At 59.3% G+C, this 49,491-nt stretch carries 47 protein-coding genes; 34 read left to right on the top strand and 13 right to left on the bottom strand.

Features of this window, described 5'->3' with window-relative positions:
* Positions 1–159: 159 nt before the first annotated feature.
* Positions 160–1,464 carry a purple acid phosphatase family protein gene (locus ACFO3S_RS13540; RefSeq protein WP_378096752.1) on the bottom strand — a complete coding sequence of 435 codons (1,305 nt, stop codon included), beginning with the start codon at positions 1,462–1,464 and terminating at the stop codon, positions 160–162.
* Positions 1,465–1,587: 123 nt separating this feature from the next.
* Positions 1,588–2,526, bottom strand: coding sequence for an AraC family transcriptional regulator (locus ACFO3S_RS13535; protein ID WP_378096720.1), 939 nt, complete (start codon positions 2,524–2,526; stop codon positions 1,588–1,590).
* A 358-nt stretch (positions 2,527–2,884) separates the two neighbouring features.
* Here ACFO3S_RS13535 and ACFO3S_RS13530 point away from each other — a divergent pair, with 358 nt between their 5' ends.
* The 7 genes from ACFO3S_RS13530 to ACFO3S_RS13500 all read left to right on the top strand — a co-directional run bounded on the left by ACFO3S_RS13530 (position 2,885) and on the right by ACFO3S_RS13500 (position 11,672).
* Entirely contained in the window at positions 2,885–4,477 is a 1,593-nt protein-coding gene (locus tag ACFO3S_RS13530) for a response regulator (protein ID WP_378096717.1), read from the top strand.
* Between the two features lie 48 nt (positions 4,478–4,525).
* Positions 4,526–6,313, top strand: a complete 1,788-nt coding sequence (locus tag ACFO3S_RS13525; RefSeq protein ID WP_378096714.1) for a cache domain-containing sensor histidine kinase — start codon at positions 4,526–4,528, stop codon at positions 6,311–6,313.
* Between the two features lie 120 nt (positions 6,314–6,433).
* On the top strand, positions 6,434–7,783 hold the full coding sequence (locus tag ACFO3S_RS13520; protein WP_378096711.1) for an ABC transporter substrate-binding protein: 1,350 nt from the start codon (positions 6,434–6,436) through the stop codon (positions 7,781–7,783).
* An 86-nt stretch (positions 7,784–7,869) separates the two neighbouring features.
* A complete protein-coding gene (locus ACFO3S_RS13515; protein WP_378096709.1) occupies positions 7,870–8,775 on the top strand; it encodes a carbohydrate ABC transporter permease in 906 nt (301 codons plus the stop codon).
* 1 nt (position 8,776) lies between these two features.
* Entirely contained in the window at positions 8,777–9,619 is an 843-nt protein-coding gene (locus ACFO3S_RS13510) for a carbohydrate ABC transporter permease (RefSeq protein WP_378096706.1), read from the top strand.
* Positions 9,620–9,646: 27 nt separating this feature from the next.
* A complete protein-coding gene (locus ACFO3S_RS13505; RefSeq protein ID WP_378096703.1) occupies positions 9,647–10,807 on the top strand; it encodes a glycoside hydrolase family 88 protein in 1,161 nt (386 codons plus the stop codon).
* A gap of 127 nt (positions 10,808–10,934) precedes the next feature.
* On the top strand, positions 10,935–11,672 hold the full coding sequence (locus tag ACFO3S_RS13500; protein WP_378096700.1) for an SDR family oxidoreductase: 738 nt from the start codon (positions 10,935–10,937) through the stop codon (positions 11,670–11,672).
* A gap of 5 nt (positions 11,673–11,677) precedes the next feature.
* On the opposite strand, the gene ACFO3S_RS13495 is transcribed toward ACFO3S_RS13500, so the two are convergent.
* Positions 11,678–12,691: a LacI family DNA-binding transcriptional regulator gene (locus tag ACFO3S_RS13495; protein WP_378096697.1), complete on the bottom strand. Its 1,014-nt coding sequence runs from the start codon at positions 12,689–12,691 to the stop codon at positions 11,678–11,680.
* 127 nt (positions 12,692–12,818) lie between these two features.
* On the opposite strand from ACFO3S_RS13495, the gene ACFO3S_RS13490 reads away from it, so the two are divergent.
* The 9 genes from ACFO3S_RS13490 (at position 12,819) to ACFO3S_RS13450 (ending at position 22,147) form a co-directional block, all read left to right on the top strand.
* Positions 12,819–14,609, top strand: a complete 1,791-nt coding sequence (locus ACFO3S_RS13490) for an L-fucose isomerase (protein ID WP_378096694.1) — start codon at positions 12,819–12,821, stop codon at positions 14,607–14,609.
* 76 nt (positions 14,610–14,685) lie between these two features.
* Positions 14,686–15,342, top strand: a complete 657-nt coding sequence (locus tag ACFO3S_RS13485; RefSeq protein ID WP_378096691.1) for a class II aldolase/adducin family protein — start codon at positions 14,686–14,688, stop codon at positions 15,340–15,342.
* A 29-nt stretch (positions 15,343–15,371) separates the two neighbouring features.
* On the top strand, positions 15,372–16,865 hold the full coding sequence (locus ACFO3S_RS13480; RefSeq protein ID WP_378096688.1) for a rhamnulokinase: 1,494 nt from the start codon (positions 15,372–15,374) through the stop codon (positions 16,863–16,865).
* A gap of 25 nt (positions 16,866–16,890) precedes the next feature.
* The gene (fucU, locus tag ACFO3S_RS13475) at positions 16,891–17,322 is read left to right on the top strand and encodes an L-fucose mutarotase (RefSeq protein WP_378096685.1); all 432 of its coding nucleotides are present in this window, start codon (positions 16,891–16,893) and stop codon (positions 17,320–17,322) included.
* Positions 17,323–17,434: 112 nt separating this feature from the next.
* The gene (locus tag ACFO3S_RS13470) at positions 17,435–18,037 is read left to right on the top strand and encodes a TetR/AcrR family transcriptional regulator (RefSeq protein WP_378096682.1); all 603 of its coding nucleotides are present in this window, start codon (positions 17,435–17,437) and stop codon (positions 18,035–18,037) included.
* Positions 18,038–18,110: 73 nt separating this feature from the next.
* Positions 18,111–19,313 carry an MFS transporter gene (locus ACFO3S_RS13465; protein ID WP_378096679.1) on the top strand — a complete coding sequence of 401 codons (1,203 nt, stop codon included), beginning with the start codon at positions 18,111–18,113 and terminating at the stop codon, positions 19,311–19,313.
* Between the two features lie 73 nt (positions 19,314–19,386).
* Positions 19,387–20,340, top strand: coding sequence for a helix-turn-helix transcriptional regulator (locus ACFO3S_RS13460; RefSeq protein ID WP_378096676.1), 954 nt, complete (start codon positions 19,387–19,389; stop codon positions 20,338–20,340).
* Positions 20,341–20,409: 69 nt separating this feature from the next.
* Entirely contained in the window at positions 20,410–21,036 is a 627-nt protein-coding gene (locus ACFO3S_RS13455; RefSeq protein WP_378096673.1) for a GyrI-like domain-containing protein, read from the top strand.
* Positions 21,037–21,739: 703 nt separating this feature from the next.
* Complete coding sequence (locus tag ACFO3S_RS13450) at positions 21,740–22,147, top strand: DUF6232 family protein (protein ID WP_378096671.1); 408 nt, start codon at positions 21,740–21,742, stop codon at positions 22,145–22,147.
* Between the two features lie 103 nt (positions 22,148–22,250).
* Here ACFO3S_RS13450 and ACFO3S_RS13445 read toward each other — a convergent pair whose 3' ends face one another.
* Positions 22,251–23,546, bottom strand: coding sequence for a hypothetical protein (locus ACFO3S_RS13445; RefSeq protein ID WP_378096668.1), 1,296 nt, complete (start codon positions 23,544–23,546; stop codon positions 22,251–22,253).
* A 332-nt stretch (positions 23,547–23,878) separates the two neighbouring features.
* Between ACFO3S_RS13445 and ACFO3S_RS13440 the strand changes: the two genes are divergently transcribed.
* Genes ACFO3S_RS13440 through ACFO3S_RS13420 form a run of 5 tightly spaced genes read left to right on the top strand, consistent with a single transcriptional unit; the run spans position 23,879 to position 27,429 of the window.
* Positions 23,879–24,460 (top strand): CD3073 family putative ECF transporter S component, encoded by a 582-nt coding sequence (locus ACFO3S_RS13440; protein WP_378096666.1) that lies wholly within the window; start codon positions 23,879–23,881, stop codon positions 24,458–24,460.
* Positions 24,450–24,935 carry a CD3072 family TudS-related putative desulfidase gene (locus tag ACFO3S_RS13435; protein WP_378096663.1) on the top strand — a complete coding sequence of 162 codons (486 nt, stop codon included), beginning with the start codon at positions 24,450–24,452 and terminating at the stop codon, positions 24,933–24,935. The genes ACFO3S_RS13440 and ACFO3S_RS13435 overlap by 11 nt, the downstream gene beginning before the upstream one ends.
* A gap of 16 nt (positions 24,936–24,951) precedes the next feature.
* Entirely contained in the window at positions 24,952–25,788 is an 837-nt protein-coding gene (locus ACFO3S_RS13430) for an ATP-binding cassette domain-containing protein (RefSeq protein ID WP_378096660.1), read from the top strand.
* Complete coding sequence (locus tag ACFO3S_RS13425) at positions 25,773–26,687, top strand: energy-coupling factor ABC transporter ATP-binding protein (RefSeq protein WP_378096657.1); 915 nt, start codon at positions 25,773–25,775, stop codon at positions 26,685–26,687. Before ACFO3S_RS13430 ends, ACFO3S_RS13425 begins: the two co-directional genes overlap by 16 nt.
* Positions 26,638–27,429 carry an energy-coupling factor transporter transmembrane component T family protein gene (locus tag ACFO3S_RS13420; RefSeq protein ID WP_378096654.1) on the top strand — a complete coding sequence of 264 codons (792 nt, stop codon included), beginning with the start codon at positions 26,638–26,640 and terminating at the stop codon, positions 27,427–27,429. Before ACFO3S_RS13425 ends, ACFO3S_RS13420 begins: the two co-directional genes overlap by 50 nt.
* Before the next feature lie 34 nt (positions 27,430–27,463).
* On the opposite strand, the gene ACFO3S_RS13415 is transcribed toward ACFO3S_RS13420, so the two are convergent.
* Both ACFO3S_RS13415 and ACFO3S_RS13410 read right to left on the bottom strand, forming a co-directional pair.
* Positions 27,464–28,480, bottom strand: coding sequence for an LLM class flavin-dependent oxidoreductase (locus ACFO3S_RS13415; protein WP_378096651.1), 1,017 nt, complete (start codon positions 28,478–28,480; stop codon positions 27,464–27,466).
* Positions 28,481–28,510: 30 nt separating this feature from the next.
* On the bottom strand, positions 28,511–28,948 hold the full coding sequence (locus ACFO3S_RS13410; protein ID WP_378096648.1) for a MarR family winged helix-turn-helix transcriptional regulator: 438 nt from the start codon (positions 28,946–28,948) through the stop codon (positions 28,511–28,513).
* A gap of 152 nt (positions 28,949–29,100) precedes the next feature.
* On the opposite strand from ACFO3S_RS13410, the gene ACFO3S_RS13405 reads away from it, so the two are divergent.
* From ACFO3S_RS13405 to ACFO3S_RS13370, 8 genes are all read left to right on the top strand, one after another.
* A complete protein-coding gene (locus ACFO3S_RS13405; protein WP_378096645.1) occupies positions 29,101–29,340 on the top strand; it encodes a DUF3892 domain-containing protein in 240 nt (79 codons plus the stop codon).
* A gap of 251 nt (positions 29,341–29,591) precedes the next feature.
* Positions 29,592–31,076 carry an L-arabinose isomerase gene (araA, locus tag ACFO3S_RS13400; protein WP_378096642.1) on the top strand — a complete coding sequence of 495 codons (1,485 nt, stop codon included), beginning with the start codon at positions 29,592–29,594 and terminating at the stop codon, positions 31,074–31,076.
* A gap of 382 nt (positions 31,077–31,458) precedes the next feature.
* Positions 31,459–33,420, top strand: a complete 1,962-nt coding sequence (gene glgB / locus ACFO3S_RS13395) for a 1,4-alpha-glucan branching protein GlgB (protein WP_378096640.1) — start codon at positions 31,459–31,461, stop codon at positions 33,418–33,420.
* Between the two features lie 20 nt (positions 33,421–33,440).
* Positions 33,441–34,607 carry a glucose-1-phosphate adenylyltransferase gene (locus tag ACFO3S_RS13390; RefSeq protein ID WP_378096638.1) on the top strand — a complete coding sequence of 389 codons (1,167 nt, stop codon included), beginning with the start codon at positions 33,441–33,443 and terminating at the stop codon, positions 34,605–34,607.
* Positions 34,604–35,716: a glucose-1-phosphate adenylyltransferase subunit GlgD gene (glgD, locus tag ACFO3S_RS13385; protein WP_378096635.1), complete on the top strand. Its 1,113-nt coding sequence runs from the start codon at positions 34,604–34,606 to the stop codon at positions 35,714–35,716. The genes ACFO3S_RS13390 and glgD overlap by 4 nt, the downstream gene beginning before the upstream one ends.
* 13 nt (positions 35,717–35,729) lie before the next feature.
* Positions 35,730–37,157: a glycogen synthase GlgA gene (gene glgA / locus ACFO3S_RS13380; protein ID WP_378096632.1), complete on the top strand. Its 1,428-nt coding sequence runs from the start codon at positions 35,730–35,732 to the stop codon at positions 37,155–37,157.
* A 15-nt stretch (positions 37,158–37,172) separates the two neighbouring features.
* Positions 37,173–39,149, top strand: a complete 1,977-nt coding sequence (locus tag ACFO3S_RS13375; protein ID WP_378096629.1) for a glycoside hydrolase family 15 protein — start codon at positions 37,173–37,175, stop codon at positions 39,147–39,149.
* A 254-nt stretch (positions 39,150–39,403) separates the two neighbouring features.
* Complete coding sequence (locus ACFO3S_RS13370) at positions 39,404–40,132, top strand: DUF1361 domain-containing protein (RefSeq protein ID WP_378096626.1); 729 nt, start codon at positions 39,404–39,406, stop codon at positions 40,130–40,132.
* Here the strand turns inward: ACFO3S_RS13370 and ACFO3S_RS13365 are convergent.
* Positions 40,060–40,947 (bottom strand): AraC family transcriptional regulator, encoded by an 888-nt coding sequence (locus ACFO3S_RS13365; RefSeq protein WP_378096624.1) that lies wholly within the window; start codon positions 40,945–40,947, stop codon positions 40,060–40,062. The two genes, ACFO3S_RS13370 and ACFO3S_RS13365, sit on opposite strands and share 73 nt — an antisense overlap.
* 117 nt (positions 40,948–41,064) lie before the next feature.
* Here ACFO3S_RS13365 and ACFO3S_RS13360 point away from each other — a divergent pair, with 117 nt between their 5' ends.
* From ACFO3S_RS13360 to ACFO3S_RS13350, 3 genes are all read left to right on the top strand, one after another.
* On the top strand, positions 41,065–43,110 hold the full coding sequence (locus tag ACFO3S_RS13360; protein WP_378096621.1) for a beta-galactosidase: 2,046 nt from the start codon (positions 41,065–41,067) through the stop codon (positions 43,108–43,110).
* Positions 43,111–43,454: 344 nt separating this feature from the next.
* Complete coding sequence (locus tag ACFO3S_RS13355; protein WP_378096618.1) at positions 43,455–44,000, top strand: zinc-ribbon domain-containing protein; 546 nt, start codon at positions 43,455–43,457, stop codon at positions 43,998–44,000.
* A 439-nt stretch (positions 44,001–44,439) separates the two neighbouring features.
* The gene (locus ACFO3S_RS13350) at positions 44,440–46,128 is read left to right on the top strand and encodes a PucR family transcriptional regulator (protein WP_378096615.1); all 1,689 of its coding nucleotides are present in this window, start codon (positions 44,440–44,442) and stop codon (positions 46,126–46,128) included.
* 78 nt (positions 46,129–46,206) lie between these two features.
* Here ACFO3S_RS13350 and ACFO3S_RS13345 read toward each other — a convergent pair whose 3' ends face one another.
* From ACFO3S_RS13345 to ACFO3S_RS13320, 6 genes are all read right to left on the bottom strand, one after another.
* Positions 46,207–46,344: a sporulation protein YjcZ gene (locus tag ACFO3S_RS13345; protein WP_378096612.1), complete on the bottom strand. Its 138-nt coding sequence runs from the start codon at positions 46,342–46,344 to the stop codon at positions 46,207–46,209.
* 108 nt (positions 46,345–46,452) lie between these two features.
* Positions 46,453–46,860, bottom strand: coding sequence for a spore germination protein GerPE (locus ACFO3S_RS13340; protein WP_378096610.1), 408 nt, complete (start codon positions 46,858–46,860; stop codon positions 46,453–46,455).
* Positions 46,850–47,071, bottom strand: a complete 222-nt coding sequence (locus tag ACFO3S_RS13335; RefSeq protein WP_378096607.1) for a spore gernimation protein GerPD — start codon at positions 47,069–47,071, stop codon at positions 46,850–46,852. Before ACFO3S_RS13335 ends, ACFO3S_RS13340 begins: the two co-directional genes overlap by 11 nt.
* A 5-nt stretch (positions 47,072–47,076) precedes the next feature.
* Positions 47,077–47,763 carry a spore germination protein GerPC gene (gene gerPC, locus ACFO3S_RS13330; protein WP_378096604.1) on the bottom strand — a complete coding sequence of 229 codons (687 nt, stop codon included), beginning with the start codon at positions 47,761–47,763 and terminating at the stop codon, positions 47,077–47,079.
* Positions 47,764–47,778: 15 nt separating this feature from the next.
* Positions 47,779–47,976 (bottom strand): spore germination protein GerPB, encoded by a 198-nt coding sequence (locus ACFO3S_RS13325; RefSeq protein WP_378096601.1) that lies wholly within the window; start codon positions 47,974–47,976, stop codon positions 47,779–47,781.
* Between the two features lie 17 nt (positions 47,977–47,993).
* A complete protein-coding gene (locus tag ACFO3S_RS13320; RefSeq protein WP_378096598.1) occupies positions 47,994–48,224 on the bottom strand; it encodes a spore germination protein in 231 nt (76 codons plus the stop codon).
* Between the two features lie 167 nt (positions 48,225–48,391).
* Between ACFO3S_RS13320 and ACFO3S_RS13315 the strand changes: the two genes are divergently transcribed.
* Positions 48,392–48,853, top strand: a complete 462-nt coding sequence (locus ACFO3S_RS13315; protein ID WP_378096595.1) for a hypothetical protein — start codon at positions 48,392–48,394, stop codon at positions 48,851–48,853.
* A gap of 68 nt (positions 48,854–48,921) precedes the next feature.
* Positions 48,922–49,125 (top strand): hypothetical protein, encoded by a 204-nt coding sequence (locus ACFO3S_RS13310; protein WP_378096593.1) that lies wholly within the window; start codon positions 48,922–48,924, stop codon positions 49,123–49,125.
* Positions 49,126–49,491 lie beyond the last annotated feature (366 nt).

The raw sequence follows: 49,491 nt of genomic DNA, 5'->3' as shown, positions 1-49,491 counted from the left end.
CCCTTTAAGGGGCAAGCCCGAGACCGCTCGCGGTTGGCAGACTTTCAGGGCGCCTTCTTAGGCGCTTGCTAGTACCATGCCCTTATAGGGCTGATGGAAGCCACCGGCTAAGCCGGTGGTTATGACTGGCGATAGGGCTGGCATAACAGCGCTTGTCAGTTAGGGGTTCCGCCCTTCCTTGCGTTCCAGCTCAAATTCATCCACCAAGTCGCCTTCGACGGTATAAGCGCGGTAGATCAGCTTATCGGCAGACACTTCGATGCCTGCATACATCTGTTTCCAGTTTTGCAGGTGCTTCTTGTGGTAGAAGCGATCCTCTTTTTTCTTGTTAAACTTCTGTCCTGACGCGTTCGTCGTTACATACACCGTTCCGCCCGATAATGCAATTTCTCCGTCCTTGAGCGGGTAGGAGCGGGAGTATTCGTGGTTGTGCCCCTGCAGCACAAGATCGACATTGTATTCGTCAAACAAGGGCACCCAGTGCTTGATCACCTTCTTATCCTGATTCCCGCCGTAAGCAGGCCGATGAATCGCGACGACGACCCAGGGCTTACGGTTAGCCTCCAAATCCCGCTTAAGCCAATCCGCCTGCTCTTTAAACTTTCCTTCCGTATTTAACATCACAAAATGGACCGGACCATAATCAAAGGTATAGCTCGTCCCCGGCAGCAGGCTTGCCGCGCCGTTATTCGGCAAGTGAAAGTGAGAGATGAAGGCGGAGGCTTGCCGATCTACCTGTTCGTGATTGCCGGTTACCGGCATGAAAGGAACGCTCGCCGTCCACGGACGCGCTTTGTTCAGCAAATGATTCCATGCCGCGTCGTCCTCGGGATGTTCCGTTAAATCTCCGTTATGGATCAAAAATGCGGCTTCCGGAAACTGCTCGAACGCTTGCTCCAACGTATTTCGCCACAGCTCGAAATGCTGCTCGTCGACCCCTTGCGAATCCGCTACATTGATAAAGGCGAAGGCTTCAATGCGATCCGGCGCCGTCCTGAATGACGCCGGCTCGCTCCACCGCGCCTTTTTTTCGTCGCCTACTCTGTACAGATAGCTTTCTCCTGCCTTGAGCCCGGTCGCTTCCGCTTTATATACCCCTTTAACCTTTCCGTTGCTTAACGTCAGCTCCGAAGCATCGCCCCGAAATTTAAGAAGCTTCGACTGATCGAGGAAATCCGCGGCATTCGCCCCCTCTATAACCTGCAGATCGGCCTGCATGTAAGGCGTCTCCGAATGCCAGGTAAACGCCCGGCTGGTCCGCGGATCCCCTCTGAATGTCGTGACGATGGCTTGCGGGGTATCGTCCGTATTCCCGACAGTTCCGTCCGTTTCAACTGGCCGGCTCGGGGAGGACGCTTCCGTCTCCTCCGGCTGCTGCCGGTGATTGACGGAGCTTGCTTCGCTGTCTATCCTTGCATCCTGTTTGGGTCCTGCTGAAAACCAGATGGCTCCGGCCAGGACCATAAGAACGGCTAGTAAAAGCCAAGATTTGTTTTTTATGTTCATAGCAGCCCTCTCCATATTTTCTTTCCTTCGGTCAAACGGGCATGAAGCCGCCGCAAGCCTCCTCGCCGCCGTTTTCGGCGATCATTCCCGCCAAGCGCGGCTTTCCGGGCCGGCCGGCCTAAGCTCTCTTCGGTCTCTGGCCGGCGGTTTGCCGTACATGCGGGAATATTCCCGGCTGAACTGGGACGGACTTTCGTAGCCGACCCGGAAGGCGGCGTCGGAGGCGGGAAGGGCCTCCGACAGCATTAATCTTCTGGCTTCCTGAAGGCGCACCGTTTTCTGATATTGCAGCGGACTCATCGCCGTTATGCGCTTGAAATGCTTGTGGAAGGCGGAGACGCTCATATTCACCGATTTGGCCAACTGATCAACCGACAGCGGACGATCGAACTGCCGATTGATCCGTCGGATCGCCTGCGCGACGCTGTGCGAATGGCTGCCGATCACCGCAAACGGGTAAAGGAGCGCTCCTTGAGCTCCCTGGAACGTGCGGTAGACGATTTCGCGCAGAATCAGTGGCGCCATGAACGGGATTTCCCCGGGGGCGTCGAGCAGCCGCATCAGCCGAACGAGCGCTTCGAGCAAGGCCGGGGACGTCCGGTTGACGGCGATGCCCCGGCCTGCCGGCGAGGCGTCGACGAGGGGCTTGTCGGCTTGCCTGGCGACTTCCAGGACGAGTTCCGCTTCGAATCCGAGCTTAAGGCTTAAATACGGAACCTCGGTGGAGGCTTCGACGATGTTGCCGAAGACGGGCAGCTCCACGCCCGTTACCAGGTAGGTGGAAGGGTCGTAGCGATACGTCTCGTCGGCTACGGTCGCCGTTTTGGCGCCCTGCGCCACGACGCAAATCGAAGGCTTGTACACGGAATCCAGCCGCTCCGTCGAATCGGAGGCGCGCATCAGGGCAAGGGACGGTATGGCGGTCGAATGCGTTCCGTTCGAGGGAGCGTGACGGCCGATCAGCTCGGCCAACTGCCGCAGCGCTTTTTCTGCGCGAAAGGATTCGTTCGGGTTGTCCATCGAATGGAGCCTCCGTTTCTAAAAGTAGTTCCATTATAGTAAGCGCGAGGAGGATTAGGCAATTAGAAAAGGATCGACCTGTTCGGCCGAGGTGCGCTCCATGAGGATCGAGCCAGGAACCCTGATTTCGCCTCGCCGCATGACATAACGAGGGCGCTGAGTCTCGGTACGGATCGCAGCCTGGTGAATTTATTCGTTAAAAAAGGGGCACCTGCCGCTAAAAAAAGCCGCATTCCATTTTGGCGACTTATGCTCTAGAATAGAACACACCTATCGCAGGAGACGAAACAGGGGCGCGATCGTTCGAGTCCCTGTTTCGTCGTTGCGACGGGACGATCCGTGAAAGGGGCGCAGCCGCATGAAAGTCACTGTAGTGCTCGCCGACGACGAGCCGCTGATCTTGAAAGGCCTTGGCAAGCTGATTCCTTGGGAGCGGTACGGCATGGAAATCGTCGGCTTCGCCTATGACGGGAAGGAATTGCTTGAAGTAATCGAAGCCGCCAGGCCCGATATCGTCATTAGCGATATCAGCATGCCTCACTATAGCGGAATCGACATCATTAAAGAAATCAAACGGCGCGAACTGCCGATCAAAACCGTGTTTATCAGCGCCTATCAAGAGTTTTCTTACGCGCGCGACGCCGTTGCCTACGGCGCCGTCGATTACCTGGTCAAGCCGGTCAAGAAGTCGGAGCTTGAAGCGGTCATTGCGAAGACGCTTTCCTTGATCCGCGAGGAAAACGAAGAGGATCGACGCAGGCGCAAACTGGACCAGCTTGAGCGGAAAAACCGCGACGGCGAGGTGGACGTATGGCTGGAGCAGTTGGCGGAAGGCGTGCTGCCGGAGTATTCGGAGGGCTACGCGTACTTGCGGAGTCAGCTTGCCGGGCCTCTGTATGCGGCGGGCGTTGTCGGGATCGATCCGACGGGCAACGATAACGCACGCTGGCCCGCGCCCACGCAGAAGCTGGTCGAATTCGCCGTCCGCAATATCGTGCAAGAGAGCGTGAAAGCTTTCGTCAACGGGTATTCGTTCGTCCGGGCGGGGAAGCATGTTTTCGTGCTGAGTTACGAGGAGCCGGACGTCCCGATGGAGCTGGCGTCAGCGATCAGGGACAACATTCTTAATTTCCTCAAACTAAAAGTTTCCGTCGGAGTAGGCGATCCCGTCCCTGATCTGTCTCAAGTGCGCGTCTCGCGCGAGCAAGCCGAACAGGCGCTGGAGATGACCTATTTTACCGGACTGAACCGGGCGATCGGCTATCGCGTGCGCGAACAGCGCAAAGACAGCGAGAACGAATGGTTCACACTCCAATCCGCCATCGTTAATGGGTTGACCGAGGGCGCATGGGATCACGCGCTGTCCGCGATGAAGTCGCTGCTGCAGGTCATCAAGGACGCGACGATCGGCAACCGCCAGCTTGCCGTGTCCACCTGCTTCTCTTCAATTCTGTACATCGTGCAGGAAGTGAAAAAGTCCGACGTGCCGATGTCCGATTGGGGCTTCGACATTCAGCATCTGCAAAGCCGATTGGGACGATATGAGACGTATGAGGCGATGTGCGGCGGCATTGTCGACATGCTTCAGGAGCTGTACGACCGGATCGGGGACAAGCCGGCCGGCAAGGAGCAAACCTTGATCGCCCGGATCGTCCGATATATCGAAGGTCATTACGCGGAGGACGTTTCGCTGGAATCGGTCGCCGCGATCGCTTTTATGAACCCTTATTATTTTAGCAGCTTCTTCAAGAAGCACACGAGGCGCAATTTCAAGCAGTACGTCACCGAGTTGCGAATGGAGCAGGCCGTCCATCTGCTGAAGACGACCGATCTGATGGTGTACGAAATCGCGGAGAAGGTCGGCTACAACAACGCGAGGCATTTCAGCGACATGTTCAAGAAGCATACGGGCAAGCTGCCGCAGGAATTCAAGCAATCTCTCAGAGGCTGAGCGGGGGTTGCGGAACGTTCTTTTCATCACGATGCCGGGGGGAACCGAATGTCTTTCGTACGAAAATGGTGGAACAGCGTTTTCGTCAAATTTTCGGCCGCGTTTTTACTGGTCGGCCTGGTGCCGCTCATCGCGCTGAGCATCTTTTCTTTGCAAGCGTTCACAGGGCACGTACAGCAGTTTACGGTCAACAATCTGAAGCAGATGTCGCTGTATTTGAGCTATAACGTCAACAATTTCTTTTCCGATTACGACGAAATTACCCGTCTTATGTATACGGGAAGATATGAGGGCTACTCGCATACAATCTCCGTCAACCAGACCGCCAACGTCAACGAGCACGAGCAGATCAACAGCATTCCGATCGCCGCTTTTCTCAGAACGGTTCTCTATAGCGACAAACATATCCGCAGCGTTTATTTTGTCCGCGCGATGGACGGCAAGCTTTATTTTCAGACGAGGCAGAGCAAGCCGCTGCTGGCGGAGCAGCTGCCGATCGCGGACTGGCTGAAGCCGCTCGCGAAGAAGCCGAACCATCTGTCGATCCATCCGACCCACGGAGAGCACTATTACAATTCTCCCGATCGGCGCGTCATTACGTTCGGGCGCAATCTGATCGACATCTCCGGTACGCTGACGGTGGAACCGAAAGTGGTAGGCAGCCTGTTTATCGACGTCGATGCGGGGGTGCTGGACGGCTTTTTCCAGGAAATGAATCTGAACAAGAACGACGAGCTGTACGTGCTGGATGGGGCCAATCGGATTTACTACAGCAACCGGAGCGATAAGGGAGGAGCGGACGCGGAGCCGTCTGCGGCAGTGTTCGATCGTTACGGCGGCGGAATCGGAGACTATCTGGTGTTCAGCGACGAGATTCCTTACTTGTCGGGGCGAGTGCTCCTACGCGTGTCCGAGCGAAGCCTGTTCACTCAGCTGACCTCCACGCAGTCGGCCGTCTATCTCGCCATCGTCGTTTGTGCGATTGCGATGCTGGCGATGGGGACGCTGCTGTCCAGAAGATTGGCTTCCCCGATCCGCGACGTGCTACAGCATATGAACAAAGTGGAGATGGGCAATCTGGATACGCAGATCCAGTCTTACGGCAAGGACGAGCTCGGCCGCTTAGCCTTCGGCTTTAACCGGATGGTGGAGCGGCTCAAAATTTTTATCAACGACGCTTACGTCGCGGAAATCAAGCAGAAGCAAGCGGAGTTGAACGCGCTCAAAAGCCAGATTCGTCCCCATTACTTGTACAATACGCTTGAAGTCATCCGCATGAACGCGGTCTACAATGACGACGGCGAAGTGGCCGACATGATTCTTGCCCTGTCCAATCAGTTGAAGTACGTGATCGATTACGGCGAGGACTGGGTCCCTATTCGGGAAGAACTCGATCATCTGAACGATTATTTCCACATTATCCGCGTTCGATACGAGAATCGGATCGACCTTCGGCTGAACGTCGCCGACGACGTGCGGATGGATATTCCGATCTTGAAGCTGTCGCTGCAGCCGATCGTAGAAAACGCGATCCAGCACGGCATTCTGCCGAAAGGCGGGAAGGGCGGGGTGCTCGTCTCGATCGAACGCGCAGGAGACGCGTTGTCCGTCATCGTGTACGACGACGGTGTCGGCATGAGCGTCATCCGGCTGCAGCGGCTGAAGGACGAGCTGGCGGAGCCGAAGGCGCCGAGCAAAAACGTCGGGCTGAAAAACGTGCACGACCGGATCAGAACCGTATGCGGCGACGGCTACGGGCTGGAGATCAGCAGCATGGAGTATGTCGGCACGTCCGTCCGGCTGAGCTTCCCGATCGCCGACAAACCGCTTAAATAACCGCATATGCGGCTTAAAAAACTTCATTCATTGCGAAATGGAGCGATGTTAACCTTGTATCAAGGAAAACGACATCCTTACTTCAATAGCAGCACATTTAATAGGGAGGTTAACTAACAGATGACTCCAAAAACGTTGTTCAAGCTATCCTCCGCCGTATTGGCGGCGTCGCTTGTCTTAACGGCCTGCGGCGGAAACAGCGGCAATACCGGACCGGCGAGCGGCGCTCCGTCGGGCTCTCCGTCCGGCTCGGCTCCCGCAGCGAACCAGCCGAATCCTGTAACGATCTCGATCGCCTACGCGACGGGCGACCCGGCGACGAAGCAGGCGATTGAAACGACAATCGACGCCTTCACGCAGGCCCACCCGCACATTACGATCAAAAACATCAGCGAAACGACAAGCGATTCCTACCTGGATTGGCTGAAAACGAAAGACGCCGTCGGCGAATTCCCGGATCTGGTGGAGATGCGCGACACGAAGGTGTTCGCGGACGCGGGCAAGCTGGCCGAGCTGCCGGCGGAGCTGCATGACTTGTTCACTTTCCTGCCGGAGTACGAAGGAAAAATATATAACGCGCCGCTGACGGGAAATGCGCCCAACGGCGTCATGTACAGCAAAAAAGCGTACGCGGACGCAGGCGTCGCCGAGCTGCCGAAGACGTACGACGAATTTATCGCCATCCAGGAGAAGCTGCTGGGCAGCGGCATCTCGCCGATCGTCGTCGGCGGCAAGGACTTGTTCCATATGGGCTTCTGGGTGAACTACTTTCTGATCAACAATGTGTACAAGGACGATCCGGATTGGAACTCCAAGCGCACGGCGCAAACGGCCAGCTTCACGGATCCCGGCATGGTGCAGGCGATTACGGACTACAAGGAGCTGTTCACGAAATACGTGGACAAAGGCTGGCTGAGCACGGCAGACAACCAGACGGCGTCGATGCTCGTCACGGGCAAGGCGGCGCAGCTCTATTCCGGTCCTTGGATGTTCGGTCAGATCACTGAAGCCGACCCGAGCTTCGAATACGGCTTCTACGCGCTTCCGAACCGCGACGGCTCGATTGTCGTTAACGGCTTGCCTACGTTGGCCGGATGGGCTTTGTCGGCGGAAGCGGCCAAAGATCCGAACAAGGTGGAAGCGGTGAAAGCGTTCATTAAATTCTTCTTCGATCCGGCTCAATACAGCCCTTATCTCGCGACGGTCAACGGCATTCCGACGACCAAAGCCGAAGTGACCTACGAGACAAACGATCAGATGAAGGAAGTGCTTCGGCTGATGGCCGATTCCTCGATTCAGAAGTCGATGATGATCAACAACTGGTACGGCGACAACGCAATTCCGCCGCAATTCCGCAACTGGTTCTACAAGCTGCTGCAGGAGCTTGTGGTCAATAATGGAGACGTGACGGAGTATATGAAGCAGTCCGACACGGAGTACGACAACAACGTGAAAGCGAATCAGCAATAAGGGCAGGCCGACTTAGGCATACGACTAGCGGATAGCCTCTGCCGATCGGCGGAGGCTATCTGGCATCTAAGGCAGGAGGAACGAACATGAGCGCCGCGGCGATGGGAAGAAAAAAGAAGAAAGGGTGGCGCGGCTATGCGATCTGGTTTATTTTGCCGGCGCTCCTGCTTTACAGCCTGTTTGTCATGGTCCCCACCTTGAGCAGCGTTTATCTGAGCTTCACCTCTTGGGACGGCATTAGCGAAAATATCCGCTATATCGGTTGGGACAATTTCAAGGAAATCGGGGAAAGCCCGAGAGTTCACAACGCCTTGAAAAATACGATTCTCGTGGCGGTCGCGCTCGTGCTGCTGGAGAACGTCGTCGCGCTTCTGCTGGCGATTCTGGTCGATCAGGTACGCTGGTTCCGCAATTTGTTCCGCAGCATTTTCTATTTTCCGGTGCTGATGAGCGGGATCATTATGGGTTTTATTTGGATGATTCTCTTGAACTACAACTTCGGAGTGGTCAACCAGCTGCTCGATGCCGCCGGTTTAAGCGCGCTGAAGGCGGATTGGCTCGGAGACCCGGATTTTGCGCTGCTCTCGATTATTTTGTCCACAGTGTGGAAGGCGTCCGGCTACTATATGATCATCTATTTGGCCGGTCTGCAGGGGATTCCCCAAGAGCTTCTCGAAGCGGCCAGCATCGACGGCGCCGGCAAATGGAAGCAATTCCGGCACGTGACGTTCCCGCTGCTGGCCGGCGCGACGACCGTATGCGTCATGCTGTCGATGATCAACTCGTTGAAGCTGTTCGACCAGATTGCCGTCATGACGAACGGAGGGCCGGGCTTCGCGACCGAGACGTTAACTTACATTATTTACAGAGTCGCCTTCGGCGAAGGCCGGCAAGGCTTCGGAACCGCGCTGGCGATGGTGCTGTTCGTGCTGATTCTGATCATCTCGCTCGTTCAGATCCGGTTGCTTCGCAAGAGGGAGGTGCAGATGTAGGATGGGCAACACGGCCAAAAAGCCGGTTACGACCGGCAACGTCGTCCTGTTCGCGATCACACTGGCTATGGCGATCGTCTTCGTGTTTCCGATCGCCTTCAATATGATGTCCGCCTTCAAGTCCAACGCGGAAATTTTGCGAGACGCAATCGCGCTGCCCAGAGGGTTCTACACGGAGAGCTTCAAGTATTTGCTCACGAAGACCGATTATCCGCGGGCGATGCTAAACAGCGGAATTCTCACCGTCGGCTCGATCGCGGCGATGGTCGTCGTCATTCCGATGGCGGCTTATGCGATCGAACGGACGAACCGGAGATGGACGAACGCCGTCTACATTTATTTCCTGTTCGGGATGATGGTGCCGTTCCAGGTGTATATGATCCCGCTGTTCAAGCAGTTGAACATGATGGGGCTGTTCGGGAATTTGCTTGGGCCGATTATGATCTACATTGCCGGATCGGTTGGCTTCGGCGTCCTGCTGTACACCAGCTTTCTGAAGGGCGTGCCGCGCGAGATCGAGGAGTCGGCGGAGATCGACGGCTGCACGCGATTCAGAATGTTCTGGACGATCGTATTTCCTCTGCTCGGTCCCGTGACGGCCAGCATGGTCGTGCTGCAGGGGCTCGGCATCTGGAACGACTTTCTGATGCCGATGCTCGTGCTGCCGTCGGGGGAGACGAAGACGATGATCGTTGAGCTGTTCTATTACGTCGGAGAGTTCTCGTCGCGGTGGGATATGATTTTCGCGGGTACGACGATGTCGCTGGTGCCGGTGCTGATCGCGTTCCTGTCGCTGCAGAAGTATTTCGTTAAGGGCGTGTCGTCGGGGGCGATCAAAGGCTGATTCAACAAGCGAAGAGAGGGTTCATTCATGCCGAGGGTAACGGATGAGGATAAAGTTTGGCTTGATGGCGTAATCGGGAAAATCATAAAAAAAATGGGCGGGGTCAGCGAAAAATCGCGGCACAAAATTCCTTACACGACGGTAGGCGGCACACACGACGATCGGTCCGCCGATAACCCGTCCGGCGACGCTGCGGACGGCATCTGCTGGTGGACGAACGGATTCTGGGGCGGCATGATGTGGCTGATGCATCACGAGACCGGCGACCACAAATACAAAGAGATCGCCCAACTCTCCGAGGCGAAGCTGGACCGCTGCTTTCAGATTTATGAAGGTCTGCATCACGACGTCGGCTTCATGTGGCTGCCCACCAGCGTAGCCAGTTACCGGGTCACCAAAAATCCCGAGTCGCGCAAGCGCGCGCTGCATGCCGCCAATCTGCTGGCCGGCCGGTTCAACCTGGCCGGAGGCTTCATCCGCGCATGGAATGATCTGGAAGACAGGGACACCCGGGGCTGGGCGATCATCGACTGCATGCTCAACCTCCCGCTTCTTTACTGGGCCTCGGAGGAAACGGGCGATCCGCGCTATAAGCAGATCGCCATGAAGCACGCCGATACGGCCATGGAAGCTTTCGTCCGACCGGACGGATCGGTCCATCATATCGTCGAGTTCGATCCGAATCACGGCGGCGTAGTGAGAACCTACGGCGGACAAGGCTTCGAAGAGGGCTCTTCCTGGACGAGGGGACAGACTTGGGCGTTGTACGGTTTTATGATGAGCTACATTCATACGGGCAAAGCCGATTATCTGAACACGGCGAAGCGGATTGCGCATTACTTTATCGCCAACATTCCGGACAGCGGCGTCATCCCGGTCGATTTCCGGCAACCGGCGGAGCCGCGGCGCGAAGACGACACGGCGGCCGCGATTGCGGCGTGCGGGCTGATCGAAATCGCCAAAGCCGTCGGCCCGTACGAAAAAGACGTCTATCTGAACGCTGCGCTGAAGCTGCTGAAAACGTTGGACGCGATCCGCAGCGATTGGTCGGACCGTTCCGACGCCATCCTGCAGAACGGTTCCGCCGCATATCACGCCGCTTCTCATCATCACCCCATCATTTACGGCGACTATTACTTCATGGAAGCTGTCTTCAAGTTAAAAGGAAACGATCTGTATCTGTGGTAGAACGGAAAGAATGAAGAGAATTAGGCAAGATCAGAAAAGGATCGATCTAACCGGCCGGCGTACGCTCGCGTTAAAATGAGACCGTAAGGTTCAAACTAAGGCGGCAAGCCGTAAAGGAGAGAGATTCATGAGCATGGAGGGAAAAACGGCGATCGTGACTGGAGCCTCGCGAGGGATCGGCAGGCAGATCGCCCTGCAATTGGCGTCGTCGGGCGTCAAGGTTGCGATTAACTATACGTCGAATCCGGACAAGGCGCACGAGGCCGTACGGATGATCGAGGAGGCCGGCGGGCAGGCGGCGGCGATTCGCGCCGACATCGGCCAAACCAGGGAGATCGAGGCTTTGTTCGAATCGACGCTGGAGCGATTCGGAAAAATCGATATTCTCATCAATAACGCGGCAATCATGGAGACGAAAGTCATCGAAGAAGTGACGGAGGAGACGTTCGACCGCCATTTCGCGATCAACGTCAAGGGAACCTACTTCGCCTGCCAGCAAGCGATGAAGCATATGGAGCGGGGCGGCGCCATCGTCAACTTCTCGACTTCGGTGTCGGGCGCGATGCTTCCGGCCTACAGCGTATACGCCGCGACGAAGGGAGCGGTCGAGCAGATGACCCGCCAGTTGGCCAAGGAATTCGGTCCCCGGGACATTGTGATCAACTGCATCGCGCCGGGGCAGGTCGCTACGGATCTGTTCTTGAAAGGCAAGTCGCCGGAGCTGGTCGATTCCTTCCGCCGCATGAACGCCTTCGGCAGACTCGGCGAACCGGAAGACATCGCCAACGCCGTGGACCTGCTCGTCAGCGGCAAAGCCCGGTGGATTACGGGACAAACGATCAGGGTGAACGGAGGCTTTAACTAGGCGGCTTATATCGTGCTCACCGACCGACGAACGATCATGTCGGCGGGGAGCACGATTTTTTTCCATGGCAGACCGGTGACGTCGCGCTCCTGGATGCGGTCGACGAGCATCTGCGTGCCGAGATAGCCGAACTGGTACGCCTGCTGGGCGATGACGGTGAGGAACGGGTCGATGTCGGAATAAGGGCCGAGATCGTCGAAGCAGACGACCGACACGTCTTCGGGAACCCGAACGCCGCGCGAATGCAAGGTGCGGATAACCTCGACGGCGAGCACGTTGTTGCCGGCGACGATCGCGGTCGGAGACGGAGACATGCGGTCGAGCCAGCTTTCGATCTCGCTCAGGTCGCTTCTGGGCTCGAAGGCGGTCTCCAGCACGTCGTTCTGATCGAAGGGGATATCGTTCAGCTTCAGCGCCTCGCGATACCCCTCCAGCCGCAGCCGGGCGCTGGAGATGAGAGGAGAGCCGTTGATCAGGGCGATGCGCCGGTGCCCGCGCGACGTCAGATGGTCGACGAGCTTGCGGGCGCCCTCCTTGCTGTCCCCGAGCACGACGTCGCTGTCCATCCCCGGCACTTCCCGGTCGAGCAGCACGAACGGAACGCGGTGCTTGCGCAGCGTTTCCAGGTGCGGCAGCGAATGGTCGCCGGCCGGGGCGACGAGCACGCCGTCCGCTCTCGTCGCGAGAACGGTGTCGATGTAGTCCTTTTCCTTCTCGATGCTCTCGTCCGAGTTTCCGAACAGCAGACGGTAGCCGTGCTTCTTGGCGGCATCCTCCGCGCCACGGGCGAGCGTCGTATAGAACGGGTTGGTAATGTCCGTAATCAGCAGGAACAGCACGTTGCTCTGCTGCAGCACCAGACTGCGCGCCATATGGTTGGGCACGTAGTTCAGCTCTTCCATGACGCGGCGCACCTTCGTTCGGGTTTTGTCGCTGATTTTTCCAGTGTTATTGATAACCCTGGATACGGTCATGGCCGAAACTCCGGCTTTGGCGGCAATATCGTAAATCGTAACCATGGAGAGAAGCCCCTTGTCGTCAATATGTTCTTTTATCTTACAAAATTAAAGAATTGACAGCAAGCGTTTTCCTTGGTAACTTGGGGTTATCGGTAACATTAATTAATTCCAATTGGAGGCTAATCACATGGCAGACCAACAGTTCAGGTGGAAGGGCGAGTTTCCGAAGATCGGCATCCGTCCGACGATTGACGGAAGACGCAGAGGCGTTCGCGAGTCTCTGGAAGAGCAGACGATGAACATGGCGAAGGGCGTTGCCAAGCTTCTCTCCGAGAATCTCCGCTATCCGGACGGCTCTCCGGTACAGTGCGTCATCGCCGACTCGACGATCGGCGGCGTAGCCGAATCCGCTGCGGCGGCCAGCAAGTTCGCCAAGGAAAACGTCGGCGTGTCGATTACGGTTACGCCTTGCTGGTGTTACGGTACGGAAACGATGGATATGGACCCTGCCATTCCGAAAGCGGTATGGGGCTTTAACGGCACGGAGCGTCCGGGCGCGGTCTACCTGGCCGCCGTACTGTCCGCTTACGCGCAGAAGGGGCTGCCGGCGTTCGGCATCTACGGCAACGACGTACAGGATGCAGGCTCGACCGACATTCCGGAAGACGTCAAGGGCAAGCTGCTCGGATTCGCCAGAGCGGGACTCGCTGTTGCGCTGATGAAGGGCAAATCCTATCTGTCGATGGGTTCGGTCTCGATGGGCATCGCGGGCTCGATCGTCAACGACGCCTTCTTCCAGGAGTATCTCGGCCTGCGTACGGAATACGTCGACATGAGCGAATTCGTCCGCCGCTTCGACGAGCAGATCTATGATCCGGTCGAGTACGAGAAAGCGCTCGCCTGGGTGAAGAAGAATTGCATCGAAGGCCCGGACAACAATCCGCCTCATCTGCAAACGTCTCGCGAGCAGAAGGATAAAGATTGGGAAACCGTCGTTAAGATGACGCTGATCGCGCGCGATCTGATGGTCGGCAATCCGCGTCTGGCCGAGCTCGGCTTCGGAGAAGAGGCGCAAGGCCACAACGCGATCGTCGCGGGCTTCCAGGGCCAGCGCCAATGGACCGACCACTTCCCGAACGGCGACTTCCTGGAGACGATTCTGAACTCCTCGTTCGACTGGAACGGCATTCGCGCCCCGTACATCGTGGCGACCGAGAACGACAGCCTGAACGGCGCGGTGATGCTGTTCGGCCATCTGCTGACGAATACGGCGCAAATTTTCGCGGACGTCCGCACGTACTGGAGTCCGGATTCCGTAGAACGCGTAACGGGACACAAGCTGACCGGCGCGGCCGAGGGCGGCATCCTGCACCTGATCAACTCCGGCTCGGCGACGATGGACGGTACGGGCGAGCAGACGAAGGACGGCAAGCCGGCGATGAAGCCGTTCTGGGAAATTAGCGAAGAGGAAGCGCAGAAATGTCTCGACGCCACCTCCTGGCGCCCGGCGTCGGTCGAATATTTCCGCGGGGGCGGCTATTCCTCCGATTTCCTGACCCGCGGGGGCATGCCGATGACGATGTCTCGCCTGAACATGGTCAAAGGCATCGGGCCGGTGCTGCAAATCGCGGAAGGCTATTCCGTCGATCTGCCGCCGGAAGTTCACGATGCTCTCGACAAGCGGACGGACCCGACGTGGCCGACGACTTGGTTCGCTCCGATCTTGACGGGCAAGGGCGCGTTCAGGAACGTCTACGACGTCATGGACAACTGGGGCGCGAACCACGGCTCGATCAGCTTCGGTCACATCGGCGCGGATCTGATCACGCTCGCTTCGATGCTGCGCATTCCGGTCAGCATGCACAACGTGCCGGAAGAGAACATTTTCCGTCCCCGCGCATGGGGGCTGTTCGGAACCGACAATCCGGAGAGCGCCGACTACCGCGCATGCAGCAACTTCGGACCGCTGTACAAATAATAAATCCGACAACGCTGTCGCTTGTCCTCTTCCGGGACGGGCGGCAGCCGTTTGTCCATAGAATGGAGCATGCATGATGAGCAGCCAAGAAATTCGCCAGGAGTTATGCAAATACGCGCAGAAGACCGTCGCCAACAAGCTGGTCGTCGGACCGGGCGGCAATCTCAGCGCGCGCCGCGAAGGCAAGATGTATTTGTCCCCGAGCGGCTTTGCGCTCGACGAAATTCAGCCGGAGCAGTGGGTGGAGGTCGACATCGAGACCGGCCATATTACCGACATCGGGCTTCGCCCGTCCTCGGAAGTGCTGATGCACTTGTACGCCTATCGGCAAAATCCGAACATCGGCGCGATGGTCCACACGCATCCGCCGTACTGCATCGCGTTTACGCTCGTGGAGAAGGACCTTCCGATTATGTTCCCCGATCAGGCGGCGCTCGTCGGTAAAACGGTCTACGTCGATTACGTGCTGCCGACGACCGACAAGCTGGCGGACGCGGTCGTGGAGAAGATCGAGCATTCGTCGATTCTGCTCGGCAATCACGGTCTGGTGACGACCGGACGCAACTTGCGCGAAGCGTACTACCGGACGGAAGTCGTCGAGGAGAGCGCGAAAATCTTCCTGATCGCCAAGGCGATCAAGGAACCCAAAGTGTTGACGAAGGAAGAGTTCGAGGAGATCGCCTCCTTGGAGAGCGAAGCGTACCGGATTCAATTGCTGCAAAAAATGAAATAAGGCTGAAGCCGGAGAGGGAGGAAATGGCGATGACGAAAGGGGCTGCCGTTCTGGCGTTCGATATGGGCGCCAGCAGCGGCCGCGCGCTTGTCGGACGGCTGGCGGAGAGCGAAGGCGGCCGGCGCGTATTGGAAGTCGCGGAAGTTCACCGCTTCCCCAATCATGCGATCCAGGTCGGCAAGCATCTGCATTGGGACACGCTCCGCCTGCTGCACGAGATGAAAAAGAGCATTCGCTTCGCGTTCCAGCAAGGCTATGAGCCGGCGACGTTCGGCATCGACACGTGGGGCGTCGACTTCGGGCTGCTTGACGCGAACGGCGAACTGCTCGGCAATCCTTATCATTATCGCGACCCGCATACGGACGGACTGATTGAAGAGGTGAGCGCCAGGATCGGGCAGCGGGAGCTGTTCGAGCAAAGCGGCCTGCAGTTCATGCCGTTTAACACGCTGTACCAGCTGTACGCGATGGTCAAAGCCGCTTCCCCGAAGCTGGAGGTCGCGAAGACGCTGCTGCTGACGCCCGACCTGCTGGCCTACTTGTTGACCGGGGTCAAGTCGTGCGAATTCACGATGGCGACGACGACGCAGCTGTTCCACCCGGTTAATCGGAGCTGGAACGCGGAGCTGATGAAGCGCCTCGGCATTCCGCCGCATCTGTTCCTCGAGCCCGTGCAGCCGGGGACGATCATCGGACCTTTGACGCCGGAGGTGCGCGAGGAGCTTGGCGTCCCCGCGCTGCAGGCCGTCGCGGTCGGTACGCACGATACCGAGTCGGCGATCGCCGCCGTTCCGGCCGGCGACGAGCCGTTCGCGTTTCTCGTATGCGGGACGTGGTCGCTGCTCGGCACGGAGATGACCGGGCCGCTGCTTACGCCGGAGACGATGGAGCTGGAGTTTTCGAATGAAGGCGGCGTGGGCGGCACGTACCAGCTGCTGAAAAACATTATGGGGCTGTGGCTGCTGCAGGAATGCAAGCGGGAGTGGGACGAGCAGGGCAAGGAGATCGGCTTCCCCGAGCTCGTTCGCCTCGCCGAGCAAGCCGAGCCTTTCCGCAGTCTCGTCCATCCGGACGATCCGAGATTTTTCTCCCCGGGAGGCATGGCCGACAAAATCCGCTCGTTCTGCGCGGAGACGAGTCAGCCGATTCCGCACAGCGAAGGGGAGATCGCCCGCTGCATTCTCGAAAGTCTGGCGCTGCGTTACCGTCAGGCGCTGGAGCAGGCGGAGAAGCTGACCGATCGCGCTTACGGCGGCCTGCACATGGTCGGGGGCGGCATTCAGAACGAGCTTCTGTGCAGGTTGACGGCTAACGCCATCGGCAAGCCGGTATGGGCCGGACCGGTCGAAGCGAGCGCGATCGGCAATATGCTGATGCAGCTCGTCGCGCTCGGCGAGTGCAAGGACCTGCGGGAGGCGCGGGAGCTGGTCGCCGCTTCTTTCCCCGTAGACGTCTACGAGCCCGATCGGGACGAGAGGTGGGCGAAAGCCTACGAGACGTTCCTGGGCTTCGGAAGAGTATGATCGAGACAATGGAGGCGCTGCCCGTATGTTAAAAGGAATTCCAAGTCTGATTTCCCCCGAGCTGCTGAAAATATTGATGGAGATGGGCCATAGCGACGAGATCGTGCTGGCCGACGGCAACTTCCCGGCGGCCAGCCACGCGCAGCGCCTCGTGCGCGCGGACGGCCATGGCGCGCCGGAGCTGCTCGATGCGATCCTGCGGCTGTTCCCGCTGGATCAATACGTCGACAAGCCGGTCGCCCTTATGCAGGTCATGCCCGGCGATACGGTCGAGACGCCGATCTGGGCCGAGTACGCCAAGATTATCGAGGCCAGAACGGGCTTGACGGCTCCGTTCGAGGAGGTCGAGCGCTTCGCGTTCTACGAGCGAGCGAAAAAAGCCTATGCGATCGTCGCCACGGGAGAGGGAGCGCTCTATGCGAACCTGATTCTCAAAAAGGGCGTCATCGCCGGGTAGCGGCATCGGGATCCCGCCGGGCCGGGAAGCAAGTTTTTCTTGCTATCCCGGTCTATTTTCGTTAAGATACTGAATAATCGTTCAGGATGACCGGGAGAGGGGGAGACGCCGGGTGAACATGAAGAAGCGGCAAAGCGAGCAGACGAAGAAGAGAGTGGCCGACGCGGCGAAGGCGCTGTTCGTGCAGAAAGGGTACAAGGCGACTTCCATCGAGGACATCGTAAGCGCGACCGGGAGCAGCGCCGGCAACATCTATTATCATTTCAAAAGCAAGGAAGGGCTCTTCCTGTATTTGCTTCAGGAATGGGACAGGGAGTGGGAGAGCCGCTGGGCGGAGAAGGAACCGCTCTATCCGACCGCGAAGGAGAAGCTGTATGGCATGGCGGAGCAGCTCGTGCTCGAAAACCTGAATCATCCGCTTACGAAGGCAGCCGACGAATTTTACAACCTATCGGAGAAGGCTGACGATTTCGACGAGCGGATGGCGGAGATGGTGGAGGGGTACGTTCGCTTCAACCGCCGGCTGATTCAGCATGGCATCGACAACGGGGAATTCGAGCCGCAGAGTGCCGACAGGCTCGCCGTCGTATTGGACAGCCTGCTGATCGGGCTTAGCCACCATTCTCGCAAAAAGGGTCAGCAGGAGGCGCTGGAGCTGTATCGGGAGGCGATGGGGACGTTCTTGAACGGAATAATTGTCAGACGCGAAGGGTGACGACGCGGAGCGGCTCCTTTTTCTTGTTATTATACAAAACGAACATTCAGTATAGATCATGGGGGAAGGCATCATGGCGTTATTGCTGAGAAGCAGAGGGGCGATTCTGCTCCTGATGCTGAACATTTTTCTTATCTTCATGGGGATCGGACTGGTCATTCCGGTCATGCCGCAATATATGACGGAGCTTGACATCAGCGGCAGCGTCGTAGGCTTGCTGGTCGGCGCCTTCTCGCTGACCCAGCTGCTGTTCTCGCCGATGGCGGGCCGGTTGTCGGACGCGCTGGGACGCAAAAAGATCATCGTCGCGGGCATGCTCGTCTTCGCCTTGTCGGAGGCGCTGTTCGGGATCGCGAACTCGGCGGCCCTTCTTTTCGCATCCAGACTGCTGGGAGGCATGGGCGCCGCGATGATCATGCCCGCGGTGATGGCCTACACGGCGGACATGACGTCGAACGAGGAGCGGGCGAAAGGGATGGGGCTAATTAACGCGGCAATTACGACCGGCTTCATTATCGGACCCGGAATCGGCGGCTACCTCGCGGAGTTCGGCCTCCGCGTTCCGTTCTTCGCCGCGGCCGCAGCGGGTTTGGCGGCCGCGATATGGACCGCGTTCGTCCTGCCGGAGTCGCGGCCCGCCGCCAGTCCCGATTCGAAACCGTCAACCTCGGAGAAGCAGGACCGACTTTGGAGCCTGCTGAGGCGCTCGTACCGGGAGCCCTATTTTCTCAGTCTCGTTCTCGTCTTCGTCATGTCGTTCGGGCTGGCCAATTACGAGACGATATTCGGCTTGTTCGTCGATCGTAAGTTCGGCTTTTCGACGAAGGAGATCGCCTTTATTTTGACGTTCGGATCGATCGCGGGGGCTGTCGTGCAGCTGACCGTTTTCGGGCGAATATTGAACCGGTTCGGGGAGAGAAACGTCATTACGTTCTGCCTGCTGTCGTGCGGTTTGTTCGTCCTGCTGACGATTGTCGTCGACGGCTTCTGGATGGTGTTCGCAGTCACCTTTATCGTCTTTCTGTCGATCGATATTTTGCGTCCGGCGATCGGCACGCAGATGTCGAGAATGGCCGAGGAACGGCAGGGCTATGTGGCGGGCCTGAACTCGGCGTTCACGAGTCTGGGCAATATCATGGGTCCGGTCATCGCCGGCGCGCTGTTCGACGTCGACGTCAATTACCCGTACATGCTGGCTGCCGGCGTGCTTATCCTCAGCTTCCTGCTGTCCGCCAGCGCGCGCAGGCGGGAAGCGGGAGCAACCGCGACGGGGTAACGGATCGCGCGGATCGCTCCGGCCTGCTATGATGTGGGAAGGAAATCATACGCCATCGTGGAGAGGGTTAACTATGAAGCTGGACCGTCTGCTGTCCATCGTCATCTTGCTGGTCAATCGCAGATTCGTTCAGGCCAGGGAGCTGGCCGAGCTGTTCGAGGTGTCCGTTCGGACGATCTACCGGGATATCGACGCCATTAATCAGGCCGGGATCCCGGTTGTTTCCTATCCGGGGGCCGGAGGCGGCATCGGTCTGTCCGAAGGCTACAGGCTCGACCGCAGCGTGCTGACCGACAAGGAGCTGGCGGACATTGTGGGAGCTCTGCAAAGCGTATCGACGATCTACCCGGACCGAAACCGCAAGCTGCTGCTGGAGAAAATGAAAAGCGTCGTCCCTCCGTCGCAATTGGAGCAATTCCAGCTGCGGACAAGGCAGCTCGTCGTGGATTTGTCTCCGTGGGGAGGCAGCGGCCATCTGGAGGAAAAGGCGGCGCTGCTGAAGAAGGCGGCGGAAGAGGAACGGTTGGTCGAATTCGCTTATTGCGACGCGCAGGGCAACGAATCGACTCGCGCCGTCGAGCCGTACACGCTGGTGCTTAAGCGGCAGACCTGGTACTTGTACGCCTACTGCCGGACGAGGAAGGAATTCCGCTTGTTCAAGCTGTTTCGGATGAAATCGATCGCGGTCGGGGAGCGTATTGCCGTGCGAAGGCCGGTCGAGACGGAGCGTCTGCCTTGGAACGAAGAGTGGGGAGCCCCCGCCAAGAAGACCCGGCTGAAGCTCCGGTTCAGCCGCAGGGCAAGGCATCTTGCGGAGGAGTGGTTCGGCATTGAGGCGATCGTCGCGGAAACGGAAGGAGCAGACGGAGAGGAACGTTACGTCGTCTGGGCCGAATTTCCCGAGGATCGCTGGCTGTACGGTTTTATTCTCAGCTTCGGTCCGGACGCGGAAGTGCTGGAGCCGGAATCGATCCGCGAAGAGATCCGGCGGCAGGCGAAAGGTATTTTACAAAAGTACGATCCCTAAACCTGACAGACTATTGTCCAGTTTGCTTCGGTATAGTGAAGCTAGATCGCGATCGAAGGGAGATTGGCCATGAGCAGGAAGGTAGATTATAAAAAAGACTTCAAGACGCTCTACTTACCCAGTGCCGCGCCGGAAGTCGTGGAGGTGCCGAGCATGCCGTTCATTGCGGTTGACGGTTCCGGCGACCCGAACGGCGAGGCGTTCGCCAAAGCGACGGAAGCTTTGTACAGCCTGAGCTATGCGGTGAAAATGTCTTACCGAAGCGACGACGCGCCGGAGGGCTACTACGAGTACACGGTTTTCCCGCTTGAGGGCGTATGGGATTTGCTTGATCGGTCGAAGCCCGCGACGGACAAAAACAACCTGAAGTATACGATCATGATCCGCCAACCCGATTTTCTGACCGTACAAGGATTCGAGCGCTTTCTGGAAAGGACGAAGAGGAAGAAGTCCAATCCGTTCCTGGAGAATGCCAGGTTCGAGCGCATCGCGGACGGACTGAGCTGTCAGATGATGCACATCGGCAGCTTTGACGACGAGCCGGCAAGCTTTGCGCGAATGGAAGCGTTCTGTAAGGAGCATGGTTTTATCCGCGCAAGCAAGCTCCATCGGGAAATCTATCTGTCCGATCCCCGCAAGACCGAACCGGCCAAGCTGAGGACGGTGCTAAGATTTTCGGTAAAAAAAGGCTCATAGCTCTGAATTAGCGGCAAATAGATGCGGAGCGGGGGGGGGGCAATGTTGTCAAGTTAAGCAAACGGTCAACAAGCGGCCTTGCAGGAATCGTCCCCGTTGTCGGCGGAGCCCCGACGGTCATCGCAAACAAGGCCAACTCGTGCCAATCCACGCCAACCCACGCCAACCCACGCCAGTCCAGACCAACCTACGCACTCCGCTAGCCCCCGCCAGTCCAGGCCAACCTATGCCAGCTCGCGCCAACCACCACGCCAACCCACGCCAGTCCAGACCAACCTACGCACTCCGCTAACCCCCGCCAGTCCAGGCCAACACACGCCAACCCCGCGAGCCCCCGCCAGCCCACTATCGTAACGGTTGCCAGCGCCGCTAATTGTGCCCTTTTCGCAGTACGGAGGTTGTAACGGTTGCGGCAGCGGCTATTTCAGCCGAAAACGCGCGTTTTCGCTCGATAACCCCAAAATAAGCGCGGTGGCAACCGTTAGCTTTTCCTTTTTCGGGAAAACGATCGATTAAGCGCCACTGCAACCGTTAGACGTTGCCGGCCGGTTGCGCGCCTTTGATCGCATACGATCGGTCGAAGGAACGTTGGAAGGCGCATCGGGTTCTCTCTCGTTTTTTTGACAATGGAAGGTTGTTAGGTAGGTATTTCCATGCGAGCGTCGAAGAGTAAAGGGTGAACCTATCCTCGGGGAGGAATAAGATGGAACACCAGCCAATCTACAAGGATAACAATTTCACCATTACGAGAGAGCTCTTCATCAGCGGCAACACCCGGTTCGCCATCCAGCATCTGTGCTCGATCAAGCTGGTCAAGTCGAAGAGGAGGATTCCCTACACGCTGCTCGTCCTTGAGCTGCTGTTGATCGCGACCGGCTTCATATGGGAATTCCGATTTCACGAGCTTGTGTCGGCGCTCGGTTTTGCCGGGCTGATCGCCAACGCTCTGATCTATGCTTTGGTGAAGCCGGTTCATAAGCTGACGCTCGTATTTTCCTCGGGAGAGAGGGAGATTATCGGCGTTACCGACTATATGTATCTCGAAGGTCTCGCCAACGCTTTCAGCCGATCGATCGTGGAGACGAGGCACAAGAGCTTGATGGTGGGCTAGACCGAAGGGAGCTCCGGGCTTCCCTTCTTCGGTACGCGACGGATTGTCGGGGGGACGGGCGCATTCGCTGCCCGTCCTCCGACCGTTTCTGATCCGATGGCGATTATTTCGATTCGCCTTGCAAGTAGTTGTAGAAAGGCTCGTCGACCCAGAAGCCGTAATTGACGACGTTCGCGGACGGATCGATCTTCTTGAAGCCTTCGGTAACGTCGGCGGACTGCTCCTTAAGCGAGAACGATTGGGCGTAATACTTGCCGGCGGAAATTTTGTTGTTGGCAATCTCCTTATAGTTGTTCAGCTCGGTAAGCGAATAATAGAGCGGCTGCCACCACGAACCGTAGATCAGGCCCGGCTGCTGGTCTTCGTTCTTCTTCGCGTACGTCAGGATGATCCGGTCGAAGCGGTCTTTGTCGTATTCAGACGCGAATTCGAGCGCCAGATCGTACTCTTTGGCGTATTCGATATAGTTGCCGTTTTCGATCTGCACGACTTCGTACAGATCGGATTCGCCGGGGTCTCCCCATTCCTTCAGATAAATAAAGGCGGACGTCTTCGGCTCGAACTGGACTTTCGCTTTGATGTTCTCGCTGCGAAGCAGGCCGACGAGCTGCAGCGCGTGCTTGACGTCCGAATGGCCGTACACGATCGACAACGAGTCGAGGAAGTTGGCGTCATAGCGGCTGTCCTTCAGATTGTAGCCGGTGACGAGGTTTTGCTTCAGCGCTTCGTCGACGACTTTGCGCAGCTCCGGAGCCTGGATGATGTCCGAAGTCCGGTAGGCGTCGCCGAGCTTGACAAGAATGTCGGCGTCCGTCGTATAGCCGATATAGCGTTTGTACAGTCCTTTCGCTTCCAGCACTTTGCCGAGAAGGACCGCAGCCAGGGAAGGGGACGCGGTGGCGTCGTTGCGGATCTCCGGATAATAGCTGGAGACGAGGAAGCCGGTGTTGACTGCGGCGGCGAGAAGCTTGGCCGGGTCGGCAGCGTACTGTTCGGACGTCCAGCCCAGCTTGACCCATGCCAGGGCGGTTTTGGCTTTGGTCGCCGGGTACGTATAAGCGAGTTCTTCGAGGTCGGCGGCTTTCAGCGCGAGCGCTACGGCCTCGATCGCCTTCAGGGGCTCCGACGGGTCGCCGCTCAGGACGACCGCCTTCTCCGGAGCCGCTATGGCGTTCAGAGCGTCCGCGAATTGTCCTCGCGTCGACGAAGCTCCGACGGAGACGCCGTACTTCTCTTGCAGGTAGGCTGCGTACTCTTGCGCCTGCGGCGACAAAACGGAAACGGAGGCCGTCGCGGAGGCCGCAGCGGCATGTTGAGGGAGCGCGACAGCCGGAGCGGTCCAGACCAGAGCCGCTGCCAGAGATAACGCGATCACAGCTTTAGAGCGATGCTTCATCATCCTATAAAACCTCCTATGTAGATCGGGATACAAAGTGTGAAAAAGATCATATCACTTGGTCCAAATGCTGTCAATCCATTGACAGACGTTTTGGATGTGATATATTTAAGTAAATCCAATAGGATAACTATGAAATCTACCGGACGAACCGGAGAGCTTCAGCGCGCGACCGCGCTTGGTTCTTCGGTTTTTTGGCATTTCGTCGAATCGTCGGAGTCGTCGTCTTCAGCCGGAAGGGCGGCGGCTCGTTACGTACAAGGGAGGGAATTCTGCGGCATTACCATTCCGGCTGGCGGCATCGCCTGCTTATACATTCACCTGGAGGGATCGGCATGAATCAACGAACTCAAATCATTGCTTTAGGCGCGCTGGCCGTCGCGATCAACGTCATCGCGGGCACCGTGGTCGGAAATTTGAACATCCCCTTTCTGTTCCTGGACGTCGTCGGGACGATTTTTATCGCGGCGCTGTACGGCCCGTACTGGGGGGCGCTGGTCGGTCTTCTGACCAATCTCGTGCTCGGCGTGACTTCAGGCTACACCTCGATTCCGTTTGCGCTCGTGAACATCATCGTCGGATTGGTCGTCGGGTTTGCCGCCGTCAGGTTCGGGTATACGCTGAAGACGGCGATCGTGTCAGGCTTTACGCTTGGCGTCGTCTGCCCTGCGGTCGGCACGGCGATCGCAGTGGCGGTCTTCGGCGGCTTGACGGGAGGCGTGACCGACGTGTTCGTCCTGTGGCTGAAGGATGCGGGGTCCAGCTTGTTCGCGGCCGCGTTTCTTCCAAGGCTGTGGGGCAATCTTGTCGATAAGATTTTATCCGCAGTATTGATCTATTACGTGCTAAAAGGAATTCCGCAGTCGCTGCTGAAGCGTCCCCCGCTGCGCCGTTCGGAGAAAACGAATGCGGCGTAGCAAGCGGCTGGTCGTCGTCTCTCACTGCGTGCTGAACCAGAACGCCGTCGTGGCCGGAGAAGCGAGAAGTCCCGGCGTCATGGCTTCCGCGGTACAATGGGCGAACGAGCGGGAATACGGCATTTTCCAGCTGCCTTGTCCCGAATTTACGTTTCTCGGGCCGGAAAGACCGCCCATGACGACGGAGCAATACGACACGCCGGAGTTTCACGCTCACAACCGCCGCATTTTGCTGCCCTACCTGGAGCAGCTGAAGGTATACCAGGATCACGGGTACGAAATCGTCGGCGGCATCGGCATCTCCGACAGTCCGTCCTGCGATCCGGGCAAAGGCGTTTTCATGCGGGATTTTCTCGAATTGGCGCAGGAGCTCGGCGTGCGCATCCATTATTTCTGGCAAATTCCGAACACGTCCGAAGGACTGTTCGACCCGGGCGATTCCCGGAGCGTGTACGGAAGCGTCTTGCGCGAGTAGAAAGGAAGCATCTGGGATGATACGCATAAATGGAGTTTCATTCAGCTACAACACCGGCCTCGGCGAGGAGCGGGACGTTTCATACGCGCTGCGCGAAGTGAGCCTGGACATCCGCGACAACGAATTCATCGCATTCCTCGGGCCTAACGGCTCGGGGAAATCTTCTATGTCCAGGCTGCTCAACGGGATCGAGACGCCGACGAAGGGGACGATCGAGATCGACGGGCTGCGCACGGACGACGCGGCGGCATTAGCCGATATTCGGAGGAAGGTGCAGATCGTGTTCCAGAACCCGGAAAACCAACAGGTCGGCATTACCGTCGGCGAGGACATCGCCTTCGGCTTGTCCAATCTGGGATGGCCCCGGGAGACGATGCCGGAGCGAATCCGCTGGGCGCTCGGCGCGGTCGGGCTGGATGCCGACGAAGACCGCCCGGTTGCGCGGCTGTCCGGCGGGGAGAAGCAGAAGCTCGCGCTGGCCTCCGTCATGGCCATCGATCCGGAGGTGCTCATCCTGGACGAAGCGACTTCGATGCTGGACCCCGGCGGAAGAAGGGATTTTCTGAACGCGCTGGCGCAAACCCGCGAGCGCAAGCCGTTCTCTCTCATCTTTATTACGCATCACCTGGAGGAGGTGCTGGCGGCAGACCGCTGGGCGCTCTTCTCGCGCGGAGAGCTTGCGGCCGTCGGACGGCCGAAGGACTTGTGGCCGAGGAAGGAGCTGCTCGAAGCGTGCGGCCTCGAGCTGCCGTTCTTGCGCCGGCTGGCGCTGGAAATGGGCGGCAGGGGATTTCCGATCGCCGATCCCGACAACTTGGAGAACTGGAGGAAGCGGATATGCGAATCGAATTAAACGGGATCAAGTACCGCTACGGGAAGCGCAGGAAATGGGGAAAACAGGCAGCGGCGCCCTGTGTGCTGGACGGCATCGGCTTCGCGATCGAGTCCGGCGAGAGGGTCGCCCTGTGCGGGAAGTCGGGCAGCGGGAAAACGACGCTGCTGCAGCTGTTGAAAGGCTTCGCGCGCCCGACCGAAGGGGAGCTTCTGCTCGCAGGCGTCGATCCCCATCGGGCTCGCCGTCCCGAGCTGTTCGACCGGATCGGCTATGTCTTCCAGTATCCGGAGCATCAACTGTTCGCCGCCACCGTCGCCGAAGACGTCGGTTTTGGCCTGCGGCAATCGCGAGCGACTCCGTCGGAGCGGGAGCGCACAATCGAGCGGGCGTTGGAAGACGTAGGCCTTCCGCCGGCCGTGTACGGCCGAAGGAGTCCGCTTGAGCTGAGCGGAGGGGAGAAGAGGCGGGCCGCTATCGCGGGCGTGCTCGTGCTGGAGCCGGAAGTGCTCATTCTGGACGAGCCGACGGCAGGGCTCGATCTGCCTTCCCGAACGGCGCTGTTCGAACTGCTCGGCAGGCTGCGGGAAAATCGCGGCACGACGATCGTTTGGGTGAGCCACCAGTTGGAGGAGATGTTGGCCCATGCTTCGCGCGTGCTGGCGCTTGATCGCGGCGTCATCGTCGCCGACGGCAAGCCCGCCGATCTGATCGCCGATCCAGAAGTTCGCGCGACGTTCGGCTGGGAGGAGCCTCCGGCGCTGGCGATCGCCCGATGGTTCAAGGAACGGCACGGATTGGAGCTCGCCGAGCCTTGGGACGAGCGGGAAGTCGCCGATGCGTTCGCAACGGTCGAAGGGAGGGAGTCCGATGGCTTCGGGAGGCTACCTGATTTACGAGAAGCGCGATTCCTGGCTTGAGCGGTGGGACCCGCGAATCAAAATTACGGCGTTCTTCTTGTTCGGTCTAAGCTTGATCGCCCACCAATCCCCTGCGCTCAAGACGGGGCAGCTGCTGACGCTGATCGTCCTCTGGGGAGTCGCCCGGCTGAGATGGAGCACATTGGCGTGGACCGTTCTGTCCCTGAGTCTCTTCTTCCTGTCGACGATGATCTTCCGGGCGGCGATTGACGCCAAACCGGAACATACGCTCTTCCGATGGGCCGGGATGACGCTCTCGCGCGAAGGAATCGTCTCCGGTCTGCTAATGTGCGAGCAGATTCTCGGCATCGTCGTCGTACTGTCCCTGCTCGTGAGAACGACTTCGCCGATCGTGTTGGCCGAAGGGTTGGAGAAGCTTTGTTCCCCGTTGAAAAGATGGAAGGTTCCGGTGCACGACGCGGTGACGATGTTCTCGATCGCTCTCCGGTTCGTGCCGCTGCTGCTGGAGGAGTTCGATACGGTGCGCAAGGCGCAGACCGCTCGCGGCGGAGGTTTCCACCGCGGCGGTTTCCTGACGCGCTTCAAGGGCGTCCTGCCCATGCTCATCCCGCTGTTCGTCCTGTCGATCCAGCGGGCGAAGGAGCTGGCGGTCGCGATGGAATCCCGGGGCTATAGAGGAGAAGAAGGACGCACGCCGATACGCGAGTACCGGGTGCGCCCTTCGGATACGGCCGTGTTGGCGGTCAGCGCGATGCTGATGGTCGCCGCCTTGCTCGTCTGAGACCGCCTGGTCGCCTCATGCAACGGCTCGCCGCTTAAGATTGAAGCTCGCGTCCGACTTCGGCGATAATCTCGTAGGAGCGAAGCCGGGCTCCGTGGTCGTAGATTTGCGAGGCAATGATAAGTTCGTCGGCTCCCGTCGAATCGATCACGCCTTGAAGCCGCGCGGCGACCTGCTTCTTGTCGCCGACGACGGCAAAGCCGAACTGCCGGTTCAGCGCCGCTTCCTCGTGAGGCGACCATAGGCCGTCCATGCTGTCGACCGGAGGGGGGAGCTGTCCGAAGCGGCCGCGGATCATATTCAGGAAGACTTGCTGCTGCGAGGTGGCCAGCCTCCTCGCTTCCCGCTCGGTATCGGCGGCGGTCACGCTGACCCCGACCATCGCGTAAGGCTTGTCGAGAACGGCGGACGGCCGGAAGTTCGCGCGGTACAGCTCGAGAGCGGGCATCAGATAGTCCGGCGCGAAATGGCTCGCGAACGCGAAGGGAAGTCCGAGCTGTGCGGCCAACTGGGCGCTGAAGCCGCTGGAGCCGAGCAGCCAGATCGGCACCCTGAGCCCTTCGCCGGGAATGGCGCGCACGATGCCGTTAGACGGAGCGCCGTCCGGCTGAAAGTAAGCCCGCAGCTCGGCGAGCAGCGCGGGGAAGTCCTCGCCTCCGGCGCCGAGTCCGCGACGCAGCACCCGCGATACGGCCTGGTCGGAGCCCGGCGCTCTGCCGAGTCCGAGATCGATTCTTCCCGGATAGAGCGATTCGAGCGTGCCGAACTGCTCGGCGATGACGAGCGGGGCGTGATTGGGCAGCATAATGCCCCCCGACCCGACGCGGATCGTGGACGTTCCTCCGGCGACATGGCCGATCAGCACGGAGGTAGCCGAGCTGGCGATGCCGGGCATGCCGTGATGCTCGGCGAGCCAGAAGCGGCGATAGCCCCATTGCTCGGCGCGTTGGGCGAGATCCAGCGTGTGGCGGAAGGACTCGGCGGCCGATCCTCCCTCGACGATCGAGGCGAGATCGAGCACCGAGAATGCGATCGTGTTCTGTTCAGCCATTATACATGAGCCTCCTAGCGACGGACCTTCTCATCCGTCGTTCATGTGGTCGAGAATCCGCTGCAGGCAACGGTTCAAGGAAGACAAGTCTTCCGCGCAGAGATGTCTAAGGTTCGTCTCCTGCCCGAAGGCGTCGAACGAATCCAGCCGGTTCAATACCTGTCGGCCCTTCTCGGTTAGTCTAACCAAGGTGACTCGGCGATCCTCCCGGTCGGCGTACGTCTCGACAAGCTCGCCCTGCTTCAGCCGTTCGATCATGCCCGTCATGTTCTGCTTCGTGACGTGGGCGTTCTGTCCCAGCTGCTTCAGCGACAGGTCTCCGTCCGACAGCGAGGACAGGATGCACCATTGGTGGACGCTCGTCAAGCCGGCGTCGGCGATGAGCTTGCGGCCGATGCGCTCGAGCAGATTGGAGCAGCGAAAAAGGTTAACGACGATTTTGCCGTGCAGCTGTTCGTCTGATTTCAATTCGGAACGCTCCATTGGTCAATATATTGACTATATCCTAATCGATGCGGAATCCGATGTCAAATGCCGCGCAAGCCCGCCGATTCCGGGCCGCCGGGTTGCGCATCTTTTGGCCGCACAATGCAAAGACTATTTCCCGGAGGTGGTCTCGTATGGAAACGCAAGGCGGAAAGCCGCACGTCACAGCCGTCCGGAAGAACGGCGACGGAGACATCGTGGAGCTGCAGCTCTCTTCCGGACAGGTCGTCGGTTATAAGGAAGCCCAGCAGATGGCCAGGAACGATCAAATCGCCAATGTAAACGTGTTTAAGGGTCGCGACGGAGACGAGCATCTGCGCTCGGATCCCGACGGCCGCGAGAACAACAATCTGGACAATCTGCCGACGTTCTGAGCCGTCGGCCGGCCTAGCGCATCGTCTCCCGGGTTCTCGGGAGGCGATGCGCTTTTTTCGGTGATTGCGCGCCTATTGCTTGCATGGCGGGCGCGCTGGCTCGTATGTACAACTGTCTCTCCGATTTTCCGGTTTGCCTGCAACGGAAAACGAAGAAAGAGTTGTGCTCGGCGGGATTATCCCCTACAATAAGAAGGTAACATGTACGTACAAGTATGACTTCAAATTCGCCAGTCAGGGGGATTCGTGAAATGTTAAAGCTGCAATCTTATGAATTTTGGTTGGTTACCGGCAGTCAGCACTTGTACGGACCGGAGACGCTCGAAGAGGTGGCCGCTCATTCCCGGGAAATCGCCGAGGCGCTGACGGGCGATGCGGGCATTCCGTATCCGATCGTGTTCAAGCCGGTCGTGAAGACGCCCGAGGAGATCCGCCAGCTCTGCGCCGACGCGAACGCCGACAACGGCTGCGCAGGCATCATCACCTGGATGCATACGTTCTCTCCGGCGAAGATGTGGATCGCCGGTCTGTCCGAACTGCGCAAGCCGCTGCTCCATCTGCACACGCAGTATAATCGGGACATTCCGTGGGAAACGATCGACATGGATTTCATGAATACGAACCAGGCTGCTCACGGGGACCGCGAATACGGCTTCATCGGCGCGAGACTGGGCATCTCCCGCAAGGTGGTTGTCGGTCATTGGCAGGACCCCCGGGTGCGGGAGCGAATCGGCGGATGGGAGCGAACGGCGGTTGCCAGCGTGGAAAGCCGGAAGCTCAAGGTCGCCCGCTTCGGGGACAATATGCGCGAGGTCGCGGTTACGGAAGGCGACAAGGTCGAGGCGCAAATCCGGTTCGGCTGGTCGATTAACGGTTACGGCGTGGGCGATCTCGTCCAGCGGGTGAACGCGGTATCGGCGGAAGAGGTCGAACGGCTGATGGAGGAATACGAGACGCTCTACGAGATTGTCGAAGAGGGGCGCAAGCCGGGGCCGGCAAGGGAAGCGATCGCGTACCAGGCGAAGCTGGAGATCGCTCTGAAATCGTTCCTGGAGGAAGGGGGCTTTACCGCGTTCACGACGACGTTCGAGGATCTGCACGGACTGGAGCAGCTTCCGGGTCTTGCCGTGCAGCGGCTCATGGAGCAGGGCTACGGCTTCGCCGGCGAAGGCGACTGGAAGACGGCGGCGCTGACGCGGCTCGTGAAGGTGATCGCAGGCGGAGCGGACACGTCCTTCATGGAGGATTATACGTATCATTTCGAGCCCGGCAACGAGCTGGTGCTCGGCGCCCATATGCTGGAGGTGTGCCCGACGCTCGCCGCCTCGAAGCCGCGCATCGAGGTGCATCCTCTCGGCATCGGCGGCAAGGCCGATCCGGCTCGCATCGTCTTCGACGGCAAGGGCGGCTCCGCAATCAACGTATCGGTCGTCGATATGGGTCAACGCTTCCGCATGATCGTGAACGAGGTCGAAGGGGTGGCCGTAGACCGGGCGATGCCGAAGCTTCCGGTCGCCCGCGTGCTGTGGAAGCCGCAGCCGTCGCTTCAGCTGGGCGCCGAAGCGTGGATATTGGCCGGCGGCGCGCACCATACCGTCTATTCGTTCGCGGCGACGACCGAGCAGATGCTCGACTTTGCCGACATCTTCGGCATTGAATGCGTCGTGATCGACAAGCAGACGAACCCGGTCCGGCTCCGCAACGAGCTGCGCTGGAGTCAGACCGCGTGGAAGTAGCCCTCCTGGCGGTCGCAGCCATTCGCAAGGTCGGAAACAGGATGCAGCGGAAAGCCCTTCCGCGTCATCCTGTTTTTCTTTTTTTACGGCCCGCTGACCCGGCGATGCCTCTTCGAAAATTTCCCCAAGCGACGCACCTCCCCGGGAAGGAAGTCGGTGAGCGGAATGCGAATTTAAGTAGAAGCATAGACTTCGTTTATCGCCGCCGAGGAATCTCGAACTTTTTTGCAATATTTTTGAAAATGGGGTGATCATTTTCAGTATTTTCGGTATAATGAATGTAATTTTCATGTAATTTGTCAGAATAGTTAACGTACAATTAACAAACATTGAGATCGCATTTTAAAAAAAAGGTCCGAAAGCTCCTGGGAGGTGACGTTGCATGCAGGCATCGCCGGCGCTTGTCTCATCCGACGATCTGTACCTGTTCAATACCGGGCAGTTATTTCGAGCGTATCTGATCTTCGGCGCGCATCCGATGGAGGTGGACGGTCAGCGCGGCGTGCGGTTCGCCGTCTGGGCGCCGAACGCGCGGGAGGTGCTCGTCGTCGGGGATTTCTGCGACTGGAGCGGCGCCGACCGCTCCCGGGCGATCGGGCTGGAGCCGATCGGAACGACCGGAGTGTGGGCCGGCTTCAGCGGCCGCGTAGGCGAGGGAGCTCGGTACAAGTACGAGATCGTCGACTCCGGCGGAGAGCGCAGGTTGAAGAGCGACCCGTTCGCCTTCCGGGCCGAGCCGAGACCGGGCACCGCTTCCGTCGTCGCGTCTCTCGGCCGTTATCGGTGGGAGGACGGAGACTGGCAGGAGCGTAAAAAAGGCCGGCCTCCCTATGAGAGCCCGATGCTCATCTACGAGGTTCATCTCGGCGCCTGGCGGATGGACGCGCCGGAGCTATTCCGCACGTACGGGCAGCTGGCGAGGGAATTGATCGACTATGTGTGCGATATGGGGTATACGCACATCGAGGTGCTGCCGCTGGCCGAACATCCGCTCGACCGGTCGTGGGGCTACCAGACGACCGGCTACTATGCCGCGACAAGCCGATACGGTCCGCCCGAAGGCTTGATGGAGCTGGTCGATTGCGCCCACCGGCGCGGAATCGGCGTTGTGCTGGACTGGGTGGGCGGCCATTTCTGCAAGGACGACCACGGGTTGAGGCTGTTCGACGGAACGGCGCTGTACGAGCATGCCGACGCCCGCCGGGCGGAGAAGCCGCTCTGGGGAACGCTGGCGTTCGACTTCGGCAAGCCCCAGGTGCAGAGCTTCCTGATCTCCAACGCGCTGTTCTGGCTGGACGTCTACCACATCGACGGGCTTCGTGTGGATGCGGTGGCCAGCATGATCGACCTGAACTTCGACAAACCGGATTCGATGCGAACGGCGAACCGTTACGGGGGAACCGAAGACGTCGAAGCCCTCCTCTTTTTGCGCAAGCTGAACGAAACCGTCTTTCTCTACTATCCCGAGAGCCTGATGATGGCAGAAGATTCTTCCTCCTATCCCGCCGTCACCTCGCCGACCTATCTTGGAGGCCTCGGATTCAACTACAAATGGAATATGGGCTGGATGAACGATATGCTCCGCTACATGGAGACCGACCCTGCCCGCAGACCCGACCGCCATTCTCTCATCACGTTTTCCATGCACTACGCCTATTCCGAAAATTACGTGCTGCCTCTGTCCCACGACGAAGTCGTTCACGGCAAGCGTTCGCTGCTGAACAAGATGCCGGGAAGCTACGAAGAGAAATTCGCCAATCTCAGGCTGTTCTACGGCTACTGGATGACCCATCCCGGCAAGAAGCTGCTCTTCATGGGCGGCGAGTTCGGGCAATTCGACGAATGGAAGGACGACGCCGGACTCGACTGGAGCCTGCTGTGCTATCCGCTCCATGACAGCATGCGCCGCTACGTTCAGCATCTGAACCGGATTTACGCCAGCCGGCCGGCGCTGTGGGAGAATGATCACGTTCCCGCCGGATTTGAATGGATCGACGTGAATAATGCCGCCCAGTGCATGCTTTCGTTCCAGCGCAGCGGCCGATCGGACGAACGCCCCGTCGTCGTCGCCTGCAATTTCTCCAGGGCAAGCTATTCCGTCTATCGGATCGGGGTGACCCGTCCGGGGGCGTACCGGCTGCTCCTTAACAGCGACCGTTCCGACTACGGCGGCTCCGGCGCCGCGATGCCCGACCGGCTATGGGCCGGGGCCGTCCCGATGCACGGGAAAGCCTTCAGCATCGAATTTCCGGTGCCCGCTTTGACCGTTCTGCTATGGGAGGCGGAGTCCGAGGGGGCGGACGGATGGCAAGAAAGCCGGCTTCACGTTTCTCCAGCGAACTAACCAGAGGAGGATTGAGACGCATGCGCAAAAACGAATGCATCGCCATGCTGCTTGCCGGCGGCGAAGGCCGCCGGCTGGGCGTCCTGACGAAGGATCTGGCCAAACCCGCCGTGCCCTTCGGAGGCAAATACCGCATTATCGATTTCACGCTCAGCAATTGCGTGCATTCCGGCATCGAGACGGTCGGGGTGCTCACGCAATATCAGCCGCTTGTGCTGACCCAGCATCTGGGAATCGGATCGCCGTGGGGACTCGACCGGCGGGAAGGAGGCATGCACGTTCTGCCGCCATACGTCCGCCAGAAGGGCGGCAGCTGGTACAAGGGGACGGCCAACGCTATCTATCAGAATCTCGGGTTTATCGAGAGCTACGATCCCGAATACGTCCTGATCATCTCGGGAGACCACATTTATAAAATGAATTACGACCTGCTGCTCGACGCGCACAAGCGCAACCGCGCGGACGCGACGATCGCCGTCATCAGCGTGCCGTGGGCGGATGCGAGCCGCTTCGGCATTCTGAGCGTGGACGAGGAGGACCGGATCGTCGAGTTCGCCGAGAAGCCCAAAAATCCGTCCAGCAATCTGGCGTCGATGGGGGTTTACATGTTCAGTTGGCCGGTGCTGAAAGAGGCGCTCGCAAGGGACGAGGCGAATCGCCAGTCCTCGGGCGACTTCGGCAAGGACGTCATACCGGCGCTGCTGGCGGACGGCGCGCGCTTGTTCTCCTACCGGTTCTCCGGCTACTGGAAGGACGTCGGCACGATCGACAGCTTATGGGAGGCGAACATGGATCTGCTGGAGGAGAGCTCCTCTTTGCAGCTGAACGACCGCTCGTGGCGGATTTTTACGGCCAGTCCGAATCAGCCGGCGCAATATGTCGCGCCGACCGCCAAGGTGCAGAGTTCGCTGATCAACGAGGGGTGCGCGGTCGAAGGCACGGTCAACCGGTCGGTGCTGTTTAACGGTGCCCGCGTCGGGGCGGGCAGCCTGGTCGAGGATTCGATTCTGATGCCGGGAGCGATCGTGGGCAGGAACGCGAAGATCGTTCGGGCGATCGTCGGCGAAGGGGCCGTCGTCGGGGACGGCTGCCGGGTCGGCGGGGGGGATGCGGACGAGATCGCGGTCGTCGGAAGCGGAGAAACGATCCGCCCGGAGTCGGAGCTTAAGGAGGCGGAGCCGGTATGAAGCTGCCCTTGACGGGAGTCATCAACCTGATTCACGAAGCGGACGAGATGGAGTCCTTGACGTCGGGGCGATGCCTGGCGACTGTGCCGTTCGGCGGCCGCTACCGGCTGATCGATTTCGTGCTTTCCTCGATGGTCAATTCGGGCATCCCGAAGGTCGCCGTGTTCGCGCACCGGAAATTCCGGTCGCTGATGGATCACCTCGGGTCGGGGGCGAACTGGGATCTGCATCGCAAGATGAGCGGCCTGTTCGTGCTGCCGCCGTCGATGGAGGACCAGACTGATTTCGGCAAGGGGGACCTGTACCATTTCTACCGGAACCGCGACTACTTTGCCCGCAGCGCTCTGGATTACGTCGTCATCGCGCGGAGCCACATGGTATGCAACGTCGATTTCGCGAAGGTGCTGGAGCGGCATCGGGAGTCGGGCGCCGACATTACCGCCGTCTGCAAGAGGACGCCGGAGGAGACGCCCGGCCTCGCCAGGAAGGCGCGGGTCGACGGCTCGGGCCGAATCGTCGAGATGCAGGATCATTACGGCAGGCTCGACAGCGACATCGTGTCGATGGAGATGTACGTGCTGAGCAAGGAGCTGCTGCTCGATCTGGTGGAGACGTCGCTCGCCCAGGGGCGGGACCATTTCGTGCGGCATGCGATATTGTCCCGCCTGGAGCGGCTCCGGGTGCACGCCTATCTTCACGAAGGGGCGCTGGGCGTCGTCAACAATATCGCCGCCTATTACAGGCACAGCATGGAGCTGCTGCGGCCGGAAGTGTGGAGAGAGCTGTTCTTCAAGCCGGGCGCCATCTACACGAAGGTGAAGGACGAACCGCCGACGCGTTACCGGAGCGGAGCCGACGTCTCGAACTCCCTGATCGCCAACGGCTGCGACATCGAGGGGACCGTGACCGGAAGCATTCTGTTCCGCGGCGTCAAGGTGGCCAGGGGCGCCGTCGTCCGCAACAGCATCGTCATGCAGAACGGCGTCATCGGAGCGAATGGCGAGCTGGACCATTGCATTCTGGACAAGGAGGTCGAAATTCGGCCGCAAATGCAGCTTAAAGGATCGTCGGAAGTTCCGTTCCTCGCGCTGAAACGCAAAGTGATCTGACGGAGGTGTGCGAATGAAAGTGATGTTCGCGGCATCGGAGGCGATGCCGCTCGTCAAAACCGGGGGACTGGCCGACGTCGTTGGCGCGCTCCCCAAGGCGCTCGCCAAGCAGGGGGCGGAGGTGACGGTCGTCCTGCCGAAATACGGGGAGATTCCGAAGTCGATCGCGGACGCCGCCGAGACGATCGCCGTCCTCGAAGTCCAGCTCGGATGGCGCCGACAATATTGCGGCATTCAGGAGGTGACGGCGGACGGCGTCCGCTTCCTTCTGATCGACAACGAGTTCTACTTCAAGCGCGGCTATTTGTACGGATACGGCGACGAGGCGGAGCGCTTCGCCTTTTTCTGCTTCGCCGTCCTGGAGATGCTGGACAAGCTCGAAGCGTTTCCCGACATTCTCCATTGCCACGACTGGCAGACCGGGCTCATTCCGTTCCTGCTCAGGACCAGGTATGCCCATCGGCCGGGGCATCGGAACGTCCGGACGGTGTTCACGATACATAATCTGCAGTATCAGGGGGTGTTTTCGCGCGAGCTGCTGCAGGAGCTGCTGTCGACCGGGGACGATTCGTTCACTCCGGACAGTCTGGAGTTTTACGGGGCGGCGAGCTGCATGAAGGCGGGATTGCGCTTCGCCGACAAGCTGTCCACGGTAAGCTGGACGTATGCACGAGAGATTCAGACCGAGCGTTACGGCGAGAAGCTGGACGGCGTCATCCGCCAGCGCGCCGACGATCTGTGGGGCATTCTGAACGGAATCGACACGGACGAATACGATCCGATGAGCGATCCGCATCTGGCCGTCCACTACCGCAACTCGCTGGAGAAGAAGCGGGAGAACAAGACGGCCCTTCAGCGCGAGCTGGGACTTCCGGTAGACCCCGCCGTCCCGCTCGTCGGCATCGTCTCGCGGCTGACGCACCAGAAGGGCTTCGATCTGATCGGCGAGGCGCTGCCGGAGCTGATGAAGGAGCGGGTCCAGCTCGCCGTTCTCGGCTCGGGCGATCCCGGCATCGAGGCGATGCTGCGCGGCGCGCTGACCGCCAATCGCGACAAGCTGGCGCTCTGGTTCGGCTTTAACGAAGGCTTGGCGAGGCGGATTTACGCAGCCTCCGATATGTATTTGATGCCTTCGCGCTTCGAGCCGTGCGGTCTCAGTCAACTGATCGCCCTGCGTTACCGGTCGGTGCCGATCGTGCGGGAGACGGGCGGGCTGAAGGACACGGTGTCGCCGTACAACGAGCATGCCGGTACGGGCAACGGCTTCACGTTCGGCCCGCCGACGGCGCATGACATGCTGTACACGATTCGCCGCGCTCTGGCGTTCTACGAGGACGCCGGACATTGGGAGAGAATTGTGGCCAACGGAGCGAAAAAGGATTACGGATGGGAATCGTCGGCCAGGCTTTATTGCCAATTATATCGCGAGCTCGTCAGCTAAGAAGGAGAGGATCTCATGGCACGTCATCTGGTCATCGGAAATGGAAAAATGCTCGTCAACTTGGACAGCCGCTGTTTTATTCGGGACGTTTATTTTCCGTATGTGGGGCAGCTCAATCACGTCGGGGGCCACGCCTGCCGGTTCGGCATCTGGTGCGACGACGCCTTCGCCTGGCTGGACGATCCGGAATGGGTCGTCGAGCTTGGCTACATCGAGGATTCCCTCGTCACGAACGTGACGGCCCGTCACGAGCGGCTCGGTCTGGAGCTGCAGCTGAACGACGGCATTCATCAGCGGGAGAGCATCTATCTGAAGCGGGTTGTCGTGAGGAATTTGCGCGATCACGAGCGGGACGTCCGGGTATTTTTCCATCATGACCTGATGATAGACGGCAACGAGGTCGGAGATACGGCCGCCTTCTATCCGGGCAACCGCACTGTTTTCCATTACAAGAGGTCGTCGTATTTTATGTTCAACGGAAAATCGGATTTGGGCGGCATCTTCCAGTTCTCGACCGGCATTAAGAGGTTTCATTCCGCGGAGGGCACATGGCGGGACGCCGAAGACGGGGAGCTGATGGGCAACGCCATCTCGCAGGGCTCCGTGGACAGTACGGTGAGCTTTCGCACGATGGTGCCTGCCGGAAGCGAGCGAACGGTCTATTACTGGATGTCCGTCGGGGAGAACATGGAGGAGGTCAAGCGGCTGGACCAGTATGTGCAGGACAGCCATCCGGAGAAGCTGCTCAGCCGCATCGTCATCTACTGGAACCACTGGCTGTCGAGAGCGGGCAGCCGCTTCGGAGACTTGCCCGCTGCCGTTGTCCGCCAGTTCAAGCACAGCCTGCTCATCGTCAAGACGCAGATCGACGAGCACGGAGCGATTATCGCGGCGAACGATACGGACATCCTGCAGTATAACCGGGACCACTACAGCTATATGTGGCCGAGAGACGGCGCGCTGATCGCGGATGCGATGTCGCTGGCCGGGTACCACGGGACGATTGCGGCGTTTTTCCGCTTCTGCGGCCGCCATCTGTCGCCGGAAGGCTATTTGCACCACAAATACAACCCCGACGGCACGGTCGGCTCAAGCTGGCATCCCTACGTCGTGGACGGAGTGCCGAGGCTGCCCATTCAGGAGGACGAGACGGCGCTCGTCCTGCACGCGCTCTGGAAGGATTACGCGCGGCACGGGGAGATCGAGCTGGCGCAGTCGCTGTATGGTACGCTGATCCGCAAATCGTCCGCCTTTCTGTGCGACTATATGGAGCCGGGGCTGGATTTGCCCAAGCCGAGCTACGACCTGTGGGAGGAACGGTACGGCATCTGGACGTATACGGTCGCGTCGGTGTACGGCGGACTGATGGCGGCTGCGTATTTTGCCGACCTGTTCGGGGATTACGACCGCAGCGATCACTACCGCGAGGCGGCCGAACGCGTCAAGCGCGGCATCGAGGACCGGCTGTGGGACGAGGAGGCGGGACGCTATGCGCGCGGCTTGGTGCTTCAGGACGGCGAATGGGTGAAGGATATGACGGTGGAGAGCAGCCTGTTCGGCCTGTTCGAGTTCGGCGTCTTCCCGGCCGACGACGATCGGGTCGCAAGGACGATGGGGGCGATCTCGGAGAAGCTGCGGATCCAGACCGACGTCGGCGGCATCGCCCGCTATACGAACGACTACTACTTCCGCCAATCGGACGATATCGAGCGCGTGCCGGGCAATCCTTGGATCATCTGCACGCTGTGGGTGGCTGGCTTCCAGATCGAGACCGCCCGAAGCCTTGATGGACTGGAGGAGCCGCGTCGGACGCTGGAGAAAGTGGCCGGCTTCGCGCTCGCGGGCGGCAATCTGCCGGAGCAGCTCCACCCGGAGACCGGCGAGCCGCTGTCGGTCGCTCCGCTCACCTGGTCGCACGCCACCTACGTGTCGACGGTGTGCAAGTACGTTCGCAAGCTGGAGCAGCTTCGGTCCGGCGGGGCGGACGGTTGAACGCCGGCCGGGCGAGATCGGGCCGCAGCAGCGCAGCGAAGCCGACCGGGTCGGCTTCTTTTTTTATGAACCGCCGAAGCCGTCGTTGAATATGGCGGTTTCTGCTCGAGACGAAAGGCGCTATTTTTTGCGAAATCTAGCGGGGAAACGGGAGGAAAACGCGGTAGCGGCCTATAATAGAATAAGATCCGCTCGTTCAGGCTCGTCGTCAGGAGGACGGGTTAGGCCGGACAATCGCCGAGGAGGAGAAAAATTTGAAAAGGAAGACAACCGCCCGGTTCGCGCCGAAAATCGTAGAGCCGGTATTCTTCGCGCTGGCGGCCGTATCCGTCCTGTGCGCGGCGCTGATCGTCATCCGGGCGCTGCGCGTGGACGCCGTTCAGTTCCGGTTTCTGCTGTGGAATCTGTTTTTGGCCTGGCTGCCTCTGCTCGTCTCGATGGCCGCGCTGGCTTGGTCGCGCTCGGTCCGGGGGGCGCCGCTGGCGATCGGGCTGTCGCTGCTGGGCGTCGCCTGGCTGCTGCTGTATCCGAACGCGCCTTACTTAACGACCGACTTTATCCATCTCATCTTCGATACGTTCTATATCGGCTATGACAAGGAAGGGCTTCTTCTCTGGTACGATCTCGTTCTATTCTTCCTGTTCTCCTGGTGCGGCCTGCTGCTCGGCTATCTGTCGATGAGGCATTTCCACGCGATCGTCCACCGGTTTCTCGGCACGCTGGCAGGGTGGGCGTTCATCGTGACGGTGTCGTTTCTGGGCGGCTTCGGCGTCTATCTGGGAAGAGTCGTCCGGCTGAACAGCTGGGACGCGCTGTTCAGTCCGTTTCGCCTGATCGAGGGCGTGCTGGCGGGCATCCACGCGCAGGCGGCCGGGTTCGCGCTTCTGTTCGGGACGCTTATTCTGATCGTTTACGTCTCGCTTTTTCTCGGGTGGAACCCGGGCGGCTCCTCCGCGCCGAGCACGAGCGGAGACGGCCCGTGAAGTCTGCGGTACTGCTCGGGCGTCAGTCCCTCCTTCTGCCGGAAGGTAGCGACGAAATGGCTCGCGTCGCGGAATCCGACCGCTTCCCCGATCTTGCGGACGCTCCAGTCGGGACGGGAAGGCAGCCATTCCTTTGCCTTGCGAAGGCGAAGCTGGATCAAGTAAGCGTAAGCGGTCTGCCCGAACGACTGTCTGAACCTTTCGTTCAGCTGGCGTTCGCCGATGCCGAGCTGATCCGCCATAGCCGCCAGCCCCAGATCGGGGTTGGCGAATTCTTTCTCCAGCCACTGAAGCAGATCCTGAACCTTCTCGAGACGGCGGTGGAGGGACGGGAGGTGGTCGCGCCTTCCGTTCGTGCGGAGAAGCGTCAGAAACCGGTACAGCTCCGCAGAGCTCCTCCAGCCCGACGCATCCGTCCCCGATTCCGCCAGCTTCAGCATGCTCTCCAATTGATCCGTAATCTCCTTTTCTCCTTCGTCCCACTGGACTTTGCCCGGAAGCTTGCCGATCAGCTCGGAGGCCAGCCGGGCGGCCGACGTTCCGGTGAACGTGACGTAGTACGTTTTCCATACAGGACCTTTGGCGAAATAATAATGGCGGGACAGCGGAGGCAGCAGGATGCCGCACCGCTCCGGCAGCCGATAGCTGGCGTCCTCCGTGAGCAGCTCGCCCTCGCCCTCGATCGTCTGCAGCCAATGATAGCAGGGGTACCCTTCGGGACGCTGGATCGGCTCCTGCTCGGGGTTGATCCCGATCGTCTCCATCTGCAGCGGCAAGGCGTCGGACGGGACGGGGCACACAACTCGGCGAAGCATGAGAATCGGCCTCCATATTCTTATATGCTTGGTCTTTATTATTATATGGGATAAGGGGAGAGTTGGCTATATAATCGATCTAGAGATGACATTTTACAATATGGCGAGGTGCTCTGGATGATCAATGCGCGCAAGCCGAAAATATGGTACGGGGGCGATTACAATCCCGACCAATGGGAAAAGCCGGTCTGGGACGAAGATTTGAGGATGTTCAAGCTGGCCGGCATCGACGTCGCGACGCTGAACGTGTTCGCGTGGGCCCGCAATCAGCCCGACGAGGAGACGTACGACTTCGGCTGGCTGGACGAGATGATGGACAAGCTGCATGCCGACGGCGTCGGCGTCTGTCTGGCGACGAGCACGGCGGCGCATCCGGCGTGGATGGCGAGAAAGTATCCGGACGTGCTGCGGGTCGACTTCGAAGGACGCAAGCGCAAGTTCGGCGGCCGTCACAACTCCTGCCCGAACAGTCCGACTTATCGGAAGTACGCGGCGCGAATGGCGGATAAGCTGGCCGAACGCTACAAGGATCACCCGGGCTTGCTCATCTGGCATATTTCCAACGAATACGGCGGCTACTGCTATTGCGACAATTGCGCGTCGGCGTTCCGCAAGTGGCTGCGCGGACGCTACGGATCGATCGAAGCGGTCAATCGGGCGTGGAACGCGTCTTTCTGGGGACATACGTTCTACGATTGGGAGGACATCGTGCCTCCGAGCGCGCTAAGCGAGGAATGGCGGAGGGCGGACGGAGGAACGGCCTCGAATTTTCAAGGCATCTCTCTCGATTACTGCCGGTTCCAGTCGGACAGTCTGCTCGAGTGCTACAAGCTGGAGTATGACGCGGTGAAAAAGCATACGCCGGACATTCCGGTTACGACCAACCTGATGGGCGCGTTCAAGGAACTGGATTATCACAAATGGGCGAAGGAGCTCGACGTCGTCTCGTGGGACAATTACCCCGGATTGGACACGCCGCACAGCTATACGGCGATGATGCACGATCTGATGCGCGGCCTGAAGGACGGCCAGCCCTTCATGCTGATGGAGCAGACGCCGAGCCAGCAGAACTGGCAGCCCTACAATTCGCTGAAGCGCCCGGGCGTCATGCGGCTGTGGAGCTACCAGGCGGTTGCGCGCGGCGCGGACACGGTGATGTTTTTCCAGCTGCGCCGGTCGATCGGAGCGTGCGAGAAGTACCACGGAGCGGTCATTGAGCATGTCGGCCACGAGCGGACGAGAGTGTTCCGGGAGTGCGCCGAGCTGGGACAGGAGCTGCACAGGCTGGGGGACGCCTTGCTGGACGCCCGCGTGCAGGCGAAGGTCGCCATTCTGTTCGACTGGGACAACTGGTGGGCGGTGGAGCTGTCCAGCGGCCCGACTGTCGCTTTGAAATATGTCAACGAGGTGCATAAGACGTACGATGCGCTGTACCGAGCCAACATCGCTGCGGATGTCGTCTCCGTAGAGGCGGATCTGAGCGGCTACGATCTCGTAATCGCTCCGGTGCTGTACATGGTCAAATCCGGCGTCGCCCGGAGGCTGGAGGAATACGTGAAGGCGGGCGGAGCCTTCGTGACGACGTTCTTCAGCGGCATCGTGAACGAGAACGATCTTGTGACGCTCGGAGGTTATCCGGGAGAGCTTCGCAAGCTGCTGGGCATCTGGGCGGAGGAGATCGACGCGCTGCTGCCCGGACAGAGCAATACGATCGTCGTCAAGTCCCCGGGCGGCGGGCTGAAGCCGACTTACCGCTGCGATATGCTCTGCGATCTTGTTCATCCGGAAGGGGCGGAAGTGATCGCCGAATACGGCGGCGATTTCTACAAGGGGATGCCCGCGCTGACGGTGAACCGGTTCGGAGCCGGAGAGGCCTGGTACCTGGCCACGAGCCCGGAAGCCGCGTTTCTGCAAGACTGGCTGCCGAAGCTGTGCGCTTCGCGGGGCATCGAGCCGCTGCTCGCCGCGGCCCCGGAAGGGATCGAAACGTCGCTTCGGGAGAAGGACGGAACGCGCTACTTGTTCGTGCTGAACCATAACGCGGAAGCCAGACGGATCGCGTTGGGCAAGATGGCGGGACAGGAGCTGCTGAGCGGCCGCAGACTCGGCGGAGAGGCCGAGCTTCCCGGCCGCGATCTGTGGATTCTGAAGCTGGAGCGGTAGCAGGATCGGAGGAAGGCAAGGGGAACGGCCGAAGGCGCCGGGCCCCCTGCCTTCTTTTTTTTTCGGGATTCAGCAAGTATAAAATTCGCTATCCTTATCCGAATCACCTCCGACATAAACGTTATCCCGCCGGTCCCAAGGACGGCGTAAGCCGTTTAGGCTTGGTGATTCAGAAAGTATAAAATGCGCTATCCTTCTCTGAATCCCCTCCGACAAAAACGCGATTCTGCGTCTAGAGGACGCCGAAGGCGTTTTGGCTTGGGAAAGTTTGCGAATAAGCGTATGGAACCATGTTCAACGGCTCATCGTATGAGATAATATAGGCATAGAGAGGAGCGATGGGGATGAGCTTTTTCAAGAAAATCACAGATACGGTCAGTAAAGGGGTTACGACGGCAACGGAGAAAGCGCAGCAGACCGTGGAGATCACCAAGCTGAACAATCAAATCTCCGGCAAACGCAAGGATATCGATAAATTGTACGCCGAAATCGGCGAAGCCGTCTACGAGGCTTTCTTGGCCAAGGAGCTTGGCGAAGCGGAAGAGAAGGTAACGCCGAAATGCGAGGAGATTTCCGCGATTCGCGAAGAGATCGCCGTGCTGGACGCGAGAATCAAAGCGATTCGCAACGAGAAGGACTGCGAATCGTGCGGCAAGCGGGTGCCGGAGGAGACACGGTTCTGCCCGTCCTGCGGCCATCCGTTCCCGGCGCCTGTCGTCGAGAAGGAGCCGATTCAAGTGGAGCTTCACGTTCCCGAGGAGCCGGAATCTCCGGCTTCGGAGGAGCAGACGGCCCGCGCCGACCAGCGGCAGGTGTGCAACAGCTGCAGCACTCCGCTGTATGCGGACAGCCACTTCTGTCCGGCTTGCGGACAATCGACGCGGGCCTAGTCCCCTAATCAGCCTTCGCCGGCTAAACTCCGGCGGAGGTTTTTTTTCTGTGACTGACCAATTAACGCACATCAGCGGGCACCCAATGGTAGGGTCTTCCAAAGGCGAATTCCCTTAATGGTCTGGCAGACCGCTATGCGAACGTATTGGAAAGCTTCTGGAAGATGCTGGTTCTATTTTTTATGAAATCGCTTCCATTAAGCGAGGGGAAGCAGCCCCCTTCTTCCGACGTCAAGTAATGTAACCTCAAAAGAAGGCTCAAAATTCAAAATGTAGACAAATCCCTCCTTTTTTAAATTTTATTTATGAAAAGTGGATAAAGACATTTCGGTTGTTATGTTATAATATATAACATATGTAGTGAGTTAAGTGGCTTGGGCTCATTTCTTAAAGGTCAATGTTACATGATGTGGCGCTTGGATAGAAGGAGGCAACGTTCATGACCAGCATGCCGCGTAAAGAAACGTATGTCGTTAACCGGGCGGAGGCGTCGTTATTCACAATAACGGATTTGCTGTCCATGCCGATAATGAAGGAAGCCAGATTGCTTTCGGGCGAACGGAGCGCGAACCGTCCGATTGCCCGGGTGAATGCGGCGGAGACGTTAGAAGCGTTCGCTTGGATGAGCGCCGAGGATTTGCTCGTCGTTCCGGACGGCTCCATTCGCAAGCATCCCGATTCGCTAAAGCGGGTTCTTCCCGAGCTGGCGAAGCGAGGCATCGCGGCGCTGGCCGTTCACGAATTGAGCGGCGAGCCCGGCGGCTTGCCGGCGGAGGCGCTGATCGAAGCGGAAAGGTACGGAATGCCCCTGATCTGCCTGCCCGGAGAAATCCGGTTGTCCGAGCTTTCGTCGGCCGTGATGGAGCGGACGATGCTGCAGGGCAGCGCGATGCTCGCCGAGCTTAACGGACGTCTGCGGAAGCTGACGACGCTGCTGCTGGAAGGCAGAGGCTTGTATGCGATTCTGGACGAGATGGAGGCGATGCTCGGCAATCCGGTCGTCGTCGTTCGGGAGAAGGACAAGGCCTGGCTGTCCCGAGGGCTGAGGGATACGGAATCGGCGGAGATTTGGCCGCTCCTTCAATCGCTGACGTACCGCCAGCTCGGCCGGGGGGGAGGCGAAGGTTACGTTCAGCTGCCGAACGCCGGACGCGTCTACGTCAGGCCGATACCCGAGCAGAAGACGAAGCAGGCTTGTCTGGCCGTAGTCGAGCACAATCGGGAGTTAAGGCCGCTTGATGCGTTCAGCGTCGACAGGCTGGCGTCTTTGGTCGGGCTGGAGCTCGCCAACGTGGAAGCCGTGCGGGAAGTGGAAGGCAAATATTTGGACCGGTTTGTGCACGACTGGCTCTCGGGAAAAATCGTGTCGGAGGCGGACTGGAAGCTGAGAGCTGAAGTGTGCGGATGCTGGATTCCGGACGGAGCGTCTCTCGTCGCCGTGCTGGTCGGCTTGCCGGAGAGCGGCCGGGCGGATCGGCTGCAGGAGGCGTGCCGCCTGCTGCGTTCGGAGCGGGGACGCCCGGCGGAGGGCCTGCTCGCGGCGCCCGTCGGCGAGGATCTGGCCGTCGTGCTGCCGATTCCGGCGGAGAAGCTGGCCGAGACGGAACGCGAGTCGGCGCTATCGGCGATGCTGGAGGAGCTGCTGAACGAGCTGAGGGAGCTTCTCGGCGAGTCCGAGCTGAAGCTGTATGCGGGCCGGGCGGCTCATCGCCCGGAAGGCGTGCAGGGCAGCTGGGCGCAAGCCAAGCATGCCCGGCAAGTTGCCGAAGTGTGCGGCTTGACCGAAGACGTCATCGCTTACGACAAGCTGGGAGTATACTCCCTCTTGTACTTGATTCCTTCAGGAGAGGAGAGGGAGCAGTTTCTGAACCGATATTCGCTGCCTCTCCAGCTGGCCGACCGTAAGGGAGGCGGCAGATTGATGGAGACGCTGGAGATGTTCTTTCGCTGCAACGGAAACATCAAGCTGACCTCCGAAAGGCTGTACGCGCATTACAATACGATTGTCTACCGATTGGAGAAGGTTCAAGCGATTCTGGGCGTCTCGCTGGACGACCCTGAAGACCGGCTGCAGCTTCATCTGGCGCTGAAGCTAGGTCAGATTACACCCCATACGTCTTCCCGCTAAACGGACAACGTCCAAATAAACGCCAATTCCCGTTTGCCCGGCGGGGATTGGCGTTTATTTCCTTCAGGTTGCGCTCGGTCAGTAACCGGCGCGGAGAATGATGACCAACAGAATGAACAGTACGAGAGCGAACGCAGCCGTTCCGAAATAACCGCCGTAGGTCGGTCCATAGCCGTAACCCGCTGCGCCAGCCACACCTGCTGCCGGGTAACCCATGTTTGAAAACCTCCCGTATCCAGTGTTTGTGATGACGAATCACAGTGTCAGCATATGGCGGGGGGCGTTCGAAATCCTGTACGTTTGTACCGTCGGGACGAATCTACCTTATATTTCAGCGGATGTCCCGGGAGGCAGTGCGGCGGGGTTGTTGAAGTGGCGAATATGCTTAATCCGGGAAACGCCGCGAACAGGCCCGCTGCAGCCTGCGCGGAGAATGGAGGAGCTGGATACGCCGAAGGTGCGGATGCTGCCGATCTGAAGGGTGGGCCAGGGCGATTCGCTTCGGAACGCGACCTGCGGACGAGCTTCCGGAACGAGCTCCGGCAAGTAGAAGAGCGGGTACGATGCGAAGAAGAACTCGTCTTCCTTCACATTCGCGATCGCCCTCTGCACGGCAATCGCCCACGACGCCATGTTCGTCTCCCCTCCGTCGCCGAGATGAACGACGCCGGACGCGCTGACAGTGTTCACGAAGAGCGACAGCAGCGTCGTGCTTCTGCAATCATAGCTCAAGAGCTTCTTCCTCCTCCTCCTCCTGAGGCGAGGGCAAAGGCGCGATCGGCGAGACGAGCAGAGATTCCGGAGGCGTATCGAAGTAGGAAGAAAGCGTAATGGATTCGGTGTCGCCAAGCAGCAGAGCCGCCGAGCTGGTAATTCCGCCGAGCAGGATGCTGCCGACGGATACCGGTCCGTTAGTCACGTTCAAATACAGAGGCGCCGCCATGTCTTTCACTCCCTTTTCTCGGACTGCTGAAGCTTTTGCTGCTTGCTTAAATAGGCCGTGAAGGCCCCTTGAATGTCCCGAATCGTTTTTTCTTTAATTCTCGCCCGCCAATTCCGCTGCTCCTCCTCGGTTCCTTGGGCCGGATAAGCTTCGGATCGGACATAATAATGAACGCGTTCGTTAAGCTGTTTTTTGACGTCTTCGACAATCTGCCGCCGAAGCTCGCCGCTTAGCGGAATGCCGAACTGCTGCTCCAGATCGGTCAGCGTCGCGTACGCTTCGTGATCCATATGCTCCGCCATCTCCTGCTGAAGCTGGCGCAGAGGCGGGAGCGCGGGGTCCGCGCTTCCGGACGCGGCTGTCCAGCCAGCGAAGGGAGGCGTCTCCAGCGACTCGATATGGTCCAGGCCTTGTGGAGAAATGCCCACGTTCAGCGTGCCTTCCAGCCGGTTGACCTTCAATTGGTCGAAGTGGTACTCGACGTGCAGGGGGGGCTTGCTTTGGACTTCGTCAAGCTGATTCTGCAGCGAGGCAAGCTGCTCCGCCATCTGCTTCAGTTGAGCCTCGGCCCGGTACAGACGGTTCGCCAGGTCGGCCCACGAGCTCGGCGCCGCCCCTCCTTGCGCTGCGCCCGGATAAAGCTCCGTCTGGGGCGTCTGGTAGACCCCGCCCCACCAATTCGGCTGCTGCATCATCATCGCCCCTTCTCAAGTCGGATTCGGCAGCGGCACGAGAGAAAGCTCGTCGCCCAGCTGGGGGGCAGGCTCCACGAAGCCGCCGGTATTGTAAAGCTGGGACAGGGACTGAATGCTCCCCGCGCTTCCGATCTGCAGGACGGAGGAGTTGGTCAGTCCATCTATTCGGAGCTGGCCGATCGTGATCGTTTGTTGAACGTTCCAAGTCATAGCAGACACCTCCATGGTTAACCGAAGGTTCCTACGTTGTTCTCGCTGGAATCCTGAACGTCGGGATCGTTCGTGTTCGTGGCGCTGACCGCGTTATTGCTGCGCGACAAGTCTCCCGTCAAGAAAGAGCCGGCTCCGGCGTAGGATTTGTTCGTGCTTGAAGGAGAGATTTGAATCGAGTCGCCGAACTGCACAACGCCGCTGCTGCCGATGCTAAGGATTTTGACATTGCCGACGATGCATGGCATGGGCATAACGACTCCTTCGCTATAGGCTCACAGACAGTGTATGAAGGCGGGAGCCCAGAGGTTCGCCCTAAGCAGACGGGAACGGGCCGGCCGGCGCTCTCATATGCTGGAGGAAGAGGTCTGGGCGCCGGCCCGGCCGTCGGATTTACGGACGGGAGGAGAGAGGCTTGAAATCTTTTTTTGATAGCGGACCGCTTCCGAGCTGGAAGGAGCTCCGAAGCTGGCTGGGCAAGGACATTCCGTGGAAGCTGGCGGAAAACTGGGATCGGGCGGAGGACGCCAACTGGATCAACGATTACGTTAAGCAAATTATGCAGAGCGCCAAGGCCGGTACGAGCGCTCCGAATCGCGCGACGGTGCAGACGGAAGCCAGGCAGGAGGGGAAATACGTCAGTGTGGCGATCCAGCTCGCGCCCGAGGTCGACATTCGCGCCCTGCAGCTGCTGGCGACATCGGAAAGGCTGAAAATCGCCGGCCTGCCGGGCGGCAAGAGCCGGATCGTCCGCTTGCCTGGGCTCGTCTACCCGCGTTCGGGCAAGGCTGTGATGAAGAAGGGGCGCCAGATCGTCGTCCGGTTTAAGCGGCGGCCCCCGGAAAAGTCCGAGTACGAATTGTTTATCCAGACGTAAAACGTTATAATGCTAAAGGAAGCTACCAATCGGAGTATCGGATCTGGCAATCTTAGGGGGGCAAGACAGTGGAAATTACGGACGTATCGGAAGTGTCGCTCGGCCTGTTCATCGCAGGAGTGATCTTCATTATGCTGGTCGGATCGTTCCTCAGCATGGGCGTGCTTCGCTTCTTCCAGATGAAGAAGCGCCAAGGAGGCATCTATCTCGGATTGTCGGTTGTCTCCTTCGTGACGATGGTTCTTGTCGTGGAAACCTGGTTCCCTGCGTGACGCGGGGTTCCCGGGCAGGAAGGACGGAGGCCGTTCGCGCTCATCGACCGGATGCGGAGCGGCTTCTTTTCGTTCGTGATTCAGAAAGGATAAAATTCGCTATCCTTATCTGAATCACCTCCCGGCAAAAACGCGATTCTGCGTCCAGAGGACGCCGAAGGCGTTTTTGCCTGGCTATTTTTGTAATCGGTTTCACTTCCGCGCGAAGGGCCGGCGTCTCCGTCTCGGGCGACCGGACAGGCGATCCGGGATGGGCGATGAAGCCGGACGGAGGCTGTCGGGAACGCTCCGATGGTGCAGAGGTTTGACGGAAGCTTGAGTTTCCTGCATAGTAAAGGAATAAAGCAATTGCGGGAGGGTATCTCG

The sequence above is a fragment of the Cohnella hongkongensis genome (assembly GCF_042654645.1).
Lineage (GTDB): Bacteria > Bacillota > Bacilli > Paenibacillales > Paenibacillaceae > Cohnella > Cohnella hongkongensis.
Note: the sequence above shows the minus strand (reverse complement) of the source record. Positions and strands in the feature narration are given on the sequence as shown.

Excerpts from the sequence above, each read along its gene's own strand:
- ACFO3S_RS13540 (WP_378096752.1), bottom strand. The coding sequence starts at position 1,464 with ATGGTCCTGGCCGGAGCCATCTGGTTTTCAGCAGGACCCAAACAGGAT.
- ACFO3S_RS13535 (WP_378096720.1), bottom strand. The coding sequence starts at position 2,526 with ATGGACAACCCGAACGAATCCTTTCGCGCAGAAAAAGCGCTGCGGCAG.
- ACFO3S_RS13530 (WP_378096717.1), top strand. The coding sequence starts at position 2,885 with ATGAAAGTCACTGTAGTGCTCGCCGACGACGAGCCGCTGATCTTGAAA.
- ACFO3S_RS13525 (WP_378096714.1), top strand. The coding sequence starts at position 4,526 with ATGTCTTTCGTACGAAAATGGTGGAACAGCGTTTTCGTCAAATTTTCG.
- ACFO3S_RS13520 (WP_378096711.1), top strand. The coding sequence starts at position 6,434 with ATGACTCCAAAAACGTTGTTCAAGCTATCCTCCGCCGTATTGGCGGCG.
- ACFO3S_RS13515 (WP_378096709.1), top strand. The coding sequence starts at position 7,870 with ATGAGCGCCGCGGCGATGGGAAGAAAAAAGAAGAAAGGGTGGCGCGGC.
- ACFO3S_RS13510 (WP_378096706.1), top strand. The coding sequence starts at position 8,777 with ATGGGCAACACGGCCAAAAAGCCGGTTACGACCGGCAACGTCGTCCTG.
- ACFO3S_RS13505 (WP_378096703.1), top strand. The coding sequence starts at position 9,647 with ATGCCGAGGGTAACGGATGAGGATAAAGTTTGGCTTGATGGCGTAATC.
- ACFO3S_RS13500 (WP_378096700.1), top strand. The coding sequence starts at position 10,935 with ATGAGCATGGAGGGAAAAACGGCGATCGTGACTGGAGCCTCGCGAGGG.
- ACFO3S_RS13495 (WP_378096697.1), bottom strand. The coding sequence starts at position 12,691 with ATGGTTACGATTTACGATATTGCCGCCAAAGCCGGAGTTTCGGCCATG.
- ACFO3S_RS13490 (WP_378096694.1), top strand. The coding sequence starts at position 12,819 with ATGGCAGACCAACAGTTCAGGTGGAAGGGCGAGTTTCCGAAGATCGGC.
- ACFO3S_RS13485 (WP_378096691.1), top strand. The coding sequence starts at position 14,686 with ATGAGCAGCCAAGAAATTCGCCAGGAGTTATGCAAATACGCGCAGAAG.
- ACFO3S_RS13480 (WP_378096688.1), top strand. The coding sequence starts at position 15,372 with ATGACGAAAGGGGCTGCCGTTCTGGCGTTCGATATGGGCGCCAGCAGC.
- fucU (WP_378096685.1), top strand. The coding sequence starts at position 16,891 with ATGTTAAAAGGAATTCCAAGTCTGATTTCCCCCGAGCTGCTGAAAATA.
- ACFO3S_RS13465 (WP_378096679.1), top strand. The coding sequence starts at position 18,111 with ATGGCGTTATTGCTGAGAAGCAGAGGGGCGATTCTGCTCCTGATGCTG.
- ACFO3S_RS13460 (WP_378096676.1), top strand. The coding sequence starts at position 19,387 with ATGAAGCTGGACCGTCTGCTGTCCATCGTCATCTTGCTGGTCAATCGC.
- ACFO3S_RS13455 (WP_378096673.1), top strand. The coding sequence starts at position 20,410 with ATGAGCAGGAAGGTAGATTATAAAAAAGACTTCAAGACGCTCTACTTA.
- ACFO3S_RS13450 (WP_378096671.1), top strand. The coding sequence starts at position 21,740 with ATGGAACACCAGCCAATCTACAAGGATAACAATTTCACCATTACGAGA.
- ACFO3S_RS13445 (WP_378096668.1), bottom strand. The coding sequence starts at position 23,546 with ATGATGAAGCATCGCTCTAAAGCTGTGATCGCGTTATCTCTGGCAGCG.
- ACFO3S_RS13440 (WP_378096666.1), top strand. The coding sequence starts at position 23,879 with ATGAATCAACGAACTCAAATCATTGCTTTAGGCGCGCTGGCCGTCGCG.
- ACFO3S_RS13435 (WP_378096663.1), top strand. The coding sequence starts at position 24,450 with ATGCGGCGTAGCAAGCGGCTGGTCGTCGTCTCTCACTGCGTGCTGAAC.
- ACFO3S_RS13430 (WP_378096660.1), top strand. The coding sequence starts at position 24,952 with ATGATACGCATAAATGGAGTTTCATTCAGCTACAACACCGGCCTCGGC.
- ACFO3S_RS13425 (WP_378096657.1), top strand. The coding sequence starts at position 25,773 with ATGCGAATCGAATTAAACGGGATCAAGTACCGCTACGGGAAGCGCAGG.
- ACFO3S_RS13420 (WP_378096654.1), top strand. The coding sequence starts at position 26,638 with ATGGCTTCGGGAGGCTACCTGATTTACGAGAAGCGCGATTCCTGGCTT.
- ACFO3S_RS13415 (WP_378096651.1), bottom strand. The coding sequence starts at position 28,480 with ATGGCTGAACAGAACACGATCGCATTCTCGGTGCTCGATCTCGCCTCG.
- ACFO3S_RS13405 (WP_378096645.1), top strand. The coding sequence starts at position 29,101 with ATGGAAACGCAAGGCGGAAAGCCGCACGTCACAGCCGTCCGGAAGAAC.
- araA (WP_378096642.1), top strand. The coding sequence starts at position 29,592 with ATGTTAAAGCTGCAATCTTATGAATTTTGGTTGGTTACCGGCAGTCAG.
- glgB (WP_378096640.1), top strand. The coding sequence starts at position 31,459 with ATGCAGGCATCGCCGGCGCTTGTCTCATCCGACGATCTGTACCTGTTC.
- ACFO3S_RS13390 (WP_378096638.1), top strand. The coding sequence starts at position 33,441 with ATGCGCAAAAACGAATGCATCGCCATGCTGCTTGCCGGCGGCGAAGGC.
- glgD (WP_378096635.1), top strand. The coding sequence starts at position 34,604 with ATGAAGCTGCCCTTGACGGGAGTCATCAACCTGATTCACGAAGCGGAC.
- glgA (WP_378096632.1), top strand. The coding sequence starts at position 35,730 with ATGAAAGTGATGTTCGCGGCATCGGAGGCGATGCCGCTCGTCAAAACC.
- ACFO3S_RS13375 (WP_378096629.1), top strand. The coding sequence starts at position 37,173 with ATGGCACGTCATCTGGTCATCGGAAATGGAAAAATGCTCGTCAACTTG.
- ACFO3S_RS13365 (WP_378096624.1), bottom strand. The coding sequence starts at position 40,947 with ATGCTTCGCCGAGTTGTGTGCCCCGTCCCGTCCGACGCCTTGCCGCTG.
- ACFO3S_RS13360 (WP_378096621.1), top strand. The coding sequence starts at position 41,065 with ATGATCAATGCGCGCAAGCCGAAAATATGGTACGGGGGCGATTACAAT.
- ACFO3S_RS13355 (WP_378096618.1), top strand. The coding sequence starts at position 43,455 with ATGAGCTTTTTCAAGAAAATCACAGATACGGTCAGTAAAGGGGTTACG.
- ACFO3S_RS13350 (WP_378096615.1), top strand. The coding sequence starts at position 44,440 with ATGACCAGCATGCCGCGTAAAGAAACGTATGTCGTTAACCGGGCGGAG.
- ACFO3S_RS13345 (WP_378096612.1), bottom strand. The coding sequence starts at position 46,344 with ATGGGTTACCCGGCAGCAGGTGTGGCTGGCGCAGCGGGTTACGGCTAT.
- ACFO3S_RS13335 (WP_378096607.1), bottom strand. The coding sequence starts at position 47,071 with ATGGCGGCGCCTCTGTATTTGAACGTGACTAACGGACCGGTATCCGTC.
- gerPC (WP_378096604.1), bottom strand. The coding sequence starts at position 47,763 with ATGCAGCAGCCGAATTGGTGGGGCGGGGTCTACCAGACGCCCCAGACG.
- ACFO3S_RS13325 (WP_378096601.1), bottom strand. The coding sequence starts at position 47,976 with ATGACTTGGAACGTTCAACAAACGATCACGATCGGCCAGCTCCGAATA.
- ACFO3S_RS13320 (WP_378096598.1), bottom strand. The coding sequence starts at position 48,224 with ATGCCATGCATCGTCGGCAATGTCAAAATCCTTAGCATCGGCAGCAGC.